We start from the raw sequence: 55,246 nt of genomic DNA, 5'->3' as shown, positions 1-55,246 counted from the left end.
CAAGGAGACTGCCCGCTGGGTCGAAGCCGCTGGCCGACGGTGCCTGCTGCTGCCTGGCGACCTCGCGCAGAAGCAGCACTGCCAGGATATCGTCGAAAAGACCGTGGGTCAGTTCGGACGTATCGATATCCTGGTCAACAACGCAGCTTTTCAGATGTCCCACGAGACGCTGGAGGAAATCGACGACGATGAGTGGGTGAAGACCTTCGACATCAACATCACCGCGATCTTCAGGATTTGCAAGGCAGCCTTGCCATCAATGCCCCGGGGCAGTTCGATCATCAATACCAGCTCAGTGAATTCTGATGATCCTTCTCCCAGTCTGCTGGCATACGCCACGACCAAGGGCGCGATCGCCAATTTCACTGCGGGATTGGCGCAATTGCTGGGCAGCCAAGGAATTCGCGTGAACAGTGTTGCGCCAGGGCCAATCTGGACTCCGCTTATTCCTTCTACGATGCCGGACGAAGCCGTGCAGAACTTTGGCTCCAAGACACCGCTCGGCCGCCCGGGACAGCCGGTCGAAGTGGCGCCGATCTATGTACTGCTTGGGTCTGACGAGGGCAGTTACATCTCCGGCTCGCGCTACGCAGTGACTGGCGGGAAATCTATCCTCTGAGCCGCGAGGCAAGGGGCCGCGATTGCGGTCCCGTCGTGGTTTAATGTTTAGGCTGTGCGTGGCTACGTGCGGCCTTTTGGGCCGTTGAGTCATGCTCTGTGCCTGTCGAGCCGTCCGGACGACGAGCATCGTTGTCCCGCTCCTGCTCTCCACTGACGAGCGGCTTTGCCACGTCGGTTTTTTGCGTTTTGTCTGTTGAAGGCATGCTCACCACCTACCCCTTACTGTGTTCGGGCGAAGAAGGCCCAGTACCACGCTTGATACCGCGCGGCCCCATCACACCCCAGATAGCCAGGCCGACAACAGGCAGCGCTAACAACAGCAACGCCCACAACGCCTTCGTCACATCGGCCTTGTCACTGCGGAAAACGCTGACAATGGCCCAGAGATCAACTAGCAGGATGATCACTGCGACCGCGATCCAGAAATACGTCACAGGCTCGGTCATGATCGTTTCTCCTCTTCACATGTAGGAGGGGCTCCAGCGCTTGCGTGTTACTACAACCCCATACCTCTGCAGAAGCCAGGCGTTGGAACAAAGTTCAGGACGTTTTAATCGGTCATGACCGGCGGGCCGCCGCGCTGAACCAAACTCGCCGCAAACGCGTCCACCACAAAACATGCAAGGGGTGACGTGTGATGACCGTAGACCCTGTAGTCGAAGCACTGGATTACCTCAAGGCCCACAAGCTGCTGCTGACCACTGCCGAATCTTGCACGGCCGGCGCAATGGTCGCCCTGCTGGCGGAATTACCCGGCACCGGGGAGATCCTGGAAAGCGGCTATGTGGTGTATTCCCCTGCCGCCAAGCAGCGCCTGCTTGGGGTGAGCCCGCAGACCATCGAAAGTTATGGTCTAACCAGCGAAGCCGTTGCGTGGGAAATGGCTATGGGAGCCCTGAAGAACAGCGATGCCACAGTGGCCATTGCTACTACCGGGGTTGCCGGCCCCTCAGCGCAGGGCGGCGTCCCACCTGGCACATTGTGCTTTGCCTGGGCGTTTGCTGGTGAGCCAGGAGCAGTGTTTACCCTAAGTCAGCGCTTCTTTGGCGAGCGCGCGGATGTCATGCGCCAAGGCGCGCGCTTCGGCTTGTCGCGCCTGGCGCACTATCACCAACGCTGATTGCGTGGCGAGCACGCATGAGGAACAGGACCATGGATGATGATGAACTGCTGTCCAGGCACTATCCGGTAGAAGAAAACATGCGCATGCAACAGCGCGTGTGGCGCTTCGAACGTGCGGGGTGGTGGTGCCTGGTACTGATGGTGGTGCTGGCGTTGCTCGGTCTGTTTGGCAACGGACCACTCAGTGACGCAACGGCCATCAGCACTGACGGCCGCGTGCAGGTGGAATATCAACGCCTCAGCCGCAGCGGCACCACTGACAACCTGCGTATCACCGTCCGCGGTACGTCCGCGGAGCCTGTGATGGTGCTGCTGGGCGGCAGCCTGCTGCGCGAAGCAAGTATAGAGACACTGCAACCTGAGCCACAGGCATCGCTTTCTCAGGGAAAGGCCCTGCTGCTGCAGCTTGGCACCAGTCGAGACGGCGTTGCCACGCTCTACCTGACATTGCGCAGCGAACATGTCGGGACGCTTGAAGGTGTCGTCAGGGCCGGGCCAAGCAGCACCGTTCGCTTTTCCACCTTCCTCTACCCGTAGGAGTGGGCCATGGACTCCATCCTTCGCGCAGCAGCCATGTATGTCGCCCTAATGCTGCTGTTTCGTGTGGCGGGTCGGCGCTCGCTGGCAGACCTGACCACGTTTGACTTCGTCCTTCTACTGATCATCGGCGAGGCGACCCAGCAGGCGTTATTGGGCGAGGACTTTTCCTTCACCAACGCGATACTGGTGATTGCTACGTTGATCGTGCTGGATGTGGGCCTGTCGCTCGCAAAGCTCAACGCAAAGCCCTTGGCGCGGCTGCTGGATGGCCACGCCACCCTGGTGGTGGAACAGGGACGCTTTCTGCATAGCCGCATGCGCCGAGCGCGGTTGACCGAAGATGACATCCTCGAGTCGGCGAGGGACAGCCAAGGCATAGAGCGTGTCGAGCAGATCAAGTTCGCCATCGTCGAGCGAAACGGCAAGATCTCCATCATTGCGCAGGAATGACCTCATCGTCGGGCCGCAGCAGGTACTCCATCAGGGCGAGAGCACAAGCGGATATTCCCTCCACCAGGACCATCTCGAAACCATGAGTGTTTTCGGTCGGAATAGCGATACACCCCGCTCGCGCATCGGTACCGGTGCTCAGCACCGCGCTCGCATCGGATGCGAAATCGACCAGTAACGCTGGCTGCGGCCTGTATCCGGCCTTGTGTGTCGCAGCCATCAAGGCCTGCACCACACTGCGGCTGTAGTAGCCCTTCTGGTCACCGGTGTTGATGATGGGGTCGGCTGACAGCTTGGTGCCATACTCATCGAGCACCGGTCCGACCTCCACGGCGATCGTGGTATCGCCGGGTAGCCTTGCTGCTGCGTACATGGCGCCGGCATTGGATTCTTCCTCCAGCGTTGTCAGCACGAACCACACATCCTGGCTCAGCTCGTTGCGGCGCTGCAGCAGCAGGTGCGCGCAATGAAGCACCGCCGCCAGCGGCGCGCGGTCATCGAGGAAATGCGCAGCGATGCAATCGTGAACCTTGAACGGCTTTCGCCAATGCTGGCTGAGCACCACGCGGGTACCCGGCCGAACGCCCGCCTTGTCCAGCACCTGCCTGGACTGACGTGTCACCACGTAGACATCCTGCCACTTCACAGCGCCTGCAAGGACGTCACGGCCATTGGCACTACTTCCGCTGTTGTGCATCGAGCCGTACGACAGCACGCCTGCAAGCACCTGCCCATCACCGAGGATATCCACCGGGCAGACGCCGAAGCTGATCGGCTGCGCACCGCCCAACGCCAAGACCTCCAAGGTGCCGTCCCGCCTTACCTTTTTGACGATCATCGCGATCTCGTCAAGGTGGGCCATGACCCGTATTGCCGCGTCCGGGCGGGCTCTGTTGGTGCTGCGAACAACGCCAACCAGGTTGCCGGCGTTATCGGTCGACAGCTCATCACAACAGGCAGCCATCGCCCTCCGAGCAACTTGACGCACCTCGTCCTCCTGGCCGCCAGGGCCGCGGGCGTTCAGCAATTCTTCCAGTAACGGCAAGATCTCCATGACCATCCCTCGTGGGTTCAGATACGCACCGGTAGACCCCCGCTCCTTGCCCATGTTCATGTCAGGTAGCTAGGGCGGCACTATCGGCTGCTCTAACCAACAGCGCGTTCGTACTTTCGTGCGCCACAAGTCGAGGAAATAAACCTTTGGTGCGTTTCGTCAGGCCTAGAGAAATTCGTTTGAGCGAAAGACCACCCAGGTGACGTCGGAAATTGAACACAGACTTTCCTGTGTGTGAACCGACATGAGGTGAAAGATCATGGCTAACAATCAAGGCAACCGTGGCAACCAAGGTGGTACTGCACAGAACAACCCAGGCAACTTTGCCAATGACCGGGAAACAGCATCGGAAGCCGGTCGCAAAGGCGGCCAGAACTCGGGAGGGAACTTCGCCAATGACCGTGAACGCGCATCGGAGGCTGGCCGTGTAGGTGGCCAGCATAGCCATGGCGGTGGACGCACGAGTGACGACAACCGCTAGCCTCAATGAAAGCCAGGGCGAACCTCCGCCCTGGCTTTTTTCATGCCTGCTTTTAACCGCAGCATCCGCCACCCAGCGGTGCGCTGATCGCCCGCTTGGAACCTTGCGGTTTGAACACCACTCCACCAGTAGCAACCGTACTTTAGCCACTGATGATGAGGTGACTTATGAATGCAATCGAATTGCTCATCCAGGACCATCAACTGGTCAAGAAGCTTCTTGAGGAGTTGTCCTCGACCACCGAGCGCGCGGTGAAAAAGCGCGCCGAACTGCTTGATCGTATCAAACAAGAGGTGAGTATCCACACCGCGCTCGAAGAAGAGATCCTGTATCCGGCGATCAAGCAGGCGGGCGGCAAGGAAGAAGCGAAGATGTACTACGAAGCCAAGGAAGAACACCGTACGGTCGACTCGCTGGTCTTGCCAGACCTGCTGCATACCGAAACCGGTACCGTGGAGTTCGCCGGCAGGGTCAAGGTAATGAAGGAGCTGCTGGAGCACCATATCGAAGAAGAAGAAAGCGAATTGTTCCCGACGGCCCGGAAGCTTCTGGGTAAACAGCAGCTGGAGGAACTGGGCCAAGCCATGGAGGTGCAGAAAAAGCTCCTCAAGAGCGAACAACGCGCCGCCTGATGCAGGCCTGCGCGTTCACTTGGGCGCGCAGGTCTTTTGCTCAAGTACCATTGCTTGTCGCAGGGGATTACCCAAACGTTTTCACCCGCAACGCGCTTTCCATGCGGTGTACCGACTGATCAACGGCTGAACGCTTAGGCCGTGCATCAGGATGCTCAATGCCACGACGGACAGCACCAGGTCAGTACTCTCTCCGGCGAGAGGTGTCGCAAGACCATGGTTTAACGCGTAGAACAGATAGTACAGGCTGCCGACCCCACGGATGCCGAGCCACCCCAAAAGCCCCCGCTGCAGCAATTTCAAAGATCCCCCTGAAGAAAGAATGAGCACGCTTAAGGGACGGATGACTATAAACAACGCGCCGCCAATGTAGAGCGCCCGCCAATCCCAATGCTCCAACAGGACGACGCCGAGCAAGGTCACCAGAAAGACTTCCATGGCCCGCTCGACCAAGCTACCAAACGCGAGCATATCGCCCAGCATGATGCCGGCAGCAACCTGAGATTCGTCGAGCTCTTTCACATTGCCTTTGACGGCAAGCTCCGGCGCCAGATGCTGATGGCCCACGACAGGTTGCACCAGGTGCTCGGCAGCCGGTTCGAGGGGCCCGGCGGAGGTTTGAACCTCGGCCTGGCGTAGGCCAAGTCCCGCCGCAAACACCGCGAGAAACCCATACCCCTGGAGCGACTCGGCAACGACATAGGCCAGCGCCACCAGGGCCAGGGCCAAGTAATCGTTGGGCGACACTGTACTGTCTTCGTTGCGCGTACGCAGGTAGAGGGTCAGTTTTCCCAATCCGCGCCCCATCCAGTAACCGCACAGAACGCCGCTTGCCACCGCCCAAAGCATGTCCTTGATAAGCCATTCGCTCAGCCAGGGCTGTGTATCACTCTGCTGCAGGATCAGACCAAGTATGACAAAGGGGAAGGCAACGCCATCATTCAGGCCAGCCTCTCCAGACAAGCTGAATCGGACGGGGTCGTCATCCTGGGCGTCGGATACCTGTACCAGCGTTGCGAGGACCGGGTCCGTCGGTGCAAGGATTGCCCCGATCAACACCGCAGCGCCCCAACTCAGGTCAAGCAAGTAATGCAGGGTCAGAGAGACGCCTGCGATACACAACACCATGACCGGACCTGCCAGAAGTAACGCAGTCCGCCATGCCCGGCTGCGCAAAGGTAACCGAAGTTTCAGTCCGCTGAAAAACAGTGAGAACAATACCGCTACTTCGGTCAGGTGCTCTAGCCAACCACTCGCTTCGGCGACCTCCAGATGAAGAAACCCCAGCCCAGGAGAACTGAGCGCCATACCCAGCCCCAAGCAGACCAAAGAGGTCGTCACAGGCATCCAGCGCAGGTACGAAGATGAGAGCGCAAGCAGAAGCAGGACGGTCCCGAGCATGGCGAACCAGACGATAAAGGTCATCTGAGCAACTGCCTTGAAAAGTTCTCGATGAGCTTTTGACTGATGGTGGCGCGGGGACGTTCCGCCGGGCCTTCAGTCCCCATCGGCTCGCCAAATGTAAAAAAGATTTCAAGCCTTTACTGCGGTCAGAACAGAAAGGCCCAGGAGAGAAGCATCATGAAATTCGCAAAGTTCTGCCAATGGCTCGCCAATCACGCCGGCAAGCCAAGCACATTTTTGATCGCCGTCTTTTTGATCGGTATGTGGGGGCTTTCAGGGCCATGGTTTCACTACAACGATACGTGGCAGCTCATTATCAACACCTCGACGACCATCATCACATTTCTCATGGTGTTCCTGATCCAGAACACCCAGAACCGTGACAACGACATCATCCACCTGAAGCTAGATGAGCTGATACGGGCCACAAAATCAGCCGCGCAATCGGTTTTGGATCTCGAGGATCTGGACAACCGCCAGCTCCACGCTCTGAGGAGAGAATACCGAGCCTTGGGCAGCAAATGCGAAAGCGACCCGGGTAAACCCCTTGATCCACAGCCTGGCAATTCCTCTCGCAACAACCACCAGCGCTAAGTGCGATTTGGGTCGTTTACGGCGTAACCACGGCTGCAGCAGATATCAAACCTTGAGAGAGCTTCTGATTGCGCCCGTAGCTTCTCAAGGGACCAGGGCTTAAAGAGATAACTGACCGGCGGAGTTACCCCCGAAGCATCAAGCTGATATCCAGAGGTAAGAATGGCAGGTAATCCAGGCCATTTTTCATGGACCATAGAGATAAATTCCATTCCTTTTATGCTGCCTGGCACGCCGTGATCGGCGACGATAAACGAGCACTCGCCATTTATGCCCATCAGATGAATCAGGGCATCTTCAGCAGTGGTAAAGGCATCGCAGTCGGCACCGAGTTGCAAGATATCTACAAGCACAGTGCGGAGCGTTCCGTCATCCTCCACCACAACAACCTTTTTCCCTGAGAGCGACAATCCTTCTGTGTTGAGCTTCATCGGTCCATTCCAATCCATGTGGATATTGGAGTGTTCCACTCATTGATTGACGAGTCGATGGCGGCGAAGCGCCAGTTGATTCACGATCCTTGGCAAAGGTAGTTCAGCTCAGTAGAGGCCTCTCGCATAAAGATCTCAATTGTCTTAGGGCCCACACCCTCAAAATTGAGTAGCCAGCGCGTAAACCCTTCGAGATCTTGAGTACGCTCATGCAGATCTCGTAGCTGATGGCCTAATTGCGTGTTCAACGCCCCGGCCAGCGCCTTTAGCCGCCGCGCCGTAGATAGGTCATACCGAGCGTAACCGGCTTCGCCGAGGATCCTCACGAGGGTCGAATGGTGGCAGCCTGCAAGCTTAGCCGGTGTATCCAGGCCGTGCTGATCGACCACCTTTGGTAGGCGTGCACTGCAATCGATGCGCGAATCCGCTTCCCCATAAGAAAACTGGCAACGAGCCATCGGTACAGTCCGTTTTCGCCCACCAACTCGATGCCCAGATCAGCTGCCGTAATGGTGTTCAACCTTTGGTACGACGAGGATCAGCTGATCGCGGATAGGTCCGTTCTTCATCGATAGTGCCGTCGGCTTTGTGAATTTTCACCGACGCTTTCTTGCCTTCAAAGAATGCTGGAAGTGCGCTCACCAACTCTTGTTTTGTCGCTGCCCGCATCGAGGCGCGGTCTGCACTGACCTTTCTCAACTCCCACCCATCGGCCGACGGGCTCACATGATATGTATCCATGGCGGTACTCCTTCTGGGATAAATTTCCGGCTCATTCAGCCTCGATGTCTTGTTCAGCCTCAACAGCATCTGTTTCTTCAGCATCATTTAACGCCGGCGAAGCGGGCTTCAGGGGATCATTGATGAAGGGAACGTTGCTTGGCCCCTTCTCTTCCGGACCGTCAGTTTCAGGTTGCATGGCTTGCTCTCCAAAGCTCACTTTCGGTGGACACAATGCCGAGCTATTTACATTCGGCCGCTACTGAGAATTTGCTGATATCAATGGGCTGCGGAACAAACTCGGGCCCTTGCCCCGCGGGCCGCCACTGTACATTCGAGATACCGTAACGCTCAGCCATAGGGCGGCTGACCAACTTGATCTTGTGCTGACCAAACCTCGGAATGATGCCAATGCCTGCGTCACAGCTAGCCCAGTGCCAGGCTAGGGTGTTGTCCATCTTTTCAAGACGAATGATGAATGTCCGACGCTCGCCGTGGACCTCGTACTCAATGACGTACAACTGCTGTCCAGCCACAAGAATCCCTCCCATTGAATCCACTTGCTATTGAGGTGGGAGGGAACTGAAAAATTCCTTCGAAAAGTCAGGCGGTAGCTGGAGGCAACGCTGGCAGATTAGCGCCCTCAAATCAGTTGCAGCGGATCATTTTTTCAGCCGGCTCACGCGAGGCCATTAGCCTTCAGCGACCGTGACTGCGCGCCGGGACCTCGGGATCAGTGCTGCCCTGCGCTCTCGGATTGGCACGCATCGCGGCCTCCCTCGGAAGGCATTGCGAGATACCGCACCTGTTTGGAGAAAGACGGCTCATGGGCTCGGTCGATGTTCTGTCGCGCCATCAGTCGCCTTGGGGCCAGGCTTCGCAAAGGACGCGGCGATATCCCGTGCCAGCGCGACACCCCATGACATCGCGGTGGTCATGGATTGACCTGGCCTCGCCTTGTGCGCTTCCTCGTGGAGGCAAGCACCGTCCGGCCCATAGATGCCAATGAACAGTTCAGTGGCACCCACACGGGAAAGCCGGACCTGAACATCGATGGTCAACCCGAATTCGAGCACTTCAGTATGTGTACGACTGTGCAGCTTGGCATCCGCCCAATCCCAGAAGGTCTTGCCCCTCGATCTCATGACGTTCTCCGCTGGCATGAGATCCAAGTAAGGCACATAAAGCGAAGCGACCCTATGCCGGCCATCAGGACGGTCGGACAGTTGCGCCAGCTGATACATCGGGACAATCAATCAGGGAAAAAACGCATTGCCCGGTGAAGCTCGTTGATTGCATCACCAATATGCTCTTCATCCACCCAACGCCCGCGAGTGCCGGTGAGAAGGCCGCCAATGGCATGAAGCCGCAGATCGTTGGGAGGAATCCCCCTGACCGCTCCGGCAGCCAGTAACGCAAACACCACCTGTTCCAGTGCCGCTATTCGTTTCGCTTCGTCATCCATCACGTTCCCCCTCTGTCAGCCCTCAACAGTTCGGTCACTTTGCCAAGGGAAAGAGCGATCGATATGACCAGTGGCACGAAATACCGGGGTGCGTTGCAGCGCCAGCCCAAAAATCCCATTTTCCCCCTCTTCAATTATCATCTGCCCGCAGCTTTGATGATGAGTCGATACACATGTCCGATGCCATCCCAACCGACCGTAGCCCCTGGGCAGTGTTCTTGGTTTTTTTGCGCCTGGGGCTGACCTCCTTCGGCGGCCCGATTGCCCATTTGGGTTACTTCCGGGATGAACTGGTGGTGCGTCGACAGTGGCTGAGCGAGCGTTGCTATGCGGACTTGGTCGCCCTTTGCCAGTTTCTTCCGGGTCCGGCCAGTAGTCAGGTTGGTATCGCGGTTGGGCTGATACGTGCAGGCTATGGTGGTGCACTGGCTGCATGGGTGGGGTTTACCTTACCTTCGGCGGTCGCCCTTGTTCTGTTAGCGCTCGGCATCGCCAACCAGGGTGATGCCCTGCCTGCCGGGGTACTGCACGGTTTGCACGTAGTGGCGGTGGCGGTCGTGGCCCAGGCAGTGTGGGGTATGGCCCGCCATCTATGCCCGGATACGCCGCGGATCACCCTCATGGCAGTTGCGGCCTGCCTCATGCTGCTGATGCCTTACGCCTTGGCGCAAGTAGCGGTGATAGGCCTGGCGGCAGTCACGGGGCTGCTGCTGTTCAAGCCGCAGCCAAGTGGAGTGCATGAAGCACTCACCACGGGCCTGGGGCGTCGCGCGGGTCTTTTCTGGCTTGCCCTGTTCTTTGCATTGCTGCTTGGCCTGCCTTTCTTGGCAGGCCGGTTAAACTCCCAGTCACTGTCGATGATCGATTCCTTCTACCGCGCCGGCTCGCTGGTTTTTGGTGGTGGGCATGTCGTGCTGCCACTTTTGCAAGCGGAAGTTGTGCCTCCTGGCTGGGTTGATAATGATGTGTTCCTGGCTGGCTATGGGGCCGCCCAGGCTGTGCCAGGGCCGCTATTCACCTTCGCGGCCTTCCTCGGCGCCTCTATGCAGCAGGCACCCAATGGTTGGACAGGAGGCCTGATCTGCCTGCTGGCGATTTTCGCGCCTTCATTTTTCCTGGTGGTGGGCGCCTTGCCGTTCTGGCAGCATTTGCGCTGCAATGCCCGAGCCCAAGCGGCACTGCTGGGCATCAATGCTGCTGTCGTAGGTCTGTTGCTTGCCGCGCTGTATCAGCCGGTGTGGACGAGCGCAATCCACGCGCCGCAGGACGTTGGCCTGGCCTTGATGGCACTGGTTGCCCTGATGCTCTGGAAGTTGCCGGCGTGGTTGGTTGTGCTCGCCAGCGGGGTACTGGGGGCGCTGTTGGAAAACGCGCTGTGACGCCATGGTATGCTGCTGGCGGTCTTTATCAGTGCCTGGGCATTGATCATTTCAACAGGCGAGAACACGCCAGTACCGCGCAGGTGAAGACCTTGCGCAGCACTTTCAAGCGGTTATCCAGATGCTCATATCACCTTTACCGCGCGGCCAATGAACCTCACGGGCCCCGTCGGTAGCCCGGTAGGCGAGCCGCCGGATTTCTCCAATGTCAGCTCGAACAACTGGTTGGCCTCCAACGGGGGCAGGCGCTGTATCGGAACACGATAGGGTTCACCGGGTTTGACCAGCCCCAGCGACACCGGTGCTCGCCACTGCTCACCCTTGGTCCAGAACTGCAGGGCCATGCCTTCGGGGACGGCATCCTCGCCCAACGGAATCAGCTCGATCATGCGGCTGTCGCTGGTCTGCACCACCCAGCCGGGTGCCTGGTTGCCCGGCGCCACGAGAACCACCACGAATTGCGTGGTGGCCGGCGGCGCCGTCAACAACGCAAACGCCAGCAGTATGCTTGCAGCCAGCCCTGCAGCACTCAGTGCTTGCAACAGGCCGAGACGTTGCCACCAATGGGTTCGCTGCTGTTTCGAAGGCGTGGCCAGCTCGTTCAGGCTGCGCTGGATACGGCCCCATAGCCGGGCACTCGGTGGCTGGGGCGCAGCCAGCGCGGTCAGCTCCAGCAGACGTTCCTCCCAAGCATCCACCGCGGCACGCAGGGACGGGTCGACGCTCAGGCGCTCGGTCATCGTGGCGTGTTGCTCCGGTGACAACGTCCCCAGCACGAACTCGCCGGCAAGGGTGTCCAATGCTTCGGCAGTATCCGGCTTCATTCCAGGCACTCCCGCAGCGCCTTCAGGCTGCGCTTGATCCAAGCCTTGACGGTGCCTAACGGCGCACCCAGCAGGCCGGCTATTTCGGCGTGGCTGCAGCCGTCCACATAGGCGTGCAAGATGCAGCGCTGTGGCGTGGGCTGCAATTGTTCGAGGCAACGGTAGATTTTTGCCGAGCCTGACCAGAGGTCAATGTCATCGCCCCCTGCCGGCAATGCTGCCGAGCTATCGATGTCGGCGTCGTCCAGCACGGTTTCACGGCGACTGTCGCGAATTGCATTGAGCGCCAGATGGCGAGTGATGCTGTAGATCCAGCCGCGAGCCGAGCCACGCGCCGGGTCAAAGCTGGCAGCACGGGTCCAGATGCGGATGAACGCATCGTGGACGATGTCCTCGGCGGTGGCATCGTCACGCACGATGCGCCGGGCAACGCCGAGCAGGCGCGCACCTTCCTGATCGTAGAGTGCCTGCAGGGCTCGCCGGTCGCCCAGTGCACACGCCTCCAGGCAGCGTTGGAAGTCCAAAGGGGTGACAGACGCATTCAACGTTTGCGGCTTCCTTGTGTGAGGCAAGGGACCCCGGCCATCCAGCCGGGGGCTTGCCATCGAGCGTAGATCATCAACGGCGGAGTGTCGGCCTCGGGCGCGTCACTTGGCTGTCCAGAACACGTAGTCTGCCTGGTACTGCACGACCTGCTTGGCACCTTTGTTCTGCGTCGTGCAGTCGCTTGCCGGCGCCACGCCACCACGGGTTGCCAGACGCTGGATATAGCTGACCCCTTGCATGGCGCCTTTGCCTTCGGCCGGGTTGGCCTTGACCAGCTGATAGGGGATGGCGCCTTTCTCCGCCTGGGCTACCGCCAGCTGCGTACCGGTGACTTTCGAGCCGTCCTTGGCTTGCCAAGTGGCGGGAGGGCCGAAGTAATCGCCTACCTGTTTGCCGGCGCGGTCATTGAGCACGGCCTTGGGGCCAACGAAAGTCCATTCGGTCTGGCCAGGCGCGGAGGCCTTGTCGCGGCATTCGTAGGTGATCTCGCCGACGCCGACAGTCTCGAGCATGACGCGATGGCCATCGGGGACCTTGACTGCCTCTGGCAGCGCAGATTGGGCGTGGGCTGGCTGCAGCGCAAGGATGAGGCTGCAAGCGAGCAGCATAGCGGAGAACTTGGGGCTCATGAGGTGTGCTCCTGACAGGTCATTGGCTGGGCAGTCACAGGCTGCCCATTAGTACTACCCATCAGCGATAGAACTGGATGCACGGCAGGGGAAAAATTGGTTTTGCCCGTGGTACGCCGAGCGCCAGCGATACATCAATGTGCACTCATCCTGGCCGAATCCATGAGCGGCTGCCGCTTCATCGTTCCAAAGGGGCCGGGTTGGCTCTGCCTGGCTCGCACCTGGCGTCGCCCAATTCGATCTCTCGTCGCTTCGCTCAGGCTTGAGCTGCCTGCTGGCGGGCGAAGGTCTGACACTCTTGGTAGACTAGGGCTCCTTTTTTCTTGAGGCGGATCCGGACGGTATGGATGACCGTTCCATCGGCCTTTTTCCTTGCTCTGATCGTTGCCATGTTTTCCGTTGGTATAAGCGTGAGTGGCGGTGGCAAATCGTACGCCATCACACCCAGAACGCCCGAAAAACCCCGGAAAATGGTACAAAACCGTGTAGACCAGAATGTCCCTAGAATCCGCTTCAACGCCATACACCACGCGCCCCGAGCCATCCCGCCGCTTCTCCGTGGCACCGATGATGGACTGGACAGACCGCCACTGCCGCTTCTTCCTGCGCCTGCTCTCAAGGCAGGCCCTGCTCTACACCGAAATGGTCACCACCGGCGCCCTGCTGCACAACGACGCCCAGCGTTTCCTGCGCCACGACGTGTCCGAGCACCCGTTGGCCCTGCAACTGGGCGGCAGCGTGCCAGCGGACCTGGCCGCCTGTGCGCGCCTGGCCGAGGATGCCGGCTATGACGAGGTCAATCTCAACGTCGGCTGCCCCAGCGACCGGGTGCAGAACAACATGATCGGCGCCTGCCTGATGGGCCATCCGGCGCTGGTGGCCGATTGCGTCAAGGCCATGCAGGACGCAGTCAGCATTCCGGTCACGGTCAAGCACCGCATCGGCATCAATGGCCGCGACAGCTACGCCGAGCTGTGCGACTTCGTCGGCCAGGTGCGCGACGCCGGCTGCCGCAGTTTCACCGTGCATGCACGCATCGCCATTCTCGAAGGCCTGTCGCCCAAGGAAAACCGCGAAATCCCGCCACTGCGCTATGACGTGGCGGCGCAGTTGAAGGCCGATTTCCCGGACCTGGAACTAGTGCTCAATGGCGGCATCAAGACCCTCGACGAATGCCGCACTCACCTGCAGACCTTCGATGGCGTGATGCTGGGACGCGAGGCGTACCACAACCCGTACCTGCTGGCCGAGGTCGACCAGCAGCTGTTCGGCAGCGCGGCGCCGGTGGTCAGCCGCGCCGAGGCCATTGCAAAGCTGCGCCCGTATATCGTCGCGCATATGCAAAGCGGCGGTGCGATGCATCACATCACCCGGCATATCCTCGGGCTGGGCCAGGGCTTCCCGGGGGCGCGGCGCTTCCGCCAGCTGCTGTCGGCGGACATTCACAAGGCCAGCGAGCCGCTGAAGGTGCTGGACCAGGCCGCCGAGCTGCTGCAGGGGCGCTGAGGGAACCTGCGGCGGGGTTGGCACTCGAAGGCAATGCCTTTTGCCGCAGCCCCGGTGTGAGCCGGGGCTGCTTTGCAGCCTGATGCGGGCAAGCGCGCGCCTACAGAAGGATCGCGTTGCCTGCGCAGGCTTTCCCGATACGCCTGCGACGGGCCTTGAGTGGCTGTCGGGGCTCGGGTAATGTCGAGTCATTGCACAGGACAGAGCACGCCCATGACCTCCAAGCTGGAACAACTCAAGCAGTTCACCACCGTGGTCGCCGACACTGGCGACCTGGATGCCATCACCCGCCTCAAGCCGGTCGACGCCACCACCAACCCGTCGCTGTTGCTCAAGGCCGCGGCCATTGCCGGCTACGCCGACCTGCTCAAGCAGGTCAAGGCCGATGCAAAGGGCAATGTCGACCTGGCCTGCGACAAGTTCGCGGTGTCGGTGGGCTCGGGCATTCTCAAGGTCATTCCGGGGCGCATCTCCACCGAAGTGGACGCGCGGCTGTCGTTCGACGAGCCGGCGCTGCTGAAAAAGGCCCGTCAGCTGATCGAGCTGTATGAAGCGGCCGGTGTGCCGAAAGACCGCGTGCTGATCAAGCTGGCCTCCACCTGGGAAGGCATCCGCGCCGCCGAGAAACTTGAGAAGGAAGGCATCCAGACCAACCTCACCCTGCTGTTCTCCTTCGCCCAGGCCCAGGCCTGCGCCGATGCCGGGGTGTTCCTGATCTCGCCGTTCGTGGGGCGTATCTACGACTGGTACAAGAAGAGCACCGGCAAGGAATACGTCGGCGCCGAGGACCCGGGCGTGGTATCGGTCACGCGCATCTACGACTACTACAAGACCAATGGCTACAACACCGTGGTCATGGGCGCGAGCTTCCGCAATATCGGCCAGATTGAACAGCTGGCCGGCTGCGATCGCCTGACCATCAGCCCCGAGCTGTTGCAGCAGCTGGCGGACGACCAAGGCGATCTGCCGCGCATCCTCAAGCCGGGCAATGCCGGCGAAGCCAAGCAGCAGTTGAACGAGAGCCAGTTCCGCTGGGCAATGAACGAGGACGCCATGGCCACCGAGAAGCTGGCCGAAGGCATCCGCCAGTTCGCCCGCGACCAGGAGAAGCTGGAAGCGCTGATGGCTGGCTGACAAAGCCTGATACATCTTCGGCTTGATCGACGGGCGGTTAATGCAGAGCATTTCCGCCCGTTTTCGTTGGGGCCGCATTCCCCATAACCAGTGGGAGCGGGCTTGCCCCGCTATAGCGTCATACCAGACAAAACCGAGCCATAGATGATCCCCAGCACCACCCTCCCCCTTGTCCTTGCCGGCCCGGTACTGCGCCGCCTGGAGCCGCAGCGTCTGGCGATCTGGCTGGTCGGTTCGCAACCGCTGCAAGCCGAATTTGTCCTGGAACAGGCCGGCATCAGCGCCACCGCGCATTGCGAAGTGATCGCGGTCGGTACGCACGCCTTCATCCACCTGCTGGATATTCACTTCGAACAGCCGCTACCCAGCGACGTGGCGCTCGAGTACGACCTGCGCCTGGCCAACGGCCAGGGCATCGCCGACTGGGCCCCGCACCTGCTCTACCCCGGCGCCAGTCGCCCCAGCTTCGTGCTGCGCGAGCGCCTCGACCAGGTGCTCCACGGCTCGTGCCGCAAGCCCCATCATCCGGCTGCCGACGGCCTGTTGTGCGCCGACCGCCTGCTGGCCGCCGGCCCGCGCCCCGAGGAGCGCCCCGCCGTGTTGCTGATGAGCGGCGACCAGGTGTATGCCGACGATGTCGCCGGCCCGATGCTGCGCGCCATCCACGGGTTGATCGAGCGTCTGGGCCTGTTCGACGAGGCGCTGGACGGCGCCCTGGTCGACAGCGGCGCCGCGCTCTACCAGCACCCGGCCTGCTATTACCACCGCGCCGACCTGCTGCCGGCCCAGGAAGGCAACGAAACCCTGCGTGAGCGCTTCTTTGGCGGCAAGCGCAAGCCGATCTTCTCCTCCAGCAACGCCGACAACCACCTGGTGACCTTCGCAGAAGTCATGGCCATGTACCTGCTGGCCTGGTCGCCGCTGCCGTGGTCCCTGGTGTGCATGCAGATGCCATCCGGCCTCACCGACAAGCGCCAGGCCCGCTACCGCCAAGAGCTGCCGCTCATCGAGGCCTTCCGCGATGGCCTCGGACAGGTGGCGCGGGTCATGGCCCACCTGCCCTGCCTGATGATCTTCGACGACCACGACATCACCGACGACTGGAACCTGTCGGCGCAGTGGGAGCAGACCGCCTACGGCCACCCGTTCTCGCGGCGGATCATCGGCAACGCGCTGCTCGGCTACCTGCTGTGCCAGGGCTGGGGCAACGACCCGGACGGCTGCGCGGCGCTGGTCCAACAGTGCCGCCAGTTGCATGAGGCGCGGGATGAACTGATCGGCGAACTGCTGCGCTTCCAGGGCTGGCAATACGCGCTGCCGAGCAACCCGCCGCTGCTGGTGCTGGACACCCGCACCCGGCGCTGGCGCAGCGAAAGCAACCTGGCCAAGCCTTCGGGCCTGCTCGATTGGGAGGCGCTGAGTGAACTGCAGCAGGCGCTGCTCGATCACCCCTCGGCGATCATCGTGTCGCCGGCGCCGATCTTCGGGGTCAAGCTGATCGAAACCGTGCAACGGGTGTTCAGCGCCCTGGGCTACCCGTTGCTGGTCGATGCCGAGAACTGGATGGCGCACCGCGGCGCGGCGCAGGTGGTGCTCAATATCTTCCGCCACTCGCGCACGCCTGGGCATTACGTGGTGCTGTCGGGCGACGTGCACTACTCATTCGTCTACGAAGTGCTGATCCGCCATCGCCAGCGCAGCCCGCACTTGTGGCAGGTGACCAGCAGCGGGATCAAGAACGAGTTCCCCCGGCGCCTGCTGGATGTGCTCGACCGGCTCAACCGCTGGCTGTATTCGCCGCGCTCGCCGCTCAACTGGTTTACCAAGCGTCGCCAGATGGAAGTGGTGCCGCGTACACCCAGCCGGAGCAAGGCCGGGGAACGGTTGTGGAACAGCGCGGGGCTGGGGCAGGTGTTCTTCGATGACCAGGGGCGGCCGGCGCGGGTGTATCAGTTGAATGCCGATGGTTCGCCAGCTACGGCGTTCATCAAGGACTGAAGCCATCACGGGGCAAGCCCGCTCGCACAAAGCCCCCTCGCACTGCCTGTGGGTGGGCTGAGTGGGAGCGGCGGTGCGCCGATGCGACTTGCCCCGCGATAGATCAGGATCTTTCCAGCGCGCTCACCAGGTCATGGAACGCTTCGCGGTTGGAGTCGTTCAAGCCCATGAGGATCTTGTGCGCCTCCAGCACCTTGGAGCGCACCACGCTCTCGTCCTGGTCCTGGGAAGGCAGGTCGGTCAGGCACTCCGGGCACGGCACCGGGCGGTCGACGATGTTGAACACCTGGTCGAAGCCCATGGACTGCAGCAGCCGGGAAATGTCCGGGTTGGTGGTGACCACGGTCGGCAGCAGGCCGACCTTCTGCCGGGACAGGATCGACAGCTTGGCCAGCAGGCCCAGGGTGGTGCTGTCGATGCTTTCGGTTTCGGTCAGGTCGATGACGATGGCCGAGAAGTTCAGCGCGGTGAAGATCTTCTCGATCGTCGCATCCAGTGCCGAACACAGGGTCAGGCGCACTTCACCGACAAATTTCAGAACGAAGGTCCCGCTTTGTTCGGCAAACTGGATTCTACCAGTACTCATTCAAGGTTCCTGCTCAACACCAATAGGGCGATATCATCCGGCATCTCCCCAAGCGTAGCCAATTCGAATCGTTGGCGCAGCCCGTCCAGGCTACCACCCGCCGCCTTGACGATCTCCGGCAAGGCCGCTTCCTTATCTTTGAGTGTGTCCCCGGGCAAAAGGTCCAGAATGCCGTCGGACATCAGGGTGAGGCTGAACTGCGCTGGCAGCTCCAGCACCAGGTCCTGGTAGCTGGCCTCGTCGAACAACCCCACCGGCAGGCCGCGGCCTTCCAGGTAACGGGCTTGCCCGGGGGTATACAGCACCGGCAGCGGCAAGTGGCCGCCGACGCTGTAGGTGAGCAGGCCGGTGTCCTCGTCGATGACCCCACCGACCATGGTCACATGCTTGCCCAGCTTGCAGTTGATCAAGCCACGGTTGATGTGGCTGAGTACCTGCGAAGGCTTGAACTCGCGCATCTTGCCGCCACGCTTGAATTCGAACAGCAAGCGCGTGGTCATGAACTTCAGCAGCACCGTGACGAACGCCGACGAGGCACCGTGGCCGGATACGTCCGCCAGGTAGAAGGCAATGCGCCGGTCGTCCACGCGGAAGTAGTCGGCGAAGTCGCCCGACAGGTACAGCGACGGGATGATCTGGTGCTCGAAGGCGAAATCGCCGGCCACCCATGGGTTTTCCGGCAGCATGTTCATCTGCACCTGGCGGCCGGCAGTCTGGTCCTCCTGCAGCAGGTGCAGGCTGGCCTCCAATTCGCGGTTGGCGGCTTCGAGCTTCTCCCGGTAGCGCTGGTTCTCAAGCACCAGGCGCGAGCGGTCGAGCGCGCGGCGCACCGAGTGCTCGAGCACGGCCAGGTCTTCGAGGGGCTTGATCAGGTAGTCCGCCGCGCCCAGGCGCAAGGCTTCGACCGCGTCGCTCATTACGCCGGCACCGGACACCACGATCACCGGCAACTGCGGCGCGCGCTCGCTGATCCGGCGGATCAGTTCGAGGCCGCCCATCTGCGGCATGCGCAGATCGCAGATCACGAGGTCGGGCTGGTGTGCTTCGAAGACCTGGAGGCCCTGCTGGCCGTTGCCGGCCTGGAGGACGCTGAAGCCGCTGTCTTCCAGATAGGCGGCGAGGCTGGCACGGACCACCTCGTCGTCATCGATGATCAGCAGCGTTGCACTGGGTTTCTGCATGTGGGCGAACGGCGCCAGATTTGGGTTGGCGTAGCGGCTGTGGAGGACCGACAGACAGCTACTGGAATGCTCTCTAGCCACTCTCTATCTGAGTTGTAGGACAAGAAGACTGGTCCGGCAAATAGTGAGGTGCCCTGTAAGGCGCTGACGGTACTCCCATCCGCCTGGCGTTTCAAGCATGGGCAGGTAGACTTCCCTGCACTTTACAGGGCAAATCACCCGGCGTTATAAGAATGTGGAGCAACGCAACCTGACGAAAGGATGCAAGCATGTCCCAGCCACCCGTGGATTACAGCGAAAAACGTGATTTCATTCGCATGCGTATTGAAGCCGAGGTCCAGCTGCTGCAGGCCGACCAGGTGATCAGCGCTGTGTGCATCGACCTCTCAAGCACAGGCATGCAGGTGCAGGCGCCGCAGCGGTTCCAGGTGGGTGACCACCTGGAGGTACGCATCGACTCGGACCACACGGCCCTCGCCGGGCTGCATGCCAGCACCGAAGTGGTGTGGATCGCCGACCAGCCAGGCGGTGCGCAGCGCTTCGGCTTGCGCATCCTGGCGATGCATTGAACCGTTACATATTCGCGTAATGCAAAAGGGGCCGCCCTGCGACCCATCGCCGGCAAGCCGGCCCTCACAGAGTTATGCGATCCCCTGTGGGAGCCGGCTTGCCGGCGATGGGCTGCAAAGCAGCCCCATTACCTGACCGAAGCGGTCAGAAGTCGTCTTCGACCTGGCCGTCCTTGACCTTGAACTCGCGGTTCTGCAAGTAGGCATTGCGCAGGAAGATGTACTTGTCGCCTTGGATCAGCTTCTCCGCCGACAGCAGGCTGGCGCGGGTATCGATCACGTCCAGGGCGAAGATCGAATTGCGCGTCGGCACATGGTCGATATAGCGATAGGGTTCGGTGTAGGTGTCCGGGTACTTGGCCAGGCCGTCGCGCACGGTGCTTGGGCCAAGGAACGGGATGACCACATATGGCCCGCTGGGCACGCCCCAGTAGCCAAGGGTCTGGCCGAAGTCTTCATCGTTGCGCTGCAGGCCCATCTTGGTGCCGACGTCAAAGAAGCCACCCAGGCCGAAAGTGGTGTTGACGATCAGGCGCGCCGTATCGATGCCCGCCGCCCGAGGCTTGAGCTGCAACACGTTGTTGGCCAGGTTGGTGACGTCGCCCAGGTTGCGGAAGACATTGTGGATGCCATCCTCAAGGAACTGCGGGGTGATGAACTGATAACCCTGGGCCAACGGCTTGAGGGCATAGGTATCGAGAACGTCGTTGAACTTGAAGATCGGTCGGTTGACCGACTCCCACGGATCTTCCTCGGTGGCCGCCTGGGTTGCTGCCACGGGCGCCAGCAGCAAGCTGGCGCAGACACAGGCCTGGGTGACTCGCTCGATCACTCCGGCACCGAACCTACGCATAGATGTTTCTCCATCGGATTTCACGGCGGCAGCGGCGATTGGCACGCTGCTCGATAGGGCGCAAGTATACTGGCTTGCTTGCTGAACGATAGTTTTACATAACTCTGTCAAGATTTTGTGAACAACTGTTGCGTCATCCCCCGGTAACAAATGCCGGATAGCCTGCGGGCTATTTAGGGACGTTGCCATGCAAGAAGCACCCGCCTTCACCGCGGTACTGTTCGGACTGCGCGGCTGCCTGGTCCAGGCGCCCGACGGCAGCCCTCTGCCCGCCCCGGGCGCCCTTGACTCCCTTCACCGCCTGCGCGCCCAGCAAGTGCCCTGCATCTGGCTCGACGAAGTCAGTACCGCACAAGGCAAACGCCTGAGCGGCGTGCTGCCCGACTGGCTGCCGGGGCACTGCGCCAATGGCAGCAGATGGCCGACCCCCAACGCCTGCTGGCAAGCGCTGATGAGCCTGCAAAGCCAGCGCCTGGACGGCTGCGTGCTGGTCAGTGGCGTGCCACTGCTGTTGCAGTCGGGGCTCAACGCCGGTCTGTGGACGGTGGGGCTGGCGGCCTGCGACCAAGGCTCGGCGCAATGGCAGGCGCTGAGCCGCCAGGAACAGGAGCTGGCCCGCGGCAAAGCCACCCTGGCGCTGTTTGGCCTGGGCGTGCACTCGGTGATCGACCACCTCGAATCCCTCGATGCCTGCCTCGCGGACATCGCCCAGCGCCGGCACAAAGGCGAGAAACCCTGATACATCCCCGTTGATACGGGTCATGCAAAGCGTCGGCAGGTGGATTACGCTAGAGGTCAGGCCCGAACCTTTGCCGCTTCGCTGAGGTCCATGCCTTGCCAAGTCATTGATGGAGTAAGAACAATGCCTGCCCGCGAACTGCAAGAGCGCCTGAATAGCCTGCGCGAGCAACTGGATCGCAATGTGCCGCTTTCGGAAGAGGAACTGGCCAGCCTGCATGAAGAAGCCAGGCAGATCGAGGCCCAGCTGAAGCTTGAGGAAGCCACCCCGGACAACAACCTAGTCGACGGCGTGAACCTTGCCATCGAACGCTTTGAGGCCGAACATCCCGACCTCACCGCCACCCTGCGCAGCATTGCCAACTCGCTGCACAGCATGGGGATCTGAACCCAACGGGGCTGCGTTGCAGCCCCGTTACATTACTGCCGCACCAACCGCAGGTTCTGCGGGTTGATCGCCCCGGTGCTGCGGTACGGGTTGATATCCAGCCCACCCCGGCGCACATACCGTGCATACACCGTCAGGTGCTCAGGCTCGAGCAGGTTCTTCAGGTCCAGGTAGATCCGCTCCACGCACTGTTCGTGGAAGTCGGCGTGCTGGCGGAAGCTGATCAGGTAGGTCAGCAGGCTGGCATGGTCCAGCGCCCGCCCCTTGTATTCCACCACCACGCTGCCCCAGTCCGGCTGGCCGGTGACCGGGCAATTGGATTTGAGCAGATGGCTGTGCACGGTCTCTTCCACCACGCGATCCGCCGCACAGCGCAGCAATTCGGGCTGCGGTTGCTCGTAGTTGCTGATGCTCACATCCAGCGCATCGATGCACTGACCCGGCAAGGCAGTCACGCCTTGGCCTTCGACTTCGGCCAGGGTGCTGACCTTGACCGCCACCGGCTTGCCCGCGGCGCCAGACAGGTCTTTCACCAGGCAGGCCTGCAACTCGGCCACCGAGGCGAACACGGTCTGGTTCAGCGAGTTGAGGTACAGCTTGAAGGACTTGGACTCGATGATATTCGGCGAGTCGCAAGGAATGGCGAACTCGCCGATGGCCACCACCGGCTTGCCCGAGGGTAGCAACCAGGACAGCTCGAAGCAGTTCCAGAAATCCACGCCCTGCCACGGCAGCGTGTCGCCACTGACACCCAGCTCGGCCCACTTGGCCAGGCGCGGGATGGGGAACAGCAGCGAGGGGGTGTAGGTGGCGACGTATTCGCTGGACTTGCCCAGCGGGGAGTGTTCGGCGGCGGGATGCATGGAAACTGACCTGAAGGTTCGAAATTGCCCCTAGTCTACCGGTTTTGCACCCCGCCTTGGAGCCGATGTCACTCGATGGTCAACGGCCCGACCATGCCGGCCTGGTAATGGCCCGGCACGTTGCAGGCGAACTCGATGGGCGCCGATTTGCGGAAGGTCCAGGTCAGCTCCGCGCGCTGGCCAGGCTGCACCAGCACGGTGTTGCCGGTGTCGTGGCCATGGCCGCCGCCCATCATCTGGCTGTGGTCCATCTGCCCATGGTCCATGCCTTCGTGATTCATGCCGGCGGTAAAGATCTTGCCTTGCATGGCGACCATTTCCTTTTGATGCTCGGCGTGCATGGCCTTGTCGCCCAGGTTGAACTCGTGGGGCAGCTTACCTTCGTTGACCAGCACGAAACGTACGGTTTCACCGGCCTTGACCTTAATGCTCTTGGGTTCGAAGGCGATGTCCTTGAGTACCACCTCGACAGTGCGGGTGGCCTTGGCTGCCGGCGCCGGCTCGCCGAAGGCGAAGGGTTTGGCTTCGCCAGCGAAGGTGGGCAGGCTGGTCAGGGCAAGCGCGGCGGTGAGGAACAGGTGTTTCATGGGTGACTCCAGATCAATGCAGCGAAGATGGCGCCATTGTCGAAAAGGCTGGCTGGCAGCTGGCTGACGGGAAGATTACAACTTTGTCAGCTTGGGCAGGCCGCCAGATCGTCACGTATCATTTCGGCATCACGTTGGCCCGAACCGTTGGTAAACACATGAAACTGCTGATCGTCGAAGACCAGGCCAAGACCGGCCAGTACCTGAGCCAGGGCTTGAGCGAGGCCGGCTTCGCCACCGAACTGGCCAGCGACGGCGACACCGGCCAGCACCTGGCCCTGAGCGGCGACCACGACCTGCTGATCCTCGACGTGATGCTGCCGGGGCGCAACGGCTGGCAGATCCTCCAGGCGGTGCGCCAGGCCGGGCTGGACACCCCGGTGCTGTTCCTCACCGCCCGCGACGCCGTCGAGGACCGCGTGCACGGCCTGGAGCTGGGCGCCGACGACTACCTGGTCAAACCCTTTGCCTTCTCCGAACTGCTGGCCCGCGTGCGCAGCCTGCTGCGCCGTGGCGCCAGTGCCAGCCAGGATACCTGCCTGGCACTGGCCGACCTGCGCCTGGATCTGATCCGCCGCCGCGCCGAGCGCGCCGGCCAGCGCATCGACCTGACCGCCAAGGAGTTCGCCCTGCTCGAACTACTGCTGCGCCGCCAGGGCGAAGTGCTGCCCAAGTCGCTGATCGCCTCGCAGGTGTGGGACATGAATTTCGATAGCGATACCAACGTCATCGAGGTGGCCATCCGCCGCCTGCGCCTGAAGATCGACGACAGCCATGCAACCAAGCTGATCCATACCGTGCGTGGTATGGGCTACGTGCTCGAAGAGCGCCACGACTGATGCGCCGCCTGTCCCTGGGCAGCCGCCTCGCGCTGCTGTTCGCCGCCTGCACCGCTGCCGTGTCGCTGGGCGCCGGCCTGCTGTTCAGCCGTGCCAGCGAGCAGCATTTCGTCGAGCTCGACCAGCAATTGCTCAACGGCCGACTTTCGCTCATGAGCAGCCTGCTCGCCGGCGTCGCTACCCAGGAGCAACTGGCCATGCGCCTGCCGGCGCTGCTCAACGAGCTGAGTCACCAGTCCGACCTGGCCTTGCGTGTACGCGGCGCCGACGGTGCGACCTGGTTCGCCAGCCGCGGCGAACTACCGCAAGCCCCCGCCCCAACAGGCCTGGCCACACTGCACAGCAACGGGGTCGATTACCGTAGCCTCAGCGCGCCACTGATCGACGGCCAGCGTGCTTCGCCACAACTGTCCCTGTTCCTCGACATCACCCACCACCAGCACTTCCTGCAAGGCATGCAGCGCTTGATCTGGCTCACCGTCGGCCTGTCGGCGCTGGCCACCGCGCTGCTCGGCGCCTGGGCCGTACGCCGTGGCCTGAAACCGCTGCGGCAGATGGGCAAGGTGGCCGCCAGTGTCACCGCCGGCTCGCTGACCACGCGCTTGCCGGCCGCCGAGATGCCCGAGGAACTGGCCGAGCTGGCCGGCACCGTCAACGCCATGCTGCAGCGCCTGGACGATGCCTTCCAGCGCCTGTCGGCGTTCTCCGCCGATATCGCCCACGAGCTGCGCACGCCGCTGTCCAACCTGCTGACCCACACCCAGGTCACCCTCACCCGCCCGCGCAGCCTTGAGGAGTATCGCGAGGCCCTGCACGGCAACCTCGAGGAGCTGCAATGGATGGCCCAGCTGGTCAACGACATGCTCTACCTGGCCAAGGCCGACCACGGCCTGCTGATGCCCAGCCGCCAGGCGCTGGACCTGGCGACGGAGGTCGATGCGCTGCTGGAGTACTACGCGCCGCTGGCCGAGGACGCCCAGGTGCGCTTGCTGCGTGAGGGCCAGGCCCACACCGAAGGCGACCGGCACATGTTGCGCCGGGCGCTGTCCAACTTGCTGGACAACGCCCTGCGCTTCACCCCTGCTGATGGTGAGATCCGGGTAAGCCTGGAGCCCGGGCTGCGCATCGTGGTGGCCAACACCGGGCCAGCGATTGCGCCGCAACTGCTTGAGCGATTGTTCGACCGCTTCTACCGGGCGGATCCGGCGCGCCAGGAAGGCAGCAGCGAGCATGCGGGGTTGGGGCTGGCGATCACCCGCTCGATCGTGCAGGCACACGGTGGGAAAATTCGGGCGGAGTGTGAAGATGGCTGGACGCGGTTCGTGATCGAGTTGCCCGCGTAGGGGCGCAAAGCGCCCCACCGGTGTTGCAATGTCTTACTCGTAACGCAACGCCATAGCCGGCTCGATCTGCGAGGCGCGGTAGGCCGGGTAGATCGTCGCCAGGAAGCTCATCACCAACCCCGCCACGCAGATAATCGCAACATCGCCCCATTGCAACTCCGACGGCAGGCTGCTGATGAAGTAGATGTCGGAGGTGAAGATATGCTGGCCGCTGACTCGCTCGAGCCAACCGACCACCGCGCTGACGTTCAGCGCCAGGATCACCCCCAGCACACCGCCAAGCAAGGTACCGACGATACCGATCAAGCTGCCCTGGACCATGAAAGTGCCCATGATCTGCGCCGGCGTGGCGCCAATGGTACGCAGGATGGCGATGTCCGCGCCCTTGTCGTTCACCACCATCACCAGGGTGGCGATGATGTTGAACGCGGCCACGGCGATGATCATCATCAGCAGCAGGCCGATCATGGTCTTTTCCATCTTCATCGCGCTGAACAGGCTGCCCTGGGTGTGCGACCAGTCATCGGCGTGGTAGCCCTCGCCCAGGCTCGCGGCGATGGACTTGGACACCTGCGGCGCGGCATACAGGTCATGCAGCTTCAGGCGCACGCCCTGCACCTGGCCCGGTGCCCAGCGCTGCATTTCGCCGGCATCGGCGACGTGGATGTAGGCCTGGGAGCCATCCAGCTCGGCACCTACCTTGAAGATGCCGACCACGGTCAGACGCTGCATGCGCGGGGTGATGCCGCCCGGCTCCTTGCTGATCTCCGGGACGATCAGGGTCAGCTTGTCACCGGTATTCAGGCGAAAACGCCGAGCGGTCAATTCACCGATGACCACGCCATACTCGCCCGGCACCAGGTCCTGCAGGCTGCCCTGGACGATGTGCTGGGTGACGATGGAGACCTTGCCCTCCTCGGCCGGCTCGATGCCGGCGACCTGAATCGGCTGCATCGCCCCCTTGTACGAGAGCATGCCCTCCATTTCGGTGATGGGCGCGGCGGCCATCACCGCCGGGTTGCCTTCGGCGGCGGCGGCGACCTTGCGCCAGTCATCCAGCGGTTGCGTCCCGAGGATGGCAGCATGAGGCACCAGGCCAAGCACACGCGAACTCATCTCGCGCTGGAAGCCGTTCATTACCGACAACACCGTGATCATGGCCAGCACGCCGAGCGACAGGCCGATCATCGAGGTCATCGAGATGAACGAGATGAAGTGGTTACGGCGCTTGGCACGGGTGTAGCGAGCACCGATGAACAAGGGCAAGGGTCTGAACATGAACGGGAACACCCAAGTAGAAAATGAACCGGGGCCACCTCACGGGGCCCCGCGCAAGCGACTCAGATCGCCACCAGGTGCCCGTCTTCCAGGCTCAGCACGCGGTCCATCTGGCGCGCCAGGTTGAGGTCGTGGGTCACCACCAGGAAGGCGGTCTGCGAGTGGGTCGACAGCTCGCGCATGAGTTCCTGGATGCCCTGGGCGGTGTGGTGATCGAGGTTGCCGGTGGGCTCGTCGAGCATCACCAGGCCCGGACGGTTGACCAGGGCGCGGGCAATCGCCACGCGCTGGCGCTCGCCGCCGGACAGCTCCGCCGGCTTGTGGTTAAGGCGGTGGCCCAGGCCGACGCGCTTGAGCAGCGCCTCGGCGCGCTCGCGAGCCTCGCTGATCGGGGTCTTGCCGATCAGCAGCGGCATGCAGGCGTTCTCCAGGGCGGTAAACTCTGCCAGCAGGTGGTGGAACTGGTAGACGAAGCCCAACGCGCGGTTGCGCAGCAGGCCACGCGCCCGTTCGCCCAGCGCCGACAGCTCTTCGCCGGCCAGCCAGACGCTGCCCTGCGTCGGCGTGTCGAGACCGCCCAACAGGTTGAGCAGCGTACTCTTGCCCGAGCCGGAGCTGCCGACGATGGCCACCCGCTCGCCCGGGTGCATTTCGAGGTTCAACCCCGATAACACCTGCACCGACTCCGGGCCTTCCTCGTAGCTCTTGCCCAAGTTGCGGCAGCTCAACACGGCTTTATCACTCATGCGCGACTCACTCATAACGTAGCGCCTCTGCAGGCTGGGTGCGCGAGGCGCGCCAGGCCGGGTACAGGGTGGCGAAGAAACTCAAAACCAGCGCCGCACCGCAGACCATGTACACGTCCTGGGCCTGGATCTGCGACGGCAGGTAATCGATGAAGTACACGTCGGCATTGAGGAACTTGTGCCCGATCAGGGCTTCGATGCCGGCGATGGCGGCGCTCACGTTGAGCGCGCCGAGGATGCCCAGTACCGCGCCGATCAGCGTTCCGACCACGCCGATCACCGTCCCCTGGACCATGAAGATGGCCATGATCTGCCTGGGCGTGGCGCCCAGGGTGCGCAGGATGGCGATGTCGCCACGCTTGTCGTTGACCACCATCACCAGGGTGGAAATGATGTTGAACGCCGCCACCGCGACGATCAGCAACAACAGCAGGCCGATCATGGATTTCTCCATGCGGATCGCCTGGTACAGGTTGCCGTGGGTGCGGGTCCAGTCCCGCGGGTAGTACTCCTGCTCGCCCAGCTGCTGGGCGATGGCCCAGGTGGCGCGCGGCGCCTGGAACAGGTCGTCGAACTTCAGGCGCACGCCCTGGACCTGGTCGGCCTTCCAGCGATGCAGGCGCGACAGGTCGGCGATGTTGGTCAGGCCCAGGTAGCCATCGATCTCGCCGGCGCCGACATGGAAGGTGCCGACCACGGTGAAGCGCTTCATGCGCGGGAACATGCCCGCCGGGGTCACGCTCACCTCGGGGGCGACGAAGGTCAGCTTGTCGCCGATGCCCACGCCCAGCTTCTGCGCGGCCTTGTCGCCGATCATGATGCCCCACTCGCCCGGCGCCAGTTTGTCGAGACCGCCATCGAGGACGAACTTGTCGATGATCGACACCTCGCGCTCGCGGGCCGGGTCGATGCCATTGAGCAGCACCTTCTGCACCTTGCCCTCATGGGTCAGCAGGCCCTGCATCTGGGTGAAGGGCGCAACCGCCAGCACCTGCGGATTCTGCTTTACTTTAGAGGCGAGGGCCTGCCAGTCGTCGATCGGCTGGCCGGTCTCCAGCGTGGCGTGAGGAATCATCCCCAGCACGCGGGTACGCATCTCGTGGTCGAACCCGTTCATCACCGACAGCACCACGATCATCACCACCACGCCCAGGGCGAGGCCGATCATCGAGGTGAGCGAAATGAACGAGACGAAGTGATTGCGGCGCTTGGCACGGGTGTAGCGCGTACCAATGAATACGAATAGAGGTCTGAACATGTCGGGGCTTGTTCGGATGAAAGGGAACGTCCTTGTGGCGAGGCGCCTACGGCGGCTTTACACTCGGACCACCGCCGTAACCTTGGGTTCGCCATGACGACATTAGACGAAGAAGATCGCCGCGAATACTACCGCATCGAAGATCGGATCGCACTTCAAATCAGCCCCCTCAGCGCGGCCGAAGCCCTTGAGACAGAACTGTTGCAGGATGATTCGGAGCTGTTCAACCTGCTCAGCGAACTGCACCTGTCGGACTTCGAGTCGCAACACCTGCTGCGCCAGCTGAGCGAGAAGGACCGCACCCTGGCCGCCTTCCTGCGCGCCCAGAACAAACGCCTGGACCTGCTCAGCGCCGTGGTCGCGCAAACCCTGATCGGCGAAATCGGCCAGCCGATGCCAGTGATCATTTCCGAAGGCGGCATCGAGTTCACCCAGGCCCGGAAGATCGCGCCCGGCACTCGGGTCAAAGTGAAGATGGTACTGATGCCCCGTGCCCATGGCCTGCTGCTGCGCGGCCGGGTCACCCATTGCGACCCGCGCCCAGACGGCGACTTCGAGGTCGGCACCGAATTCATCGACATGACCGACGCCCAGCGCCAGCTCCTGGCCCGCTACATCCTGCAGCGCCAGCAGCAGCAACGGCGCCAGGCGCTGGAACAGAACCAGCCGGATGCATAAGCCCTTTTTCCCTGATTTGAAGGAACGAACGTGACCCTGATCTATGGCCACCGCGGCGCCAAGGGCGAAGCGCCCGAGAATACCCTGCAGAGTTTCCGCCAGTGCCTGTCCCATGGCGTGGACCGCTGCGAACTCGACCTGCACCTGTCGGCGGACAACGAGCTGATGGTGATCCACGACCCCACTCTCAAGCGCACCACCGGCCGGCGCGGCAAGGTGGTCGAGCACACCGCCGCCGAGCTGGTGACCTACGACGCTCGCAAGGGCGGGCCGGGCCATGTGCAGCCCTGCCCCATCCCACGGCTCGAGGAGCTGTTCGCCAAGTGCCCGTTCGAGCATTGGCAACTGGAGGTCAAGAGCGCCTCGCGTACCCGCGCCGCCAGCACGGTGCTGGCGATCCGTGAGCTGGCCCTGCAGCACGGCCTGCTGGACAAGGTGACCATCACCTCGAGCTCACGGGAAGTGCTGGGTGCCGCCCAGGAGCTGGTGCCGGACGTGAAGCGCGGGCTGGTCGCCGAGTATGCCTGGCTCGACCCGTTGAAAGTCGCGCAGAACTACGGCTGTGAGATGCTGGCATTGAACTGGACGCTGTGCACCCCCGAGCGCCTGATCAAGGCGCAGCGCCAGGGTTTGCACGTGTCGGTATGGACGGTCAACGAACCGGCACTGATGCGCCGGCTCGCTGACTTTGGCGTGGACAGCCTGATTACAGACTTTCCCGGTTTGGCCAGGACCACCCTCGGGTAGGGCTGAAATCGGTCTCCCCGACCGGCTCAGGCCACCGGTCGGAGCCGCTCAAAAAAGCCGGTTCAGACCATCATAGGCGGCTACCCGATAGGCCTCGGCCATGGTCGGGTAGTTGAAGGTGGTGTTGACGAAGTACTTCAGGTTGTTCTGTTCGCCCGGCTGGTTCATCACCGCCTGGCCGATGTGGACGATCTCCGAGGCCTGGTAGCCGAAGCAGTGCACACCCAGGACCTCCAGGGTCTCGCGGTGGAACAGGATCTTCAGCATGCCTTGCGGCTCGCCGGCGATCTGCGCGCGGGCCATGCTCTTGAAGAAGGCCTTGCCCACTTCGTAGGGCACCTTGGCCTGGGTCAGTTCCTGCTCGTTCTTGCCGATCGAGCTGATCTCCGGAATGGTGTAGATGCCGGTCGGCACGTCGTTGACGAAGCGCCAGCTGCCGTTGTCGACGATGCTGCCGGCCGCCGAGCGGCCCTGGTCGTGGGCGGCGCTGGCCAGGCTCGGCCAGCCGATCACATCACCGGCACCGTAGATATTCGGCACGCTGGTGCGGTAGGTCTCGTCGACCTCGATCTGGCCACGGCTGTTGACCTTGATACCGATGTTCTCCAGGCCCAGCTTGTCGGTGTTGCCGGTACGCCCGTTGCACCACAGCAAGGCGTCGGCCTTGATCTTCTTGCCCGACTTCAGGTGCAGGATCACCCCGTTGTCCAGGCCTTCGACACGGTCGTACTCCTCGTTGTGGCGCACGGTGATGTTGTTGTTGCTGAAGTGGTAGCTCAGCGCCTGGGAAATCTCCGAATCCAGGAAGCTCAGCAACTGGCCGCGGTTGTCGACCAGTTCCACCAGCACACCCAGGCCGCTGAAGATCGAGGCGTATTCACAACCGATCACCCCGGCGCCGTAGACGATCAGCTTGCGCGGGGTATGGCTGAGGCTGAGGATGGTGTCGCTGTCATAGACGCGCGGGTGGTGGAAGTCGATGTCGGCCGGACGGTACGGGCGCGAGCCGGTGGCGATGATGATGTGCTTGGCGTTGAGCTTCTCGACCACGCCGTTGGGGCACACCACTTCGACGGTCTGCTCGTCGGCGAAGCTGCCGGTGCCGACGAACACATCGACGCGGTTGCGCGCGTAGTAGCCGGTGCGCGAGGCGACCTGCTTGCTGATGACCTTCTCGGCACTCTTGAGCACGTCGGGGAAGGAGAACCAGCGCGGCTCGCCGATGGCGCGGAACATCGGGTTGGTGTTGAACTGCATGATCTGCCGCACGGAGTGACGCAGCGCCTTGGACGGGATGGTGCCCAGGTGGGTGCAGTTGCCACCGACCTGGCGACGGCTGTCGACCATGGCCACCTTGCGCCCTGCTTTGGCGGCGTTCATTGCCGCGCCCTCACCGGCCGGGCCGGAACCCAGCACCACTACGTCGTAGTTGTAGACAGCCATGCGTACTCCTTCAGAACTGGCCCGCCGGCCGGATGGCCGCGGGGCGCGATCATGTCGCCGGGGCGCCATGAGAAAATTCGGGTGCAGTCTAATCAAGCGTGAACGCCGCGCACATTAACCCTTGGTCGCGTCGTAGGCCATTATTGCCTGCACTACATGTCGTTTCACCGTTTCCCTGGCCTGGATCATCCGTGGCTTGCCTTTCACTCGCCTTTCACCCGCCGCTCGAAGGCCGGCGTGGAACGGGAGACGAAACCACCCTCGACCCGGGTCACCAGCACCGCGGCGATACCGTGGGCGATGGCGAAATCCCAGCCTTGCTGCGGCCCGAGGATCAACAGCAGGGTCGAGTAGCCGTCGGCCAGCAGCGCCGAGGCGTCCAGCACCGTCACCGCCGCCAGGTCGTGGGCGACCGGGCGCCCGAGGCGGGCATCGAAGGTGTGCGAATAGCGCCGGCCATTGTCCTCGAAATAGTGCCGATAGTCACCCGAGGTCGATACGGCCAGGTCCTGCACGTCGATGACCTGGCGGGCGATCTGGCGATCCTCGCGCGGCAGCTCCAGCGCCACCCGCCAGGCACTGCCGTCGGGCTTGCGGCCCACGGCCTTGAGTTCACCGGTGGCCTCGGCGAGGAAGTTGTCGATGCCCATGGCGCGCAGGCGCTGGGCGATCAGGTCAACGGCGTGGCCGGCGGCGATGCTGTTGAAATCCAGCTCGATGGCGGCGTCTTTGCACAGGGCCTCGCCCTCGAGGCGCAGGTGGCGGTAACCCACGCGCAGGCGCGCCCTGGCCAGCGCCTGCGGCTCCGGCACCTGCATTTCGCGAGCCTGCGGGCCGAAGCCCCAGAGGTCGAGTAGCGGCTCGACGGTAAGGTCGAAGGCGCCCTGACTCTGTTCGGCCAGGTGCTGGCCGAAAGTAACCAGCTCCAGCATGTCGGCATCGATGGGCAGGCACTGGTTGGCCGGCAACTGGTTGAAACGGCTGACGATGGAGTCGCCGCGGTAGGTGGAGTAATGCGCGTCGATCGCCTGCAGGATGCTTTCAACCGCTGCCTGCACTTGCTCCGGCGCCGGGCCGCCGGGCTGGCGCACGTACTGGATGCTGTAGCTGCTGCCCATGGTCGGGCCGCCAAAGCGCTCGAGGGTCGGGGTTGGTTTGCAGGCGGACATCAGGATGAGGATGCAGATTAAAAGCGCACGCAACTTTAGATCTCAAGTGTCAGGACTGCCCCACGCTGAGGCCAGGCGAAAAAAAACGGGAACCCGAAGGTTCCCGTTTTCTCAACGCATTACAAGCGGATCAGCGTGGAAACGCTGGCGGGTTCACACCGGCCATGTCTTCCATCACGCGCACCACCTGGCAGCTGTAACCGAATTCGTTGTCGTACCAGACGTACAGGACAACACGGTTGTCGTTGCAGATGGTCGCCTCGGCGTCGACCACACCGGCGTGGCGCGAACCGACGAAGTCGGTCGATACCACTTCCTGGGAGCTGACGTAGTCGATCTGCTTGTGCAGCTCGGAGTGCATGGCGGTCTGGCGCAGGTACTCGTTCAGCTCTTCGCGGTTGGTGGCTTTCTCAAGGTTCAGGTTGAGAATGGCCATCGACACGTTCGGCGTCGGAACACGGATCGCGTTACCGGTCAGCTTGCCCTTGAGCACTGGCAGCGCCTTGGCGGCGGCAGTGGCGGCACCGGTCTCGGTGATGACCATGTTCAGCGGCGCGGCGCGGCCACGGCGGCTGCCCTTGTGGAAGTTGTCGATCAGGTTCTGGTCGTTGGTGAACGAGTGAACGGTTTCGACGTGGCCGTTGACGATGCCGTACTGGTCGTTGATGGCCTTGAGCACCGGCACGATGGCGTTGGTGGTGCAGGACGCCGCCGAGATGATCTTGTCGTCGGCGCTGATGTCGCCGTGGTTGATGCCGTGCACGATGTTCTTCAGCGCGCCCTTGCCAGGTGCGGTGAGGATCACGCGGGCGGCGCCCGGGCAGGCCAGGTGCTGGCCGAGGCCGTCGGCGTCACGCCATACGCCGGTGTTGTCGACGATCAGCGCATCGTGGATGCCATACTGGGTGTAGTCGACTTCGCTCGGGCTCTTGGCGTAGATCACCTGGATCAGGTTGCCGTTGGCGGTGATGGTGTTGTTGGCTTCATCGATGACGATGGTGCCGTCGAACGGACCGTGCACCGAGTCGCGGCGCAGCAGGCTGGCGCGCTTGACCAGGTCGTTCTCGGCGCCCTTGCGCACGACGATGGCGCGCAGGCGCAGGCCGTCGCCGCCACCGGTCTTCTCGATCAGGATGCGCGCCAGCAGGCGGCCGATGCGGCCGAAGCCGTACAGGACGACGTCGGTGCCCTTGCGTGCGGAAGCGTTCTGCTGACCCACGACGTCGGCCAGCTCGTCACGGACGAACTGCTCGGCGCTGCGGCCATTGCCTTCGGCCTTGAACTTGTTGGCCAGCTTGCCCAGGTCCACCGAGGCGGCGCCCAGCTTCAGCTCGCTCATGGCCTTGAGCAGGGGGAATGTCTCGTGGACGGACAGCTCGGTCTCGTCGGTCTGACGGTGACGGGCAAAGCGGTGGGCTTTGAGGATCGAGATAACCGAACGGTTGATCAGGCTGCGGCCATAGATCGAGCTCACCACGTTGTTGTTGCGGTAGAGCTGACCGATAAGCGGGATCATCGCTTCAGCCAGGGCTTCACGATCGATCCACTCACCAAGACACTGGTCGGGCTTCTGAGTCACGGTAACCTTCCACATGTAGGGGAACAAAAAAGGGGCTACATTATGACGCCCCGCGGCGTATCGGGCAATGAGCGCCTGTCGCCGGCGCCAACCCCCGTCGCCAAGCCCTTTCGAACCTGACAGCGCGCCTCGTCACCGGTACAATCGACCTCTTTGCCGCAACGCTTGGAGTCCGATCTCCCGTGTCAGTTCTGCGCCTACCGCAAATGTCGGCCACGGCCGGCAAACAAACCTGGGGCAACCTGCCCGGCGCGGCCTTGAGCCTGGCCGTCGCCGAGGCTGCCAGTACCGCCGGTCGCTTCACCTTGCTGCTGACCGCCGACAGCCAGGCGGCCGACCGCCTGGAGCAGGAACTGCGCTTTTTCGCGCCGGAACTGCCGGTGCTGCCCTTCCCCGATTGGGAAACCCTGCCCTACGACCTGTTCTCGCCGCACCAGGACATCATCTCCCAGCGCATCGCCAGCCTCTATCGGTTGCCGGAGCTGAGCCATGGCATTCTCGTCGTGCCGATCACCACCGCCCTGCACCGCCTGGCCCCCACGCGCTTCCTGCTGGGCAGCAGCCTGGTGCTGGACGTGGGCCAGAAGATCGACGTCGAGCAGATGCGCGCGCGCCTGGAAGCCAGCGGCTACCGCTGCGTCGACACGGTCTACGAGCACGGCGAGTTCGCCGTGCGCGGCGCGCTGATCGACCTGTTCCCGATGGGCAGCAAGCAGCCGTACCGCATCGACCTGTTCGACGACGAGATCGAGACCCTGCGCACCTTCGACCCTGAGAGCCAGCGCTCGATCGACAAGGTCGACTCGATCCGCCTGCTGCCGGCGCGCGAGTTCCCCATGCAGAAGGACGAGGTGACGCGCTTCAAGGCGCGCTTCCGCGAACGCTTCGACGTCGACTTCCGCCGTAGCGCGATCTTCCAGGACCTCACCAGCGGCATCATCCCCGCCGGCATCGAGTACTACCTGCCGCTGTTCTTCGAAGAAACCGCCACCCTGTTCGATTACCTGCCGGCCGACACCCAGGTGTTCTCGCTACCGGGCGTGGAACAGGCCGCCGAACACTTCTGGAACGATGTGCGCGGGCGCTATGAAGAGCGCCGCGGCGACATGACCCGGCCACTACTGCCCCCTGCGGAACTGTTCCTGCCGGTGGAGGATTGCTTCGCCCGCCTCAAGCAATGGCCACGGGTGGTAGTCAGCGCCGAGGACCTCGACGCCGGCGCGGGGCGCGAGCGCTTCCCCGCCCGCGCCCTGCCCAACCTGGCCATCGAGGCCAAGGCCCACCAGCCGCTGGCGGAACTGGCCAACTTCCTCGACCAGTTCAGCGGCCGCGTGCTGTTCACCGCCGAGTCCGCGGGCCGGCGCGAAGTGCTGCTGGAGCTGCTCGAGCGCCTCAAGCTGCGCCCGCAGACGGTCGACAGCTGGGCCGACTTCGTCACCGGCGGCGAACGCCTGGCGATCACCATCGCCCCCCTGGACGACGGCCTGCTGCTGGACGACCCGGCCATTGCCCTGGTAGCGGAAAGCCCGCTGTTCGGCCAGCGCGTGATGCAGCGCAGGCGCCGCGAGAAACGCGGCGAGGCGGCCAACGACGCGGTAATCAAGAACCTCACCGAGCTGCGCGAAGGCGCGCCGGTGGTGCACATCGACCATGGCGTGGGCCGCTACCTGGGCCTGGCCACCCTGGAAATCGACGGCCAGGCCGCCGAGTTCCTCACCCTCGAATACGCCGAGGGCGCCAAGCTCTACGTGCCGGTGGCCAACCTGCACCTGATTGCCCGCTACACCGGCAGCGACGACGCACTGGCCCCACTTCACCGGCTGGGCTCCGAGGCCTGGCAGAAAGCCAAGCGCAAGGCCGCCGAGCAGGTGCGCGACGTCGCCGCCGAGCTGCTCGATATCTATGCCCGGCGCGCCGCGCGCAAAGGCTATGCCTTCGCCGACCCGGCCGCCGACTACGCCACCTTCAGCGCCGGCTTCCCGTTCGAGGAAACCCCCGACCAGCAGACCGCCATCGAGGCCGTGCGTGCCGACATGCTCGCCGGCCAGCCCATGGACCGCCTGGTGTGCGGCGACGTCGGCTTCGGCAAGACCGAGGTGGCCATGCGCGCCGCCTTCATCGCCGTGCACAGCGGCCGCCAGGTGGCGGTGCTGGTGCCCACGACCCTGCTCGCCCAGCAGCACTACAACAGCTTCCGCGACCGCTTCGCCGACTGGCCGGTGAAGGTCGAGGTGATGAGCCGCTTCAAGTCGGCCAAGGAAGTGGCCAGCGCCGCAGCGGATCTTGCCGAGGGCAAGATCGACATCCTCATCGGCACTCACAAGCTGCTGCAGGACGACGTGCGCTTCAAGGACCTGGGCCTGGCCATCATCGACGAGGAACACCGCTTCGGCGTGCGCCAGAAAGAACAGCTCAAGGCGCTGCGCAGTGAGGTTGACATCCTGACGCTGACGGCCACGCCGATTCCGCGCACGCTGAACATGGCCGTGTCGGGCATGCGCGACCTGTCGATCATCGCCACGCCCCCGGCGCGGCGCCTGTCGGTGCGCACCTTCGTCATGGAGCAGAACAAGAGCACGGTGAAGGAAGCGCTGCTGCGCGAACTGCTGCGCGGCGGCCAGGTGTACTACCTGCACAACGATGTGAAAACCATCGAGAAGTGCGCGGCCGAGCTGGCCGAACTGGTGCCCGAGGCACGCATAGGCATCGGCCACGGGCAGATGCGCGAACGCGAGCTCGAGCAGGTGATGAGCGACTTCTACCACAAGCGCTTCAACGTGCTGATTGCCTCGACCATCATCGAGACCGGCATCGACGTGCCAAGCGCCAACACCATCGTCATCGAGCGCGCCGACAAGTTCGGCCTGGCGCAATTGCACCAACTGCGTGGCCGGGTCGGGCGCAGCCACCACCAGGCCTATGCCTACCTGCTGACCCCGCCGCGCCAGCAGATCAGCGCTGACGCCGAGAAACGCCTGGAGGCCATCGCCAATACCCAGGACCTGGGCGCGGGCTTCGTCCTGGCCACCAACGACCTGGAGATCCGCGGCGCCGGCGAACTACTCGGCGAAGGCCAGAGCGGGCAGATCCAGGCGGTCGGTTTCACCTTGTACATGGAGATGCTCGAACGCGCGGTCAAGGCCATCCGCAAGGGCACCCAGCCGAACCTCGAACAGCCGCTTGGCGGCGGCCCGGAGATCAACCTGCGCCTACCGGCGCTGATCCCCGAGGACTACCTGCCCGACGTGCATGCGCGCCTGATCCTGTACAAGCGCATCGCCTCGGCAGCCGACGAAGAGGGGCTCAAGGACTTGCAGGTGGAGATGATCGACCGCTTCGGGCTGCTGCCGGAGCCGACCAAGAACCTGATGCGCCTGACCCTGCTCAAGCTGCAGGCGGAAAAGCTCGGCATCAAGAAGGTCGATGCCGGCCCCAACGGCGGCAAGCTCGAATTCGAAGCCGAAACCCCGGTCGACCCGCTGACCCTGATCAAGCTGATCCAGGGCCAGCCCAAACGCTACAAGTTCGAAGGCGCGACCCAGTTCCGCTTCCTGGTGCCGATGGAACGCCCCGAAGAACGTTTCAACACCCTGGAAGCGCTGTTCGAGCGCCTCACCCCACAAAATCCATAAGGAAGCTTCATGCGTGCCATCCGTTGCCTGACCCTGCTGCTGGCCCTGCTCACGCCAGTTGCCTTCGCCGCAGGCCCCTACCAGGTGGAAATGATCCTGGTGCGGCAGAACGCCGTGCCGGCGATCACCAGCCCGTTCGCCCCGGAAGACTGGAGCGCCGGCGCGCCGCGCCTGGAAAAAGGCGCCGAGCGCCCGACCGGCCTGGGTGACGAAGTCACCCGCCTGCAGGCCACCGCCGATTACACCGTGCTGCTGCACAAGGCCTGGCAGCAGGATGGCGAAACCGTTGCCCTGAGTGCCGGTGACGAACAGTTCGGCCACTTCCCGATCGAGGGCAACCTGAGCATCCAGGAAAGCCGCTTCATCGCCGTGGACGCCAACCTCTGGGTCAACCAGCTCGACAGCAATGGCAGCGTGCTGCGCAGCGAGCAATTCAAGCAGAGCAACAGCAACATGAAAGCCGGGCAGCTGACCTTCCTCGATGGGGGTCACCTGGCCGTGCTGCTCAAGGTATCTCCTGCCGGCATGCGCAAGATGCCACTGCCGGATCCGGAAATGATGGAGCAGTGAAACCGTGAACGCCGATGTGCAGAAGCTGGTAGCCGAGAATCGGAGCTGGAAGCGCGACTTTTCCGCGGCCACCCTGCAACGTGGCGAGCGCTACGCCGAACAGGGCCTGGTGCAGATCCAGTCCCACGGCGAATCTCGCATCGATTCAACCTGCCGCGGCAGCGGCGGCAATGTCTACCGCCAGCGGATCATCATCACTGCGCGGCCATCCGGGCAATGCCACGTGCGCGGCAACTGCTCCTGCCCGGTCGGCGAAAACTGCAAGCATTGCGCCGCCGCGCTCTACACCCTGGCCAGCAGCTACGGGCGTGGTGCGGCCAGCGGCGAGCAACTGCCTCATCACCTGCAGCATTGGCTGCAGGGCCTGGAGCAGCCCACCCCCAGGCAAGACGGCGCTGAAGACCGGCGCGGGCGCATGGTCTGTTACGAGTTGATGCTCGTCGATGACCACAGCAGCTGCGCGCTGCGCGTGCGCAAGGGTACTCGCGAAGAGCACGGCATCCGCTACAGCCGCATCCATTCGTTATACGAATTGCTTTACGAGCCGCCAAAGTACGTCAAGGAGGAAGACCTGCGCATCCTGCGCCAGCTCTCCGCGCAGAACGCACCCTACGGCCAGGAACGCGGCTACACGCTCAAGGGTCATGAAGGCGGCGAGTTGCTGCAGCGGGTGCTGGACACCGGGCGCCTGATGTTCATCGAAGGGCTGCCGCTGCTGCAACAGGGCGCGGAACGCCGGGCACAGTTCCGCTGGGTTCGCCTGGACAATGGTGACTACCGAGGCATGTGGTACTGCGGCGAGCAGCCGCTCAATTGCATACTGCCGCTGATACCGCTGTTCTATTTCGATATCGATACCAAGGAAGTCGGTACCGTCAGCCACGACCTGGACCCGCATACCGCCCTGCAGCTGTCCCTTGCCCCCGATGTACCGGAACACCTTATCGTGCCTCTCAGCCACAAGCTCAACGCGCTCAACCATCGCCTGCCGACCCCCACCGCCGTGCAGGAAGAACAGCTCGACGGCATCGAGCCAACCCCGCACCTGACCCTCGGCAGCCTCGAATTCAGCGCCTACACGCCCAAGACCGGGCGCATGCAACGCCAGATGCAGCACCGCGCCGCGCTGGCATTCGACTACGACGGCCTGCGTGCAAGCGGCAGCGACGACAAGCCACTCAGCCGCCTGGTGGGCACCACCAGCCAGCGCATCCAGCGCCAGCCACAGGCCGAGCAGGCCCTTCGCAAGGCCCTGCGCGACCACGGCTTCAAGGTGGCCACCCGCCAGAGCAAGGCCCTGCCCGACAGCGCCGGCGAAATGTACCAGTTGCCCGACGACGAAGCCTGGCTGCGCTTCGCCCGCGAGGGCCTGCCGCGCCTGCGCGAGGCAGGCTGGGTGATCGACGTGCACCGCGACTTCGCCTTCAACCTGCACGAGGTCGACGACTGGTATGCGACCATCGAGGAAGCGCCAGGCCACGAATGGTTCGACCTCGAACTGGGTATCGTGGTCGACGGCCAGCGCCACAGCCTGCTGCCAATTGTGCTGCAACTGCTGCGCACCAGCCCGGAACTGCTGCGGCCCAGCGAACTGGCGCGGCGCAATGACGACGAGCACCTGCTGATCGACCTCAACCGCGCCCGCCATGACGGCCCGGCGTTGCGGGTCGCCCTGCCCTACGGGCGCATCAAGGCGGTGATGGGCACCCTGGGCGAGCTGTACCTGCACGACGACGCCGTGGGCCCGAGCCTGCGCCTGGACCGCACCGATGCCGCGCGCCTCAATGACATCGACCACCTGCCGCTGCAATGGGAAGGTGGCAGCCATGTGCGCGACCTCGGCCGGCGCCTGCGCGACGCCCGCGACCTGCAGGTGACGCCGCCCGAAGGCCTGAACGCCACATTGCGCCCCTACCAGCAGCAGGGCCTGAACTGGCTGCAAGCCCTGCGCGAAATGGGCACCGGCGGCATCCTCGGCGACGACATGGGCCTGGGCAAGACCCTGCAGACCCTGGCCCACCTGCAACTGGAGAAGGAAAGCGGGCGACTGGAACATCCGGCGCTGGCGGTGATGCCCACCAGCCTGGTGCCCAACTGGCTAGACGAAGCCCGGCGCTTCGCCCCCGGCCTGCGCGTGCTGGCCTTGCATGGCCCGGGCCGCAACAAGCACTTCGCCAACCTCGCCGAGCATGACTTGGTGCTGACCACCTACGCCCTGGTCCCCCGCGACCTGGAGCCACTGAAGGCCCAGCCCTGGCACCTGCTGGTGCTGGACGAGGCGCAGAACATCAAGAGCAGCACCAGCAAGGCCGCCCAGGCCGTGCGCGAGCTGCAGGCCAGCCAGCGCCTGTGCCTGACCGGCACGCCGATGGAGAACAACCTCGGCGAGCTGTGGTCGATCTTCCATTTCCTGATGCCCGGCTGGCTGGGCGACAGCAAGCGCTTCACCCAGGAATACCGTACCCCGATCGAGCGCCACGGCGACGCCGAGCGCATGGCCCACCTGGCCAGCCGCATCCGCCCGTTCCTGCTGCGCCGCACCAAGGAACAGGTGGCAACCGAACTGCCGGCCAAGACCGAGATGATCCACTGGGTCGAGCTCAGCGACGCCCAACGCGACACCTACGAGGCGCTGCGGGTGGCAATGGACAAGAAGGTCCGCGACGAGATCGCCCGCAACGGCGCCGCGCGCAGCCAGATCGTCATCCTCGACGCACTGCTCAAGTTGCGCCAGGTGTGCTGCGACCTGCGCCTGGTCAAGGGCACCGAGGCCAAGGGTTCGTTCGCCGACAAGGGCAAGCTGGGCAGCCTGCTGGAGATGCTCGAGGAGTTGCTCAGCGAGGGGCGCAAGGTGCTGCTGTTCTCGCAGTTCACCTCGATGCTGGCACTGATCGAGTTCGAGCTGGAGAAGCGCGGTATCCGCTACAGCCTGCTGACCGGCGACACCCGCGACCGTCGCGCCCCCGTGCAGCAGTTCCAGAATGGCGACAGCGAGGTATTCCTGATCAGCCTCAAAGCCGGCGGCACGGGGCTTAACCTGACCGCCGCCGACACCGTGATCCACTACGACCCGTGGTGGAACCCGGCCAGTGAAAACCAGGCCACCGACCGCGCCTACCGCATCGGCCAGGACAAGCCGGTGTTCGTGTTCAAGCTGATCACCCGGGGAACGGTGGAAGAGAAGATCCAGCAGTTGCAGCAAGAGAAGGCGGCACTGGCAGCCGGGCTGCTCGATGGCGGGCAGGCCGGGCAATGGCGGTTGGGGGATGAAGAGATCGAGGCGCTGTTCGCGCCGCTGCCGGGTAAACGAAGCAAGTAGAAGCCCGCTGCCACTAACCCTCAGGGCTTCGTGGCAGCGGGCTTGCCCCGCGAGAAGGCCAGCGAGGTCAGTCGACCAGCTGGGCTTCCTTCAACGCCCCCAGCGCCTCCAGCCAACGCGGCTGCTGGCGGTAATCGGTACGCGCAAAGCCCTGCCCGCGCATCCGTGCAATCCGCGGCGACGGCTTGACCTTCATGCGCTGCGCCGCGCTCAGCGCCAGCTCGGCCGAAGCCCGGTCATTGCACACCAGGCCCATGTCGCAGCCCGCGCTCAGCGCGGCCTCGATGCGGCTGGCGGCATCGCCCACCACGTGGGCGCCAGCCATGGACAGGTCGTCGCTGAAGATCACCCCGTCGAAGCCCAGCTCGCCGCGCAGGATGTCCTGCAGCCAGCGCCGGGAAAAGCCGGCAGGCTGGTTGTCGACCTGCGGGTAGATCACGTGGGCCGGCATCACCGCCGCCAACTGGCCGCTCAGGCGGGTGAACGGCACCAGGTCGGCTGTGCGCAGCTGTTCCAGGCTGCGCTCATCGACCGGGATCGCCACATGGGAATCGGCCTCGGCCCAGCCGTGACCGGGGAAATGCTTGCCACAGGCGGCCATGCCCGCGGCATTCATACCACGGATGAAGGCGCCGGCCAGTTCGGTAGCCCGCTGTGGATTGCCTTCGAAGGCACGGCTGCCGACCACCGCACTGCGCTGATGGTCGAGGTCCAGCACCGGGGCAAAGCTCAGGTCCAGGCCTACCGCCAGCACCTCGGTGGCCATCAGCCAGCCGCACTGCTCGGCCAGGTATTCGGCATTGGCGTTGTCGGCGATGGCGCGCATGGCCGGCAGGCGCACGAAGCCCTGGCGCAGGCGCTGGACCCGCCCGCCTTCCTGGTCCACGGCGAGGATCAGCTCGGGACGGATGGCGCGGATCGAGGCGCACAACTCGCGCACCTGGCGCGGGCTGTCGATGTTGCGGGCAAAGATGATCAGGCCGGCCACTTCGGGCTGGCGCAGCAGATGGCGGTCTTCGGCGGTCAGCCATTTACCGGCGATGTCCACCATCAGGGAGCCTTGCAGGCTGGCAGTCATAGGGAGTCCTTCATTGGAGATCCGGAGGTCGCGCAGACGCACGCACACATCGGACAACGCGGTGTCCGATGGTTCAGTGGCGAAGCTGCCGTGCTGACGGGAATTGCGGCGGGGGCGAATTCAGGCATGGGCGCTAGCTTAGCGCAAGCGCCCTGCCCCGCCCAGTGCTCAGGCCTTGGCGGGCGCGCCGGACTTGCTGCGTGGGCGCAACTGCGCCGCGGCCATGGCCTGGTCGGTGACACCGCTGTCGGCACGCATGCCTGCGGCCAGAAACGGCACCATCAGGCGCATGACCTGCTCGATCGAGGTGTTGATTCCGAAGTCGGTTTCGGCGATGGCGCGCAGCGCCTTGATACCCGACATGCTGAACGCCGCGGCGCCGAGCATGAAGTGCACGCGCCAGAACAGCTCCAGTGGCGGAATGCGCGGCGCGGCCTCGTTGACCAGCAGCATGTAGCGGCGGAACACCTTGCCGTACATGTCTTCCAGGTAACGGCGCAGGTGCCCCTGGCTCTGGCTGAAGGCCAGGCCCAGCAGGCGCATGAAGATCGACAGGTCGTTGTTGCTGCGCGGTTGCACCACCAGGGCCTGCTCCACCAGCATTTCCAGCAGTTCCTCGAGCGAGGCCTTCTGCTCGGGACGCGCCTGGTGGCGGTCGAGCTCACGCTCCAGGCTGGCGCAGAAAGGGCCCAGGAAGCGGGAAAAGACCGCCTGGATCAGGGCTTTCTTCGAACCGAAATGGTAGTTCACCGCCGCCAGGTTGACCCCGGCCTTGCTGGTGATCAGCCGCAATGAGGTTTCCGCGAACCCGCGCTCCGCGAACAGCTGCTCCGCCGCATCGAGGATGCGCTCAACGGTTTCCGATTGGGCCATGACTACTCCGCCTGACAAACAGTTGTTTGAAACATACGTTTCAAGCCTGATTATGTCAAGGCTCAGTGACTGGGTGGTCGCTCATTTAAACACAGCCACAAGGCATTGAATGCGCACGCTTTGCAGCTGTTGTGCGGCAAGGGTGCTTGCAGCTTGCCAGCCACTGTATATAATCCCAGTCACTGTATATAAAGACAGAGCCCTCGCCCATGCTGAAACTGACGCCACGCCAAGCCGAGATTCTGGCTTTCATCAAACGCTGCCTCGAAGACAACGGCTTCCCGCCGACCCGCGCCGAAATCGCGCAGGAGCTGGGCTTCAAGTCGCCCAACGCCGCCGAGGAGCACCTGAAAGCCCTGGCCCGCAAGGGCGCCATCGAGATGACCCCTGGCGCTTCCCGCGGCATTCGCATCCCCGGCCTCGAGCCCAAGCAGGAGGACAGCGGCCTGCCCATCATCGGCCGCGTCGCCGCCGGTGCGCCGATCCTCGCCGAGCAGCACATCGAGGATTCCTGCAGCATCAACCCGGCCTTCTTCCATCCGCGCGCCGATTACCTGCTGCGGGTGCACGGCATGAGCATGAAGGACATCGGCATCTTCGACGGCGACCTGCTCGCCGTGCACACCACCCGCGAAGCCCGCAACGGCCAGGTGGTGGTAGCCCGTATCGGCGACGAAGTGACCGTCAAGCGCTTCAAGCGCGAAGGCAGCAAGGTCTGGCTGATCGCCGAGAACCCCGAATTCGCCCCCATCGAAGTCGACCTGAAGGAACAGGAGCTGGTGATCGAGGGCTTGAGCGTCGGCGTCCTGCGCCGCTGAACCAGGAGGCGTCATGCAGCCGTTCACCCATGCACCCCAGCAAGCCCAGTTGCCGCTGTTCGAGGCCTTCCTTGCCCAGCCAGTGCTGCCAGGCCTCAAGCCCAGCGAGGCGCCGCGCAAGAGCAGCCAGCCAGAGCTGTTCAGCGAGCTGGCCCTGCGCGGCGCGCCAGGGCACTGCCAGAGCCTGCTGGCGCCGATCCTGCGCGAACTCAGCGAAGAAGACGACAGCCGTTGGCTGACGCTCATCGCCCCACCCAGCAGCCTCACCCAGGCCTGGCTGCGTGATGCCGGCCTGAACCGCGAACGCATCCTGTTGCTGCAACCCGGCGGCAGGCAGACGGCCCTGCAACTGGCCTGCGAGGCGCTGCGCCTCGGGCACAGCCATACCGTGGTCAGCTGGCTGGGCACCATCAACAGCAACGCCCGCCAACAGCTGCAGCGCGCAGCGGCCAGCGGAAACGCACAAAGCCTGAACATCCGCCTCGGCTGATGTTCAGGCTTTGCCTGTCAAACGCTTGAAACCCTGGGCCGCTACCGTGGCTCAGTGAAGGACGCGCGGCCCCTCTTCTCGCTCGAAGTCGCCTTCAACCAGGCGGCCGGCCATTTGCACACCAACGCTGAGCATGGCCTTGGCCACTTCCACATGCTGTCCTTGCAGGAATGCCTTGGCATCCTCGGAAAAATCCAAGGTTACCAGGGAGCCTTCATCTTCGGCGCGGCGCAGCTCGATCCGGCCATCAGGCAACTCGACAATTTCTAGAAAGGACGTTGACATAAAGGGCCTGCTTTTCACGAAAGGCCGTTAGTGTACCAGCCATGGAAGCGCTCAGCACTCACTCAGCGCATCGCGGAATCGTCTCACCAGGCTTTTCAGGTTCTGCCGCCAGGCCTCCAGTTCCTCCCGGGAAAGCTCTGCCGGCTCAGGCTCGTCCAGATTGACGGCCTGGATCAGCGGCTGGGTAACGTCACCCTTCACGGTTTTCTTGGCGACCGGTGGTCGGAACAAATCAGCATAAGCCGCCAGCAGACGTGCCAGCCAGGTTTCCGGCTGGCGGGCGAGCTCCAGCAGCTCGGCCATTTCCGGGATCGCCACGCTCTGCAGCACCTCGTCGCTGAACAGCAATTCCGCCCGTGCCGCCGAGGCCTGGGGCAGGCGGTAGAAGCCGGCGATCTCGTGGCACAGCCCAAGCAGCGCGCCATACAGGTGGAACAGCGCCGACTCGCGCTCGGCCTGGAGCAGCCCCTGGGCATTCAGCGCCTGGCTGTCCGCGGCCTTGGCCATGGACTCCAGCGCGAGGCCGGCGAAGAACAGTTTCTGGTTGGTGCGGGTGTAGAGTTCCTGGGCCATTTCGACTGACTCCTGAAGGCTGCAAGGCGATTGCCTGCAGTTTCAGGGATTGCGCTTTGCTTGTCATCAAATGACTGGGGCTGCGGAGCGGCCCCAGTCACGCCTTCAGATCAGCGCTTGTCTTCGACCTTCCACGCCTTGCCGTCGTAGAACGCCTTCCAGCCGGTAGGCTTGCCGTCCACCTCGGACTGCACGTACTGCTCCTTGGTCTTGCGGCTGTAGCGGATCACCGTCGGGCGCCCTTCCGGGTCCTTCTGTGGCGCTTCGCAGAGGAAGTGATACTTCGGATCGATCTCGTGCTTGTGCGGGACGATCTCCAGCACCAGCGGCGCACGGGTTTCGCGGTTTTTCGGGAACTGGCTGGCCGCCAGGAACAAGCCCGAGGCACCGTCACGCAGCACGTAGGTATCGTCGACCTTCTCGCACTTGAGCTCTGGCATGTCCACCTTGTCCATCTTCGGTGGCGCCGCCTCGCCGCTCTTGAGCAGCTTGCGGGTGTTCTTGCAGCTTGGGTTGGTGCAGCCGAAGAACTTGCCGAAACGGCCGGTCTTGAGCTGCATTTCGCTGCCGCACTTGTCGCATTCCAGGCTCGGGCCTTCGTAGCCCTTGATGCGGTAGTTGCCTTCCTCGATTTCGTAGCCGGCGCAATCCGGGTTGTTACCGCAGATGTGCAGCTTGCGCTTCTCGTCGAGCAGGTAGGCATCCATCGCCGTCGAACAGATCGGGCAGCGGTGCTTGCCGCGCAGCACCAGCGACTCGGACTCGCCCTCGTCGTCGGCGGCGATTTCGTCGCCCGGCACCAGGTTGACCGTCGCCTTGCAACGCTCCTTCGGCGGCAGGCTGTAACCCGAGCAGCCGAGGAACACACCGGTGGACGCGGTACGGATCATCATCGGCCGGCCACATTCCTTGCACGGAATGTTGGTCAGGGTCGGCTGGTTGGCACGCATGCCGTGCTCGCTGGACTCGGCGGTCTGCAACTTCTTGTTGAAGTCGCCATAGAACTCGTCGAGGACGTTCTTCCAGTCACGCTCGCCCTGGGCCACGTCGTCGAGGTTCTCCTCCATGCCGGCGGTGAAGCCGTAGTCCATCAGGTTGGCGAAGCTCTCGGACAGGCGCTCGGTGACGATGTCGCCCATCTTCTCGGAATAGAAGCGGCGGTTGTGCAGCGTGACGTAGCCGCGATCCTGGATGGTGGAAATGATCGCCGCATAGGTGGATGGGCGGCCGATACCGCGCTTCTCCATTTCCTTGACCAGGCTGGCTTCGGTGAAGCGCGCCGGCGGCTTGGTGAAGTGCTGGCTGGGATCGAGCTGGATCAGCTTGAGCGCCTCACCCTGGGCCATTTCCGGCAGCACATCGTCTTCGCCCGGCTTGCTCTGCTGCGGCAGGACACGGGTGTAACCATCGAACTTGAGGATCCGGCCCTTGGCGCGCAGCTCGAACTCACCCGCCACCACGGTGACGCTGGTGGACAGGTACTGCGCCGGCGGCATCTGGCAAGCCAGGAACTGGCGCCAGATCAGCTCGTACAGGCGCTCGGCGTCACGCTCCATGCCACTGAGCTTGGTGGGGTGGGTGCTGACGTCGGACGGGCGGATCGCTTCGTGCGCCTCCTGGGCCCCTTCCTTGCTGCCATAGACGATGGGCGCGGCAGGCAGGTACTGCTTGCCGAACTCCTTCTCGATGTAGCTGCGGGCCATCTCGACGGCGTCGGTCGACAGGTTGGTCGAATCGGTACGCATGTAGGTGATGTAGCCGGCTTCATACAGACGCTGGGCCATCATCATGGTCTTCTTCACCCCGAAGCCCAGGCGGTTGCTTGCGGCTTGCTGCAGGGTGGAGGTAATGAACGGTGCCGAAGGCTTGCTGCTGGTCGGCCGGTCCTCGCGCTTGCTCACGCTGTAGCTGGAGGCCTTGAGCTTCTCCAGCGCGGCCATGGCCTGGGCTTCGTTGAGCGGCTTGAACGCCTCGCCCTTCTCGCGGGCCACTTCGAAACGCACCTTGGCGTTCTTGGCAGTGCCCAGGTCGGCGTGGACTTCCCAGTATTCTTCCGGGTTGAAGGCACGGATCTCACGCTCGCGCTCGACCACCAGCTTCACCGCCACCGACTGCACGCGGCCGGCGGACAGGCCACGGGCGATCTTCGCCCACAGCAGCGGCGAGACCATGTAGCCGACCACGCGATCAAGGAAACGCCGCGCCTGCTGGGCATTGACCCGATCGATATCGAGCTCGCCCGGCTGGGAGAAGGCTTCTTGGATGGCTTTCTTGGTGATCTCGTTGAACACCACGCGCTTGTAGCGGCTGTCATCGCCGCCGATGGCCTCGCGCAGGTGCCAGGCGATGGCTTCCCCCTCGCGATCCAAGTCGGTTGCGAGATAGATGGTGTCGGCATCCTTGGCCAGGCGGCGCAGTTCCTCGATGACCTTCTCCTTGCCGGGAAGGATCTCGTACTTGGCCTTCCAGCCCGCCTCGGGGTCGACGCCCATGCGTGCGACCAGGGTGCGGCGCGCCTTCTCCTTCGGCGACAAGGCCGGAGCCTCGGCCGCGGCCTTGCCGCGCTTGGCCGCCGGTTCCTTGCTCGCACTGGCGGAACCGCTGGTGGGAAGGTCACGGATGTGGCCGATACTCGACTTCACCACGTACTGGCTGCCCAGGTACTTGTTGATGGTCTTGGCCTTGGCCGGGGATTCCACAATGACCAGCGATTTGCCCATGGATCGGAGTATTCCTGAATCTGAAGATGAAAAACGCGTCAGGTGCCGGACGCGGCACCGCTATATATAGTGGCAAAAGAGTGAGGTCAAGCGCGGTCTATCACTCGTGCGCCTTGCCCAGCCGCTCGCCGAGCCCCTCTTCGACCTTGACCAAAGCAAAGCGTGGCACCTGCTCGCCGTCAACCTCGACGGACTCCTGGAACATCGAAAGTGGCCTGACCCAGAAGCTGTAGTCACCATACAGGCACTGGTAGAACACCATCCACTCCTCGCTCTCGGAGTGTCGCGCAGCGCTGAAAACACGGTACTCAGGGCCTTTGTAATGCCGGTACACACCAGGTTGTATCTGCATGTCGCTCGCCCTCTTGAACAAATCCTGTAAAAAACAAAAGCCGGGGCACATGGCCCCGGCTGCTGTCCTGCGCCGCGATCAGACGCGTTCGAAGACAGTGGTGATGCCTTGGCCCAGGCCGACACACATGGTGGCGACGCCCAGGGTACCGCCATTCTGCTTCATGACGTTGAGCAGGGTGCCGGAAATCCGCGCCCCCGAGCAACCGAACGGGTGACCCAGGGCGATAGCGCCGCCGTGCAGGTTAACCTTCTCATTCATCTTGTCGAGCACTTTCAGATCTTTCAGCACCGGCAGGGCCTGTGCGGCGAAAGCTTCGTTGAGCTCGAAGAAGTCGATGTCGGCGATGGTCAGACCAGCGCGCTTGAGGGCTTTCTGCGTCGACGGGACCGGGCCGTAGCCCATGATCGCCGGATCCACACCGGCGACCGCCATCGAACGGATGACCGCCAGTGGCTGGATCCCCAGGTCCATGGCGCGCTGGCCGGACATGACGATCATGCACGAGGCGCCGTCGGTGATCTGCGACGAGGTGCCCGCGGTAACAGTACCACCTTTCGGGTTGAACGCCGGCTTGAGCGACGCCAGGCCTTCGAGGGTGGTTTCCGGGCGAATGGTTTCGTCGTAGTCGAAGACCTTCAGGAAGCCGTTCTCGTCGTAGCCCTGCATCGGGATGATCTCGTCCTTGAACTTGCCTTCGACCGTCGCCTTGTGGGCGAGCTGGTGCGAACGCACACCGAACAGATCCTGTTGCTCACGGGTGATGCCGTGCATCTTGCCCAGCATCTCGGCGGTCAGGCCCATCATCCCGGAAGCCTTGGCAGCGTGCAAGGACAGGTGCGGGTTGGGGTCGACGCCATGCATCATGCTGACGTGGCCCATGTGCTCGACACCACCGATGACGAACACGTCACCGTTGCCGGTCATGATCGCCTGGGCGGCGGTGTGCAGCGCGCTCATCGACGAGCCGCACAGGCGGCTGACGGTTTGCGCGGCGGAGGTGTGGGGGATCTGGGTCATCAGCGACGCCATGCGGGCGATGTTCCAGCCCTGCTCCAGGGTCTGGTTGACGCAGCCCCAGATCACGTCCTCGACTTCCTTCGGGTCGACCTTGTCGTTGCGCTCCAGCAGCTTGCTGATCAGGTGCGCGGACATGTCTTCGGCACGGGTGTTGCGGTGCATGCCACCCTTGGAGCGGCCCATCGGCGTGCGACCGAAGTCGACAATCACCACGTCTCTTGGATTCAGGCTCATATCAATATTCTCGCTCTAGCTCGTGGGCGCTCAGTTGAAGAAGCGCTGGCCGTTCTTGGCCATTTCGCGCAGCTTCGCAGTGGGGTGGTACAGCGGCCCCAGGTCGGCGTACTTGTCGGCCAGTGCGACGAACTCGGCGACCCCGATCGAATCGATGTAGCGCAGCGCACCACCACGGAAGGGAGGGAAACCGATGCCGTAGACCAGACCCATGTCGGCCTCGGCGGCGGTGGCGACGATACCGTCTTCCAGGCAGCGCACGGTCTCCAGGCACAGCGGCACCATCATCCAGTTGATGATGTCTTCATCAGTGACTTCACGCTGCTCGAAGATGACCGGCTTGAGCACGTCGAGCACGCTGGCATCGGCGACTTTCTTCGGCTTGCCGCGCTTGTCGGTCTCGTAGGCGTAGAAGCCCTTGCCATTCTTCTGACCCAGGCGGTTGGCTTCGTACAGGGCGTCGACGGCGGAGCGACGATCGTCCTTCATGCGGTCCGGGAAGCCTTCGGCCATCACGTCGCGGCCATGGTGGCCGGTGTCGATGCCGACCACGTCCATCAGGTAGGCCGGGCCCATCGGCCAGCCGAACTTTTCCATCACCTTGTCGATGCGCACGAAGTCGACGCCAGCGCTGACCAGCTTGGCGAAGCCGCCGAAGTACGGGAACAGCACGCGGTTGACCAAAAAGCCCGGGCAGTCGTTGACCACGATCGGGTTCTTGCCCATCTTCTTGGCGTAGGCCACGGTGGTGGCCACGGCCACGTCGCTGGACTTCTCGCCACGGATGACTTCCACCAGCGGCATCATGTGCACCGGGTTGAAGAAGTGCATGCCGACGAAGTTTTCCGGACGCTTGAGCGCCTTGGCCAGCAGGTTGATGGAGATGGTCGAGGTGTTGGAGGCGAGGATCGCATCCTCTTTCACCTGGCCTTCCACCTCGGCCAACACGGCTTGCTTGACCTTCGGGTTCTCGACCACGGCCTCGACGATGATGTCGACATTGCCGAAGTCACCGTAGGACAGGGTTGGGCGAATGGCGTTGAGGGCCTCGGCCATCTTGGCCGGAGTCAGGCGACCCTTCTCGACACGCTTGCCGAGCAGCTTGGAGGCCTCGTTCAGGCCCAGCTGGATGGCTTCCTCGCGGATATCCTTCATCAGGATCGGGGTGCCCTTGACCGCCGACTGGTAGGCGATGCCGCCACCCATGATACCGGCGCCGAGCACGGCAGCCTGTTTCACGTCGTGAGCAATCTCGTCGTGGGCCTTGGCCTTGCGCTTGAGCTCCTGGTCGTTCAGGAACAGGCCGATGAGGCTCTCGGCGACCGAAGTCTTGGCCAGCTTGGCGAAGCCTGCGGCCTCGACTTCCAGAGCCTTGTCACGGCCGAAGTTGGCGGCTTTCTGGATGGTCTTGATGGCCTCGACCGGCGCCGGATAGTTCGGACCGGCCTGGCCGGCAACGAAGCCCTTGGCAGTCTCGAAAGCCATCATCTGCTCGATGGCGTTGAGCTTGAGTTTTTCCAGCTTGGGCTGGCGCTTGGCCTTGTAGTCCAGCTCACCGCTGATGGCGCGCTTGACCAGGTCCAGGGCTCCGGCCTGCAGCAGCTCGGGGGCGACCACGGCATCGACGGCGCCGACTTTCAGGGCGTCCTCGGCGCGGTTTTCCTTGCCGGACGCAATCCACTCGATGGCGTTGTCCGAGCCGATCAGGCGCGGCAGGCGCACGGTGCCGCCAAAGCCTGGGTAGATACCCAGCTTGACTTCAGGCAGGCCGATCTTGGCACTGCTGGACATGACCCGGTAGTCTGCGGCCAGGCACATCTCCAGGCCGCCACCCAGGGCGATGCCGTTGATGGCGACCACGGTCGGCACCTGCAGGTCTTCGAAGTCACTGAAAATGCGATTGGCTTCCAGGTTGCCGGCGACCAGTTCGGCCTCGGGCAGCTTGAAGTTGTCGACGAACTCGGTGATGTCGGCGCCGACGATGAACACGTCCTTGCCACTGCTGACGATCACGCCCTTGACCGAGGCATCGGCCTTGATCACGTCCACGGCCTGACGCAGCTCGTTCAGAGTGAGACGGTTGAACTTGTTGACGGACTCACCCTTGAGGTCGAACTTCAGTTCGACGATGCCGCTTTCAAGAGCCTTAACCGTGATGGCTTTACCTTCGTAAATCATCAACTGATCTCCACGATATGGAAGCTGAACAGTACACGTCGATCGCTGGCAACAAGAGCCGGTTCTACCGGTCCCTCGCCCCAGGCACACCCGTCGACGCGCTAATCGGGATTCTGTAAGAGCCGTCTGACATACAAACGCTCAATTCATACGCCCGTTTGACTTGGGTGTGCACACATTCCCCGAAAAGAACCGCGTTGTCAAATACTCGCGAAGGCCGTGAAAACGCGACTTTCCAGTCATCTTCTACCCTCTGGGTACGAAACATGATGACAGTGATTGCCCTTCATTCATGTCAGCGATAGACCATCCCTGCCGGCACACGTGCTTTTTTTTAAACGCATCCACCCAGGACGGCTACACTGCGCCTGATTGAAAGTATTTCCGGCCTGCCTGGCCTTTTGCTTCACGCTCAAACGCAAAACGGCGCACCGGAGCATGCTTGCTCCGGTGCGCCGTTTTGCCTTCTGCGATTTCAGGCGAGGGTTTGGAGGACTTGGGCAATATCCTGCAAAACAGATTTATCGCCCCGCTCGCTCCAGTACAGAGCAATCATGCGACTGTCGGCCTCGACCTTGTAGACCGTTGCCGGGAGGCGGGCGAATGCCTCGGCCAGGCGCTGATCCTCGCAGGGCTCGCGCCACTGGTTCCACCACACGCCCGGGGTGATCTGCCAGTAGCACCAGCTGTCCGCGCGCCCCTTGCGCCGCGCCCGATGGTACTGCGGACAAGGGCTGGGCGGTTCGTTTTCCAGCCAGTGCGGCCACTGTTGCGGCGCCAACTGCATGGCCAGCCCCATGCGCCGCCCCTCCAGGCGCAGGCTCATCTGCTCGCTCTGTTTGCGCGAAGGGCGCAACCAGGCCAACGGGCTGAGAATCAGCGCAAGGATTGACACCACCAGCCATACCGTCATATCTGTAGACCTTATAAAGCGTTGCAAATGAGCGGGTTAGTCAGGTTTCACGGAAGATCCGCGCGAAAGCGACCATACTTCTACTATCGCGATTGTCAGGAGTACTGCACATGTCCTATGAACATCTTCTGGTCGCTGTCGACCTGACCGAAGAATGCGACCCGGTGATCAAGCGAGCCAAGGCCATCGCCCTGGCCAGCGGTGCCAAGGTCTCCCTGGTGCACATCGTCGAGCCCATGGCCATGGCCTTCGGCGGCGACGTGCCGATGGACCTGTCGCAATTGCAGCAGCAACAATTCGACCAGGCCAAGGAACGCATGGAGCGCCTGTACAACAAGTACCCGGATATCAATCGCGGCGATTCGCACCTGGTCTACGGCCAGCCGCGCCAGGAGATCCACCAGCTAGCCAAGGACCAGCATTGCGACCTGATCGTGGTCGGCAGCCATGGCCGCCACGGTCTGGCCCTGCTGCTGGGTTCCACCGCCAACGACGTGCTGCACGGCGCGCCGTGCGATGTATTGGCGGTGCGGTTGCAGAAGAAGGCCGAGTAATACTTTCATCGCGGGGCAACCCCGCTCCCACAAAGTCCGTCAAACAGGGCTGCGTGGGAGCGGGCTTGCCCCGCGATGGCTTCAGCCTTCCAGCTCGGCCCAGCGTTCCACCAGCACGTCCAGCTCGCCCTGCAGCTTCTCGATCTTGGCCAGCACCGCCGCAGTCTCGGCAATCGGCCGCTGATAGAAGCCCGCCGCACTCACTTCTTCCTGCGCCTCGGCCATTCGCTGCTCCAGCGCATCGATCTGCCCCGGCAGCATCTCCAGCTCACGCTGCAGCTTGTAGCTGAGCTTCTTCTTGCTGGCATCGGCCGCAGGCGCAGCGGCAACAACAGGCGCCACCTCCTCCACCGGCGCCTGCACCACGGCGCTGTTGAGCTCGGACTTGCCGCCCTTGCTTTCGGTCACGCCGAGCAGCTTCGGCGAACCACCCTGGCGAATCCAGTCCTCGTAGCCGCCGACGTACTCGCGCACGCGCCCTTCACCTTCGAACACCAGGGTGCTGGTCACCACGTTGTCGAGGAAGGCCCGGTCGTGGCTGACCATCAGCACCGTGCCTTTGTAGTTGGACAGCACCTCTTCGAGCAACTCGAGGGTCTCGACGTCGAGGTCGTTGGTCGGTTCGTCCAGCACCAGCAGGTTGGCCGGTTTGCTGAACAGCTTGGCCAGCAGCAGGCGCGCGCGCTCGCCCCCGGACAGCGCCTTGACCGGCGTGCGCGCACGCTGCGGGCTGAACAGGAAATCGCCGAGGTAACTCAGCACATGACGGTTCTGGCCGTCGATCTCGATGAAATCGCGGCCTTCGGCCAGGTTGTCGATGACGGTCTTTTCCAGGTCCAGCTGATGGCGCATCTGGTCGAAGTAGGCCACTTCCAGCTTGGTGCCGCGCTCGACCTTGCCACTGGTGGGTTCCAGGTCGCCGAGCATCAGCTTGAGCAGGGTCGTCTTGCCGGTGCCGTTGGCACCCAGCAAGCCGATACGGTCCTGGCGCTGCAGCACCATGGAGAAATCCTTGACCAGCTTCGGCCCATTCTGGTGGGCGAAGCTGACGTCCTCCAGCACCATCACCTGCTTGCCGGACTTGTCCGCCACTTCGATCTGGATATTGGCCTTGCCCTGGCGTTCGCGGCGCTCACCACGCTCCACGCGCAGCGCCTTGAGCGCGCGCACGCGGCCTTCGTTGCGGGTGCGTCGGGCCTTGATGCCCTGGCGGATCCACACTTCTTCCTGGGCCAGGCGCTTGTCGAACAGCGCGTTGGCAG

The 55,246-nt window shown here is 63.2% G+C and carries 56 protein-coding genes and 3 pseudogenes (2 of these 59 running past the window's edge); 24 read left to right on the top strand and 35 right to left on the bottom strand.

Annotated features, from left to right (window positions below):
- A protein-coding gene (locus tag LU688_RS10015; RefSeq protein ID WP_094010532.1) for an SDR family oxidoreductase crosses the window boundary here: on the top strand, positions 1-619 show its 3' portion. 239 nt of this gene lie to the left of the window's left edge; the window shows 619 of its 858 coding nt (coding positions 240-858); the start codon falls outside the window, past its left edge; the stop codon is at positions 617-619.
- Between the two features lie 214 nt (positions 620-833).
- On the opposite strand, the gene LU688_RS10010 is transcribed toward LU688_RS10015, so the two are convergent.
- Complete coding sequence (locus LU688_RS10010) at positions 834-1,067, bottom strand: PLDc N-terminal domain-containing protein (RefSeq protein WP_023629589.1); 234 nt, start codon at positions 1,065-1,067, stop codon at positions 834-836.
- 191 nt (positions 1,068-1,258) lie between these two features.
- On the opposite strand from LU688_RS10010, the gene LU688_RS10005 reads away from it, so the two are divergent.
- The 3 genes from LU688_RS10005 to LU688_RS09995 are packed head-to-tail and all read left to right on the top strand — an operon-like array spanning position 1,259 to position 2,733.
- The gene (locus tag LU688_RS10005) at positions 1,259-1,741 is read left to right on the top strand and encodes a CinA family protein (protein ID WP_160290840.1); all 483 of its coding nucleotides are present in this window, start codon (positions 1,259-1,261) and stop codon (positions 1,739-1,741) included.
- Positions 1,742-1,773: 32 nt separating this feature from the next.
- On the top strand, positions 1,774-2,280 hold the full coding sequence (locus LU688_RS10000; protein WP_094010534.1) for a hypothetical protein: 507 nt from the start codon (positions 1,774-1,776) through the stop codon (positions 2,278-2,280).
- Positions 2,281-2,289: 9 nt separating this feature from the next.
- Positions 2,290-2,733, top strand: a complete 444-nt coding sequence (locus LU688_RS09995) for a DUF421 domain-containing protein (RefSeq protein ID WP_094010535.1) — start codon at positions 2,290-2,292, stop codon at positions 2,731-2,733.
- On the opposite strand, the gene LU688_RS09990 is transcribed toward LU688_RS09995, so the two are convergent.
- Entirely contained in the window at positions 2,717-3,787 is a 1,071-nt protein-coding gene (locus LU688_RS09990) for a M28 family peptidase (protein ID WP_104444199.1), read from the bottom strand. The genes LU688_RS09995 and LU688_RS09990 overlap by 17 nt on opposite strands.
- A 283-nt stretch (positions 3,788-4,070) precedes the next feature.
- Here LU688_RS09990 and LU688_RS09985 point away from each other — a divergent pair.
- Positions 4,071-4,268 (top strand): annotated as a pseudogene (locus LU688_RS09985) (con-10 family general stress protein); the annotation flags it as partial.
- Between the two features lie 167 nt (positions 4,269-4,435).
- Positions 4,436-4,900, top strand: coding sequence for a PA2171 family ribosome-binding persister protein (locus LU688_RS09980; protein ID WP_023629595.1), 465 nt, complete (start codon positions 4,436-4,438; stop codon positions 4,898-4,900).
- An 81-nt stretch (positions 4,901-4,981) separates the two neighbouring features.
- On the opposite strand, the gene LU688_RS09975 is transcribed toward LU688_RS09980, so the two are convergent.
- The gene (locus LU688_RS09975; protein WP_094010538.1) at positions 4,982-6,325 is read right to left on the bottom strand and encodes a cation:proton antiporter; all 1,344 of its coding nucleotides are present in this window, start codon (positions 6,323-6,325) and stop codon (positions 4,982-4,984) included.
- A gap of 156 nt (positions 6,326-6,481) precedes the next feature.
- Here LU688_RS09975 and LU688_RS09970 point away from each other — a divergent pair, with 156 nt between their 5' ends.
- The gene (locus LU688_RS09970; RefSeq protein WP_094010539.1) at positions 6,482-6,898 is read left to right on the top strand and encodes a low affinity iron permease family protein; all 417 of its coding nucleotides are present in this window, start codon (positions 6,482-6,484) and stop codon (positions 6,896-6,898) included.
- Here LU688_RS09970 and LU688_RS09965 read toward each other — a convergent pair.
- The 7 genes and pseudogenes from LU688_RS09965 to LU688_RS09935 form a co-directional block, all read right to left on the bottom strand.
- On the bottom strand, positions 6,895-7,329 hold the full coding sequence (locus tag LU688_RS09965) for a DNA-binding transcriptional response regulator (RefSeq protein ID WP_094010540.1): 435 nt from the start codon (positions 7,327-7,329) through the stop codon (positions 6,895-6,897). The genes LU688_RS09970 and LU688_RS09965 overlap by 4 nt on opposite strands.
- A gap of 80 nt (positions 7,330-7,409) precedes the next feature.
- Positions 7,410-7,849 (bottom strand): annotated as a pseudogene (locus LU688_RS09960) (DNA methylase).
- Entirely contained in the window at positions 7,846-8,070 is a 225-nt protein-coding gene (locus LU688_RS09955) for a DUF2188 domain-containing protein (RefSeq protein WP_031314749.1), read from the bottom strand. Before LU688_RS09955 ends, LU688_RS09960 begins: the two are co-directional and overlap by 4 nt.
- Positions 8,071-8,101: 31 nt before the next feature.
- The gene (locus tag LU688_RS09950) at positions 8,102-8,248 is read right to left on the bottom strand and encodes a hypothetical protein (protein WP_177182887.1); all 147 of its coding nucleotides are present in this window, start codon (positions 8,246-8,248) and stop codon (positions 8,102-8,104) included.
- 43 nt (positions 8,249-8,291) lie between these two features.
- Positions 8,292-8,585: a DUF6555 family protein gene (locus LU688_RS09945; RefSeq protein WP_031314751.1), complete on the bottom strand. Its 294-nt coding sequence runs from the start codon at positions 8,583-8,585 to the stop codon at positions 8,292-8,294.
- Positions 8,586-8,873: 288 nt separating this feature from the next.
- The gene (locus LU688_RS09940) at positions 8,874-9,293 is read right to left on the bottom strand and encodes a hypothetical protein (RefSeq protein ID WP_023629601.1); all 420 of its coding nucleotides are present in this window, start codon (positions 9,291-9,293) and stop codon (positions 8,874-8,876) included.
- An 8-nt stretch (positions 9,294-9,301) separates the two neighbouring features.
- Complete coding sequence (locus tag LU688_RS09935; RefSeq protein WP_023629602.1) at positions 9,302-9,514, bottom strand: hypothetical protein; 213 nt, start codon at positions 9,512-9,514, stop codon at positions 9,302-9,304.
- A 173-nt stretch (positions 9,515-9,687) separates the two neighbouring features.
- On the opposite strand from LU688_RS09935, the gene chrA reads away from it, so the two are divergent.
- Complete coding sequence (gene chrA / locus LU688_RS09930) at positions 9,688-10,893, top strand: chromate efflux transporter (RefSeq protein ID WP_177182888.1); 1,206 nt, start codon at positions 9,688-9,690, stop codon at positions 10,891-10,893.
- A 125-nt stretch (positions 10,894-11,018) separates the two neighbouring features.
- Here the strand turns inward: chrA and LU688_RS09925 are convergent, their stop codons facing one another.
- The 4 genes and pseudogenes from LU688_RS09925 to LU688_RS09910 form a co-directional block, all read right to left on the bottom strand.
- Positions 11,019-11,717, bottom strand: coding sequence for an anti-sigma factor (locus LU688_RS09925; protein ID WP_104444201.1), 699 nt, complete (start codon positions 11,715-11,717; stop codon positions 11,019-11,021).
- A complete protein-coding gene (locus tag LU688_RS09920; protein WP_023629604.1) occupies positions 11,714-12,262 on the bottom strand; it encodes a sigma-70 family RNA polymerase sigma factor in 549 nt (182 codons plus the stop codon). The genes LU688_RS09925 and LU688_RS09920 overlap by 4 nt, the downstream gene beginning before the upstream one ends.
- Before the next feature lie 102 nt (positions 12,263-12,364).
- A complete protein-coding gene (locus LU688_RS09915; RefSeq protein WP_094010542.1) occupies positions 12,365-12,892 on the bottom strand; it encodes a DUF3455 domain-containing protein in 528 nt (175 codons plus the stop codon).
- 259 nt (positions 12,893-13,151) lie between these two features.
- Positions 13,152-13,283, bottom strand: a pseudogene (locus tag LU688_RS09910) (site-specific integrase); the annotation flags it as partial.
- Positions 13,284-13,387: 104 nt separating this feature from the next.
- On the opposite strand from LU688_RS09910, the gene dusA reads away from it, so the two are divergent.
- The 3 genes from dusA to LU688_RS09895 all read left to right on the top strand — a co-directional run bounded on the left by dusA (position 13,388) and on the right by LU688_RS09895 (position 17,530).
- The gene (gene dusA, locus LU688_RS09905; RefSeq protein ID WP_104444202.1) at positions 13,388-14,398 is read left to right on the top strand and encodes a tRNA dihydrouridine(20/20a) synthase DusA; all 1,011 of its coding nucleotides are present in this window, start codon (positions 13,388-13,390) and stop codon (positions 14,396-14,398) included.
- 213 nt (positions 14,399-14,611) lie between these two features.
- A complete protein-coding gene (tal, locus tag LU688_RS09900) occupies positions 14,612-15,532 on the top strand; it encodes a transaldolase (RefSeq protein ID WP_094010544.1) in 921 nt (306 codons plus the stop codon).
- Between the two features lie 144 nt (positions 15,533-15,676).
- A complete protein-coding gene (locus tag LU688_RS09895; protein WP_104444203.1) occupies positions 15,677-17,530 on the top strand; it encodes an alkaline phosphatase D family protein in 1,854 nt (617 codons plus the stop codon).
- Between the two features lie 103 nt (positions 17,531-17,633).
- Here the strand turns inward: LU688_RS09895 and rssC are convergent, their stop codons facing one another.
- Positions 17,634-18,116: an anti-sigma factor antagonist RssC gene (rssC, locus tag LU688_RS09890; RefSeq protein WP_023631332.1), complete on the bottom strand. Its 483-nt coding sequence runs from the start codon at positions 18,114-18,116 to the stop codon at positions 17,634-17,636.
- Positions 18,113-19,297, bottom strand: coding sequence for a two-component system response regulator RssB (gene rssB / locus LU688_RS09885; protein WP_023631333.1), 1,185 nt, complete (start codon positions 19,295-19,297; stop codon positions 18,113-18,115). Before rssB ends, rssC begins: the two co-directional genes overlap by 4 nt.
- Before the next feature lie 269 nt (positions 19,298-19,566).
- Here rssB and LU688_RS09880 point away from each other — a divergent pair, with 269 nt between their 5' ends.
- Positions 19,567-19,866, top strand: a complete 300-nt coding sequence (locus LU688_RS09880) for a PilZ domain-containing protein (protein WP_104444205.1) — start codon at positions 19,567-19,569, stop codon at positions 19,864-19,866.
- A 145-nt stretch (positions 19,867-20,011) separates the two neighbouring features.
- Here LU688_RS09880 and LU688_RS09875 read toward each other — a convergent pair whose 3' ends face one another.
- Positions 20,012-20,719, bottom strand: a complete 708-nt coding sequence (locus LU688_RS09875) for an MlaA family lipoprotein (protein ID WP_023631335.1) — start codon at positions 20,717-20,719, stop codon at positions 20,012-20,014.
- A 187-nt stretch (positions 20,720-20,906) separates the two neighbouring features.
- On the opposite strand from LU688_RS09875, the gene pcrP reads away from it, so the two are divergent.
- Both pcrP and LU688_RS09865 read left to right on the top strand, forming a co-directional pair.
- Positions 20,907-21,458, top strand: a complete 552-nt coding sequence (pcrP, locus tag LU688_RS09870; protein ID WP_038705757.1) for an HAD superfamily inactivated hydrolase PcrP — start codon at positions 20,907-20,909, stop codon at positions 21,456-21,458.
- Between the two features lie 123 nt (positions 21,459-21,581).
- Positions 21,582-21,845 carry a DUF4404 family protein gene (locus LU688_RS09865; RefSeq protein WP_031315272.1) on the top strand — a complete coding sequence of 88 codons (264 nt, stop codon included), beginning with the start codon at positions 21,582-21,584 and terminating at the stop codon, positions 21,843-21,845.
- A 32-nt stretch (positions 21,846-21,877) separates the two neighbouring features.
- Here the strand turns inward: LU688_RS09865 and queF are convergent, their stop codons facing one another.
- Both queF and LU688_RS09855 read right to left on the bottom strand, forming a co-directional pair.
- Entirely contained in the window at positions 21,878-22,708 is an 831-nt protein-coding gene (queF, locus tag LU688_RS09860; protein WP_023630950.1) for an NADPH-dependent 7-cyano-7-deazaguanine reductase QueF, read from the bottom strand.
- 68 nt (positions 22,709-22,776) lie between these two features.
- Positions 22,777-23,295 carry a cupredoxin domain-containing protein gene (locus LU688_RS09855; protein ID WP_023630949.1) on the bottom strand — a complete coding sequence of 173 codons (519 nt, stop codon included), beginning with the start codon at positions 23,293-23,295 and terminating at the stop codon, positions 22,777-22,779.
- 158 nt (positions 23,296-23,453) lie between these two features.
- On the opposite strand from LU688_RS09855, the gene LU688_RS09850 reads away from it, so the two are divergent.
- Positions 23,454-24,134, top strand: coding sequence for a heavy metal response regulator transcription factor (locus tag LU688_RS09850; protein WP_038705756.1), 681 nt, complete (start codon positions 23,454-23,456; stop codon positions 24,132-24,134).
- Positions 24,134-25,477: a heavy metal sensor histidine kinase gene (locus LU688_RS09845; RefSeq protein WP_371041477.1), complete on the top strand. Its 1,344-nt coding sequence runs from the start codon at positions 24,134-24,136 to the stop codon at positions 25,475-25,477. Before LU688_RS09850 ends, LU688_RS09845 begins: the two co-directional genes overlap by 1 nt.
- Positions 25,478-25,510: 33 nt before the next feature.
- Here LU688_RS09845 and LU688_RS09840 read toward each other — a convergent pair whose 3' ends face one another.
- From LU688_RS09840 to LU688_RS09830, 3 genes are all read right to left on the bottom strand, one after another.
- Complete coding sequence (locus LU688_RS09840) at positions 25,511-26,755, bottom strand: lipoprotein-releasing ABC transporter permease subunit (protein WP_104445289.1); 1,245 nt, start codon at positions 26,753-26,755, stop codon at positions 25,511-25,513.
- Between the two features lie 62 nt (positions 26,756-26,817).
- The gene (gene lolD, locus LU688_RS09835; protein WP_177182890.1) at positions 26,818-27,501 is read right to left on the bottom strand and encodes a lipoprotein-releasing ABC transporter ATP-binding protein LolD; all 684 of its coding nucleotides are present in this window, start codon (positions 27,499-27,501) and stop codon (positions 26,818-26,820) included.
- Between the two features lie 7 nt (positions 27,502-27,508).
- Positions 27,509-28,759, bottom strand: coding sequence for a lipoprotein-releasing ABC transporter permease subunit (locus LU688_RS09830; RefSeq protein ID WP_038705753.1), 1,251 nt, complete (start codon positions 28,757-28,759; stop codon positions 27,509-27,511).
- Between the two features lie 93 nt (positions 28,760-28,852).
- Here LU688_RS09830 and LU688_RS09825 point away from each other — a divergent pair, with 93 nt between their 5' ends.
- Together LU688_RS09825 and LU688_RS09820 are read left to right on the top strand one after the other, a co-directional pair.
- Positions 28,853-29,437: a PilZ domain-containing protein gene (locus LU688_RS09825; protein ID WP_023631591.1), complete on the top strand. Its 585-nt coding sequence runs from the start codon at positions 28,853-28,855 to the stop codon at positions 29,435-29,437.
- Positions 29,438-29,467: 30 nt separating this feature from the next.
- On the top strand, positions 29,468-30,184 hold the full coding sequence (locus LU688_RS09820; protein WP_038705752.1) for a glycerophosphodiester phosphodiesterase: 717 nt from the start codon (positions 29,468-29,470) through the stop codon (positions 30,182-30,184).
- A gap of 48 nt (positions 30,185-30,232) precedes the next feature.
- On the opposite strand, the gene sthA is transcribed toward LU688_RS09820, so the two are convergent.
- The 3 genes from sthA to LU688_RS09805 form a co-directional block, all read right to left on the bottom strand.
- Positions 30,233-31,627: a Si-specific NAD(P)(+) transhydrogenase gene (sthA, locus tag LU688_RS09815; RefSeq protein ID WP_023631920.1), complete on the bottom strand. Its 1,395-nt coding sequence runs from the start codon at positions 31,625-31,627 to the stop codon at positions 30,233-30,235.
- Between the two features lie 203 nt (positions 31,628-31,830).
- The gene (locus LU688_RS09810; RefSeq protein ID WP_371041479.1) at positions 31,831-32,796 is read right to left on the bottom strand and encodes an FAD:protein FMN transferase; all 966 of its coding nucleotides are present in this window, start codon (positions 32,794-32,796) and stop codon (positions 31,831-31,833) included.
- A 130-nt stretch (positions 32,797-32,926) separates the two neighbouring features.
- Complete coding sequence (locus LU688_RS09805; RefSeq protein ID WP_038705750.1) at positions 32,927-34,390, bottom strand: glyceraldehyde-3-phosphate dehydrogenase; 1,464 nt, start codon at positions 34,388-34,390, stop codon at positions 32,927-32,929.
- 167 nt (positions 34,391-34,557) lie between these two features.
- On the opposite strand from LU688_RS09805, the gene mfd reads away from it, so the two are divergent.
- From mfd to LU688_RS09790, 3 genes are read left to right on the top strand one after another with little or no spacing between them, the layout of a single operon-like run.
- Positions 34,558-38,007: a transcription-repair coupling factor gene (gene mfd / locus LU688_RS09800; protein WP_038705749.1), complete on the top strand. Its 3,450-nt coding sequence runs from the start codon at positions 34,558-34,560 to the stop codon at positions 38,005-38,007.
- 9 nt (positions 38,008-38,016) lie between these two features.
- A complete protein-coding gene (locus LU688_RS09795) occupies positions 38,017-38,577 on the top strand; it encodes a CsiV family protein (protein ID WP_104444208.1) in 561 nt (186 codons plus the stop codon).
- A 4-nt stretch (positions 38,578-38,581) separates the two neighbouring features.
- Positions 38,582-41,896, top strand: a complete 3,315-nt coding sequence (locus LU688_RS09790) for a DEAD/DEAH box helicase (protein ID WP_104444209.1) — start codon at positions 38,582-38,584, stop codon at positions 41,894-41,896.
- A gap of 67 nt (positions 41,897-41,963) precedes the next feature.
- Here the strand turns inward: LU688_RS09790 and nagZ are convergent, their stop codons facing one another.
- Positions 41,964-42,962: a beta-N-acetylhexosaminidase gene (nagZ, locus tag LU688_RS09785; RefSeq protein WP_177410847.1), complete on the bottom strand. Its 999-nt coding sequence runs from the start codon at positions 42,960-42,962 to the stop codon at positions 41,964-41,966.
- 180 nt (positions 42,963-43,142) lie between these two features.
- On the bottom strand, positions 43,143-43,847 hold the full coding sequence (locus LU688_RS09780) for a TetR/AcrR family transcriptional regulator (RefSeq protein WP_046856397.1): 705 nt from the start codon (positions 43,845-43,847) through the stop codon (positions 43,143-43,145).
- A 209-nt stretch (positions 43,848-44,056) separates the two neighbouring features.
- On the opposite strand from LU688_RS09780, the gene lexA reads away from it, so the two are divergent.
- Together lexA and sulA are read left to right on the top strand one after the other, a co-directional pair.
- On the top strand, positions 44,057-44,665 hold the full coding sequence (gene lexA / locus LU688_RS09775) for a transcriptional repressor LexA (protein ID WP_023632613.1): 609 nt from the start codon (positions 44,057-44,059) through the stop codon (positions 44,663-44,665).
- Positions 44,666-44,678: 13 nt separating this feature from the next.
- Positions 44,679-45,155, top strand: a complete 477-nt coding sequence (gene sulA / locus LU688_RS09770; RefSeq protein ID WP_104444211.1) for an SOS-induced cell division inhibitor SulA — start codon at positions 44,679-44,681, stop codon at positions 45,153-45,155.
- Between the two features lie 51 nt (positions 45,156-45,206).
- Here sulA and LU688_RS09765 read toward each other — a convergent pair whose 3' ends face one another.
- The 7 genes from LU688_RS09765 to LU688_RS09735 all read right to left on the bottom strand — a co-directional run bounded on the left by LU688_RS09765 (position 45,207) and on the right by LU688_RS09735 (position 53,430).
- Positions 45,207-45,440 (bottom strand): hypothetical protein, encoded by a 234-nt coding sequence (locus tag LU688_RS09765; protein WP_023630868.1) that lies wholly within the window; start codon positions 45,438-45,440, stop codon positions 45,207-45,209.
- Positions 45,441-45,491: 51 nt separating this feature from the next.
- On the bottom strand, positions 45,492-46,013 hold the full coding sequence (locus LU688_RS09760) for a DUF6586 family protein (RefSeq protein WP_023630869.1): 522 nt from the start codon (positions 46,011-46,013) through the stop codon (positions 45,492-45,494).
- Positions 46,014-46,123: 110 nt separating this feature from the next.
- Positions 46,124-48,733: a type I DNA topoisomerase gene (topA, locus tag LU688_RS09755; RefSeq protein ID WP_038705745.1), complete on the bottom strand. Its 2,610-nt coding sequence runs from the start codon at positions 48,731-48,733 to the stop codon at positions 46,124-46,126.
- Between the two features lie 100 nt (positions 48,734-48,833).
- Positions 48,834-49,085 (bottom strand): DUF1653 domain-containing protein, encoded by a 252-nt coding sequence (locus tag LU688_RS09750; RefSeq protein ID WP_031314692.1) that lies wholly within the window; start codon positions 49,083-49,085, stop codon positions 48,834-48,836.
- A gap of 78 nt (positions 49,086-49,163) precedes the next feature.
- Positions 49,164-50,339 carry an acetyl-CoA C-acyltransferase FadA gene (fadA, locus tag LU688_RS09745; protein WP_023629457.1) on the bottom strand — a complete coding sequence of 392 codons (1,176 nt, stop codon included), beginning with the start codon at positions 50,337-50,339 and terminating at the stop codon, positions 49,164-49,166.
- A 30-nt stretch (positions 50,340-50,369) separates the two neighbouring features.
- Positions 50,370-52,517, bottom strand: coding sequence for a fatty acid oxidation complex subunit alpha FadB (fadB, locus tag LU688_RS09740; RefSeq protein WP_038705744.1), 2,148 nt, complete (start codon positions 52,515-52,517; stop codon positions 50,370-50,372).
- 475 nt (positions 52,518-52,992) lie between these two features.
- Entirely contained in the window at positions 52,993-53,430 is a 438-nt protein-coding gene (locus LU688_RS09735) for a hypothetical protein (RefSeq protein ID WP_038705743.1), read from the bottom strand.
- A 110-nt stretch (positions 53,431-53,540) separates the two neighbouring features.
- On the opposite strand from LU688_RS09735, the gene LU688_RS09730 reads away from it, so the two are divergent.
- Positions 53,541-53,984: a universal stress protein gene (locus LU688_RS09730; RefSeq protein ID WP_023631394.1), complete on the top strand. Its 444-nt coding sequence runs from the start codon at positions 53,541-53,543 to the stop codon at positions 53,982-53,984.
- A gap of 81 nt (positions 53,985-54,065) precedes the next feature.
- On the opposite strand, the gene LU688_RS09725 is transcribed toward LU688_RS09730, so the two are convergent.
- Positions 54,066-55,246: the 3' portion of an ATP-binding cassette domain-containing protein gene (locus LU688_RS09725; protein WP_038707471.1), read on the bottom strand. Its footprint extends 751 nt past the window's final position; 1,181 of the gene's 1,932 nt are visible here — the last part of the coding sequence; the start codon falls outside the window, past its right edge — the gene reads right to left on this strand; it ends in the stop codon at positions 54,066-54,068.

It is taken from the genome of Pseudomonas soli (assembly GCF_021283165.2).
Taxonomy (GTDB): Bacteria; Pseudomonadota; Gammaproteobacteria; order Pseudomonadales; family Pseudomonadaceae; genus Aquipseudomonas; species Aquipseudomonas soli.
The sequence above is the reverse complement of the archived record's forward strand: the minus strand, read 5'-3'. Positions and strand labels throughout refer to the sequence as shown.

Excerpts from the sequence above, each read along its gene's own strand:
- LU688_RS10010 (WP_023629589.1), bottom strand. The coding sequence starts at position 1,067 with ATGACCGAGCCTGTGACGTATTTCTGGATCGCGGTCGCAGTGATCATC.
- LU688_RS10005 (WP_160290840.1), top strand. The coding sequence starts at position 1,259 with ATGACCGTAGACCCTGTAGTCGAAGCACTGGATTACCTCAAGGCCCAC.
- LU688_RS10000 (WP_094010534.1), top strand. The coding sequence starts at position 1,774 with ATGGATGATGATGAACTGCTGTCCAGGCACTATCCGGTAGAAGAAAAC.
- LU688_RS09995 (WP_094010535.1), top strand. The coding sequence starts at position 2,290 with ATGGACTCCATCCTTCGCGCAGCAGCCATGTATGTCGCCCTAATGCTG.
- LU688_RS09990 (WP_104444199.1), bottom strand. The coding sequence starts at position 3,787 with ATGGAGATCTTGCCGTTACTGGAAGAATTGCTGAACGCCCGCGGCCCT.
- LU688_RS09980 (WP_023629595.1), top strand. The coding sequence starts at position 4,436 with ATGAATGCAATCGAATTGCTCATCCAGGACCATCAACTGGTCAAGAAG.
- LU688_RS09975 (WP_094010538.1), bottom strand. The coding sequence starts at position 6,325 with ATGACCTTTATCGTCTGGTTCGCCATGCTCGGGACCGTCCTGCTTCTG.
- LU688_RS09970 (WP_094010539.1), top strand. The coding sequence starts at position 6,482 with ATGAAATTCGCAAAGTTCTGCCAATGGCTCGCCAATCACGCCGGCAAG.
- LU688_RS09965 (WP_094010540.1), bottom strand. The coding sequence starts at position 7,329 with ATGAAGCTCAACACAGAAGGATTGTCGCTCTCAGGGAAAAAGGTTGTT.
- LU688_RS09955 (WP_031314749.1), bottom strand. The coding sequence starts at position 8,070 with ATGGATACATATCATGTGAGCCCGTCGGCCGATGGGTGGGAGTTGAGA.
- LU688_RS09950 (WP_177182887.1), bottom strand. The coding sequence starts at position 8,248 with ATGCAACCTGAAACTGACGGTCCGGAAGAGAAGGGGCCAAGCAACGTT.
- LU688_RS09940 (WP_023629601.1), bottom strand. The coding sequence starts at position 9,293 with ATGTATCAGCTGGCGCAACTGTCCGACCGTCCTGATGGCCGGCATAGG.
- LU688_RS09935 (WP_023629602.1), bottom strand. The coding sequence starts at position 9,514 with ATGGATGACGAAGCGAAACGAATAGCGGCACTGGAACAGGTGGTGTTT.
- chrA (WP_177182888.1), top strand. The coding sequence starts at position 9,688 with ATGTCCGATGCCATCCCAACCGACCGTAGCCCCTGGGCAGTGTTCTTG.
- LU688_RS09925 (WP_104444201.1), bottom strand. The coding sequence starts at position 11,717 with ATGAAGCCGGATACTGCCGAAGCATTGGACACCCTTGCCGGCGAGTTC.
- LU688_RS09915 (WP_094010542.1), bottom strand. The coding sequence starts at position 12,892 with ATGAGCCCCAAGTTCTCCGCTATGCTGCTCGCTTGCAGCCTCATCCTT.
- dusA (WP_104444202.1), top strand. The coding sequence starts at position 13,388 with ATGTCCCTAGAATCCGCTTCAACGCCATACACCACGCGCCCCGAGCCA.
- tal (WP_094010544.1), top strand. The coding sequence starts at position 14,612 with ATGACCTCCAAGCTGGAACAACTCAAGCAGTTCACCACCGTGGTCGCC.
- LU688_RS09895 (WP_104444203.1), top strand. The coding sequence starts at position 15,677 with ATGATCCCCAGCACCACCCTCCCCCTTGTCCTTGCCGGCCCGGTACTG.
- rssC (WP_023631332.1), bottom strand. The coding sequence starts at position 18,116 with ATGAGTACTGGTAGAATCCAGTTTGCCGAACAAAGCGGGACCTTCGTT.
- rssB (WP_023631333.1), bottom strand. The coding sequence starts at position 19,297 with ATGCAGAAACCCAGTGCAACGCTGCTGATCATCGATGACGACGAGGTG.
- LU688_RS09880 (WP_104444205.1), top strand. The coding sequence starts at position 19,567 with ATGTCCCAGCCACCCGTGGATTACAGCGAAAAACGTGATTTCATTCGC.
- LU688_RS09875 (WP_023631335.1), bottom strand. The coding sequence starts at position 20,719 with ATGCGTAGGTTCGGTGCCGGAGTGATCGAGCGAGTCACCCAGGCCTGT.
- pcrP (WP_038705757.1), top strand. The coding sequence starts at position 20,907 with ATGCAAGAAGCACCCGCCTTCACCGCGGTACTGTTCGGACTGCGCGGC.
- LU688_RS09865 (WP_031315272.1), top strand. The coding sequence starts at position 21,582 with ATGCCTGCCCGCGAACTGCAAGAGCGCCTGAATAGCCTGCGCGAGCAA.
- queF (WP_023630950.1), bottom strand. The coding sequence starts at position 22,708 with ATGCATCCCGCCGCCGAACACTCCCCGCTGGGCAAGTCCAGCGAATAC.
- LU688_RS09855 (WP_023630949.1), bottom strand. The coding sequence starts at position 23,295 with ATGAAACACCTGTTCCTCACCGCCGCGCTTGCCCTGACCAGCCTGCCC.
- LU688_RS09850 (WP_038705756.1), top strand. The coding sequence starts at position 23,454 with ATGAAACTGCTGATCGTCGAAGACCAGGCCAAGACCGGCCAGTACCTG.
- LU688_RS09845 (WP_371041477.1), top strand. The coding sequence starts at position 24,134 with ATGCGCCGCCTGTCCCTGGGCAGCCGCCTCGCGCTGCTGTTCGCCGCC.
- LU688_RS09840 (WP_104445289.1), bottom strand. The coding sequence starts at position 26,755 with ATGTTCAGACCCTTGCCCTTGTTCATCGGTGCTCGCTACACCCGTGCC.
- lolD (WP_177182890.1), bottom strand. The coding sequence starts at position 27,501 with ATGAGTGATAAAGCCGTGTTGAGCTGCCGCAACTTGGGCAAGAGCTAC.
- LU688_RS09830 (WP_038705753.1), bottom strand. The coding sequence starts at position 28,759 with ATGTTCAGACCTCTATTCGTATTCATTGGTACGCGCTACACCCGTGCC.
- LU688_RS09825 (WP_023631591.1), top strand. The coding sequence starts at position 28,853 with ATGACGACATTAGACGAAGAAGATCGCCGCGAATACTACCGCATCGAA.
- sthA (WP_023631920.1), bottom strand. The coding sequence starts at position 31,627 with ATGGCTGTCTACAACTACGACGTAGTGGTGCTGGGTTCCGGCCCGGCC.
- LU688_RS09810 (WP_371041479.1), bottom strand. The coding sequence starts at position 32,796 with ATGTCCGCCTGCAAACCAACCCCGACCCTCGAGCGCTTTGGCGGCCCG.
- LU688_RS09805 (WP_038705750.1), bottom strand. The coding sequence starts at position 34,390 with ATGTGGAAGGTTACCGTGACTCAGAAGCCCGACCAGTGTCTTGGTGAG.
- LU688_RS09795 (WP_104444208.1), top strand. The coding sequence starts at position 38,017 with ATGCGTGCCATCCGTTGCCTGACCCTGCTGCTGGCCCTGCTCACGCCA.
- LU688_RS09780 (WP_046856397.1), bottom strand. The coding sequence starts at position 43,847 with ATGGCCCAATCGGAAACCGTTGAGCGCATCCTCGATGCGGCGGAGCAG.
- lexA (WP_023632613.1), top strand. The coding sequence starts at position 44,057 with ATGCTGAAACTGACGCCACGCCAAGCCGAGATTCTGGCTTTCATCAAA.
- sulA (WP_104444211.1), top strand. The coding sequence starts at position 44,679 with ATGCAGCCGTTCACCCATGCACCCCAGCAAGCCCAGTTGCCGCTGTTC.
- LU688_RS09765 (WP_023630868.1), bottom strand. The coding sequence starts at position 45,440 with ATGTCAACGTCCTTTCTAGAAATTGTCGAGTTGCCTGATGGCCGGATC.
- LU688_RS09760 (WP_023630869.1), bottom strand. The coding sequence starts at position 46,013 with ATGGCCCAGGAACTCTACACCCGCACCAACCAGAAACTGTTCTTCGCC.
- topA (WP_038705745.1), bottom strand. The coding sequence starts at position 48,733 with ATGGGCAAATCGCTGGTCATTGTGGAATCCCCGGCCAAGGCCAAGACC.
- LU688_RS09750 (WP_031314692.1), bottom strand. The coding sequence starts at position 49,085 with ATGCAGATACAACCTGGTGTGTACCGGCATTACAAAGGCCCTGAGTAC.
- fadA (WP_023629457.1), bottom strand. The coding sequence starts at position 50,339 with ATGAGCCTGAATCCAAGAGACGTGGTGATTGTCGACTTCGGTCGCACG.
- fadB (WP_038705744.1), bottom strand. The coding sequence starts at position 52,517 with ATGATTTACGAAGGTAAAGCCATCACGGTTAAGGCTCTTGAAAGCGGC.
- LU688_RS09735 (WP_038705743.1), bottom strand. The coding sequence starts at position 53,430 with ATGACGGTATGGCTGGTGGTGTCAATCCTTGCGCTGATTCTCAGCCCG.
- LU688_RS09730 (WP_023631394.1), top strand. The coding sequence starts at position 53,541 with ATGTCCTATGAACATCTTCTGGTCGCTGTCGACCTGACCGAAGAATGC.